62 protein-coding genes and 1 pseudogene (1 of these 63 running past the window's edge) are annotated in these 57,671 nt (G+C 30.4%); 25 read left to right on the top strand and 38 right to left on the bottom strand.

The window, feature by feature from the left end; genetic code table 11:
• Positions 1-312, bottom strand: partial view of an immunodominant staphylococcal antigen IsaB family protein gene (gene isaB / locus KA833_RS06365; protein ID WP_210128640.1) — the 5' portion only. 285 nt of this gene lie to the left of the window's left edge; the window shows 312 of its 597 coding nt (coding positions 1-312); the start codon lies at positions 310-312; the stop codon falls past the left edge of the window.
• Positions 313-867: 555 nt separating this feature from the next.
• On the opposite strand from isaB, the gene KA833_RS06360 reads away from it, so the two are divergent.
• Positions 868-1,800 (top strand): ketopantoate reductase family protein, encoded by a 933-nt coding sequence (locus tag KA833_RS06360; protein ID WP_210139540.1) that lies wholly within the window; start codon positions 868-870, stop codon positions 1,798-1,800.
• A gap of 429 nt (positions 1,801-2,229) precedes the next feature.
• Here KA833_RS06360 and KA833_RS06355 read toward each other — a convergent pair whose 3' ends face one another.
• From KA833_RS06355 to KA833_RS06310, 10 genes are read right to left on the bottom strand one after another with little or no spacing between them, the layout of a single operon-like run.
• Entirely contained in the window at positions 2,230-2,619 is a 390-nt protein-coding gene (locus tag KA833_RS06355) for a tautomerase family protein (RefSeq protein ID WP_210128638.1), read from the bottom strand.
• A gap of 31 nt (positions 2,620-2,650) precedes the next feature.
• A complete protein-coding gene (locus tag KA833_RS06350; protein ID WP_070657064.1) occupies positions 2,651-3,490 on the bottom strand; it encodes a ketose-bisphosphate aldolase in 840 nt (279 codons plus the stop codon).
• 21 nt (positions 3,491-3,511) lie between these two features.
• Entirely contained in the window at positions 3,512-4,510 is a 999-nt protein-coding gene (gene iolG / locus KA833_RS06345; RefSeq protein WP_176747374.1) for an inositol 2-dehydrogenase, read from the bottom strand.
• Between the two features lie 7 nt (positions 4,511-4,517).
• The gene (locus KA833_RS06340; protein WP_070657068.1) at positions 4,518-6,110 is read right to left on the bottom strand and encodes a solute:sodium symporter family transporter; all 1,593 of its coding nucleotides are present in this window, start codon (positions 6,108-6,110) and stop codon (positions 4,518-4,520) included.
• A 57-nt stretch (positions 6,111-6,167) separates the two neighbouring features.
• Positions 6,168-7,052, bottom strand: coding sequence for a myo-inosose-2 dehydratase (gene iolE / locus KA833_RS06335; RefSeq protein ID WP_210128637.1), 885 nt, complete (start codon positions 7,050-7,052; stop codon positions 6,168-6,170).
• 10 nt (positions 7,053-7,062) lie between these two features.
• Positions 7,063-8,082, bottom strand: coding sequence for a Gfo/Idh/MocA family oxidoreductase (locus tag KA833_RS06330; RefSeq protein WP_210128636.1), 1,020 nt, complete (start codon positions 8,080-8,082; stop codon positions 7,063-7,065).
• Between the two features lie 16 nt (positions 8,083-8,098).
• Positions 8,099-10,012 (bottom strand): 3D-(3,5/4)-trihydroxycyclohexane-1,2-dione acylhydrolase (decyclizing), encoded by a 1,914-nt coding sequence (iolD, locus tag KA833_RS06325; protein WP_210128635.1) that lies wholly within the window; start codon positions 10,010-10,012, stop codon positions 8,099-8,101.
• A gap of 13 nt (positions 10,013-10,025) precedes the next feature.
• On the bottom strand, positions 10,026-10,985 hold the full coding sequence (gene iolC / locus KA833_RS06320) for a 5-dehydro-2-deoxygluconokinase (RefSeq protein WP_210128634.1): 960 nt from the start codon (positions 10,983-10,985) through the stop codon (positions 10,026-10,028).
• 15 nt (positions 10,986-11,000) lie between these two features.
• A complete protein-coding gene (gene iolB, locus KA833_RS06315; RefSeq protein ID WP_210128633.1) occupies positions 11,001-11,819 on the bottom strand; it encodes a 5-deoxy-glucuronate isomerase in 819 nt (272 codons plus the stop codon).
• A gap of 15 nt (positions 11,820-11,834) precedes the next feature.
• Positions 11,835-13,289 (bottom strand): CoA-acylating methylmalonate-semialdehyde dehydrogenase, encoded by a 1,455-nt coding sequence (locus KA833_RS06310; protein ID WP_210128632.1) that lies wholly within the window; start codon positions 13,287-13,289, stop codon positions 11,835-11,837.
• Positions 13,290-13,479: 190 nt separating this feature from the next.
• Between KA833_RS06310 and KA833_RS06305 the strand changes: the two genes are divergently transcribed.
• The 7 genes from KA833_RS06305 to alsE all read left to right on the top strand — a co-directional run bounded on the left by KA833_RS06305 (position 13,480) and on the right by alsE (position 18,957).
• A complete protein-coding gene (locus KA833_RS06305) occupies positions 13,480-14,235 on the top strand; it encodes a DeoR/GlpR family DNA-binding transcription regulator (RefSeq protein ID WP_210128631.1) in 756 nt (251 codons plus the stop codon).
• Between the two features lie 270 nt (positions 14,236-14,505).
• Positions 14,506-15,978 (top strand): BglG family transcription antiterminator, encoded by a 1,473-nt coding sequence (locus tag KA833_RS06300; protein ID WP_210128630.1) that lies wholly within the window; start codon positions 14,506-14,508, stop codon positions 15,976-15,978.
• Positions 15,971-16,360: a PTS sugar transporter subunit IIA gene (locus KA833_RS06295; protein ID WP_210128629.1), complete on the top strand. Its 390-nt coding sequence runs from the start codon at positions 15,971-15,973 to the stop codon at positions 16,358-16,360. Before KA833_RS06300 ends, KA833_RS06295 begins: the two co-directional genes overlap by 8 nt.
• A 5-nt stretch (positions 16,361-16,365) precedes the next feature.
• Positions 16,366-16,683 carry a PTS fructose transporter subunit IIB gene (locus KA833_RS06290; RefSeq protein WP_070657095.1) on the top strand — a complete coding sequence of 106 codons (318 nt, stop codon included), beginning with the start codon at positions 16,366-16,368 and terminating at the stop codon, positions 16,681-16,683.
• A gap of 14 nt (positions 16,684-16,697) precedes the next feature.
• Positions 16,698-17,144 carry a PTS sugar transporter subunit IIA gene (locus tag KA833_RS06285; protein WP_070657098.1) on the top strand — a complete coding sequence of 149 codons (447 nt, stop codon included), beginning with the start codon at positions 16,698-16,700 and terminating at the stop codon, positions 17,142-17,144.
• Between the two features lie 13 nt (positions 17,145-17,157).
• The gene (locus KA833_RS06280) at positions 17,158-18,258 is read left to right on the top strand and encodes a PTS fructose transporter subunit IIC (RefSeq protein WP_210128628.1); all 1,101 of its coding nucleotides are present in this window, start codon (positions 17,158-17,160) and stop codon (positions 18,256-18,258) included.
• 12 nt (positions 18,259-18,270) lie between these two features.
• The gene (alsE, locus tag KA833_RS06275) at positions 18,271-18,957 is read left to right on the top strand and encodes a D-allulose 6-phosphate 3-epimerase (RefSeq protein WP_070657103.1); all 687 of its coding nucleotides are present in this window, start codon (positions 18,271-18,273) and stop codon (positions 18,955-18,957) included.
• A gap of 437 nt (positions 18,958-19,394) precedes the next feature.
• Here the strand turns inward: alsE and KA833_RS06270 are convergent, their stop codons facing one another.
• Positions 19,395-21,347 (bottom strand): purple acid phosphatase family protein, encoded by a 1,953-nt coding sequence (locus KA833_RS06270; protein WP_210128627.1) that lies wholly within the window; start codon positions 21,345-21,347, stop codon positions 19,395-19,397.
• 255 nt (positions 21,348-21,602) lie between these two features.
• On the bottom strand, positions 21,603-21,818 hold the full coding sequence (locus tag KA833_RS06265; protein WP_070657109.1) for a zinc ribbon domain-containing protein: 216 nt from the start codon (positions 21,816-21,818) through the stop codon (positions 21,603-21,605).
• Positions 21,819-22,074: 256 nt separating this feature from the next.
• Between KA833_RS06265 and KA833_RS06260 the strand changes: the two genes are divergently transcribed.
• The 5 genes from KA833_RS06260 to KA833_RS06240 all read left to right on the top strand — a co-directional run bounded on the left by KA833_RS06260 (position 22,075) and on the right by KA833_RS06240 (position 27,574).
• Positions 22,075-22,440 (top strand): DUF4870 domain-containing protein, encoded by a 366-nt coding sequence (locus KA833_RS06260; RefSeq protein ID WP_070038702.1) that lies wholly within the window; start codon positions 22,075-22,077, stop codon positions 22,438-22,440.
• Between the two features lie 475 nt (positions 22,441-22,915).
• The gene (locus tag KA833_RS06255; protein WP_210128626.1) at positions 22,916-24,169 is read left to right on the top strand and encodes an ATP-grasp domain-containing protein; all 1,254 of its coding nucleotides are present in this window, start codon (positions 22,916-22,918) and stop codon (positions 24,167-24,169) included.
• Positions 24,162-25,283, top strand: coding sequence for an MFS transporter (locus KA833_RS06250; protein WP_210128625.1), 1,122 nt, complete (start codon positions 24,162-24,164; stop codon positions 25,281-25,283). Before KA833_RS06255 ends, KA833_RS06250 begins: the two co-directional genes overlap by 8 nt.
• Positions 25,264-26,559, top strand: a complete 1,296-nt coding sequence (locus KA833_RS06245; protein ID WP_210128624.1) for a tetratricopeptide repeat protein — start codon at positions 25,264-25,266, stop codon at positions 26,557-26,559. The genes KA833_RS06250 and KA833_RS06245 overlap by 20 nt, the downstream gene beginning before the upstream one ends.
• Positions 26,552-27,574 carry a class I SAM-dependent methyltransferase gene (locus KA833_RS06240; protein WP_210128623.1) on the top strand — a complete coding sequence of 341 codons (1,023 nt, stop codon included), beginning with the start codon at positions 26,552-26,554 and terminating at the stop codon, positions 27,572-27,574. Before KA833_RS06245 ends, KA833_RS06240 begins: the two co-directional genes overlap by 8 nt.
• A gap of 142 nt (positions 27,575-27,716) precedes the next feature.
• Here the strand turns inward: KA833_RS06240 and KA833_RS06235 are convergent, their stop codons facing one another.
• The 3 genes from KA833_RS06235 to KA833_RS06225 form a co-directional block, all read right to left on the bottom strand.
• Positions 27,717-29,033 carry a type II restriction enzyme gene (locus tag KA833_RS06235; RefSeq protein WP_210128622.1) on the bottom strand — a complete coding sequence of 439 codons (1,317 nt, stop codon included), beginning with the start codon at positions 29,031-29,033 and terminating at the stop codon, positions 27,717-27,719.
• On the bottom strand, positions 29,023-29,868 hold the full coding sequence (locus KA833_RS06230) for a DNA adenine methylase (protein WP_245336274.1): 846 nt from the start codon (positions 29,866-29,868) through the stop codon (positions 29,023-29,025). Before KA833_RS06230 ends, KA833_RS06235 begins: the two co-directional genes overlap by 11 nt.
• 142 nt (positions 29,869-30,010) lie before the next feature.
• A complete protein-coding gene (locus KA833_RS06225; protein ID WP_210128621.1) occupies positions 30,011-30,322 on the bottom strand; it encodes a hypothetical protein in 312 nt (103 codons plus the stop codon).
• Positions 30,323-30,352: 30 nt separating this feature from the next.
• On the opposite strand from KA833_RS06225, the gene KA833_RS06220 reads away from it, so the two are divergent.
• From KA833_RS06220 to KA833_RS13865, 3 genes are all read left to right on the top strand, one after another.
• Positions 30,353-30,838, top strand: coding sequence for a DMT family transporter (locus KA833_RS06220; protein WP_348634307.1), 486 nt, complete (start codon positions 30,353-30,355; stop codon positions 30,836-30,838).
• Positions 30,839-30,911: 73 nt separating this feature from the next.
• Positions 30,912-31,214: a hypothetical protein gene (locus tag KA833_RS13870; protein WP_245336273.1), complete on the top strand. Its 303-nt coding sequence runs from the start codon at positions 30,912-30,914 to the stop codon at positions 31,212-31,214.
• A 98-nt stretch (positions 31,215-31,312) separates the two neighbouring features.
• On the top strand, positions 31,313-31,495 hold the full coding sequence (locus KA833_RS13865; protein ID WP_245336272.1) for a hypothetical protein: 183 nt from the start codon (positions 31,313-31,315) through the stop codon (positions 31,493-31,495).
• Positions 31,496-31,714: 219 nt separating this feature from the next.
• On the opposite strand, the gene KA833_RS06210 is transcribed toward KA833_RS13865, so the two are convergent.
• The 5 genes from KA833_RS06210 to KA833_RS06190 form a co-directional block, all read right to left on the bottom strand.
• Positions 31,715-32,266 carry a DUF488 domain-containing protein gene (locus tag KA833_RS06210; RefSeq protein WP_210128620.1) on the bottom strand — a complete coding sequence of 184 codons (552 nt, stop codon included), beginning with the start codon at positions 32,264-32,266 and terminating at the stop codon, positions 31,715-31,717.
• Between the two features lie 472 nt (positions 32,267-32,738).
• Complete coding sequence (locus KA833_RS06205; RefSeq protein ID WP_210128619.1) at positions 32,739-33,614, bottom strand: hypothetical protein; 876 nt, start codon at positions 33,612-33,614, stop codon at positions 32,739-32,741.
• Positions 33,615-33,640: 26 nt separating this feature from the next.
• A complete protein-coding gene (locus KA833_RS06200; RefSeq protein WP_210128618.1) occupies positions 33,641-34,384 on the bottom strand; it encodes a hypothetical protein in 744 nt (247 codons plus the stop codon).
• Positions 34,385-34,424: 40 nt separating this feature from the next.
• Positions 34,425-35,396 carry a hypothetical protein gene (locus KA833_RS06195; RefSeq protein ID WP_210128617.1) on the bottom strand — a complete coding sequence of 324 codons (972 nt, stop codon included), beginning with the start codon at positions 35,394-35,396 and terminating at the stop codon, positions 34,425-34,427.
• A gap of 19 nt (positions 35,397-35,415) precedes the next feature.
• Positions 35,416-36,120, bottom strand: coding sequence for an FRG domain-containing protein (locus tag KA833_RS06190; protein WP_210128616.1), 705 nt, complete (start codon positions 36,118-36,120; stop codon positions 35,416-35,418).
• 684 nt (positions 36,121-36,804) lie between these two features.
• On the opposite strand from KA833_RS06190, the gene KA833_RS06185 reads away from it, so the two are divergent.
• Complete coding sequence (locus KA833_RS06185; RefSeq protein ID WP_245336271.1) at positions 36,805-37,290, top strand: hypothetical protein; 486 nt, start codon at positions 36,805-36,807, stop codon at positions 37,288-37,290.
• Between the two features lie 278 nt (positions 37,291-37,568).
• Here KA833_RS06185 and KA833_RS06180 read toward each other — a convergent pair whose 3' ends face one another.
• From KA833_RS06180 to KA833_RS06170, 3 genes are all read right to left on the bottom strand, one after another.
• On the bottom strand, positions 37,569-38,402 hold the full coding sequence (locus KA833_RS06180; RefSeq protein ID WP_210128615.1) for a CPBP family intramembrane glutamic endopeptidase: 834 nt from the start codon (positions 38,400-38,402) through the stop codon (positions 37,569-37,571).
• Positions 38,403-38,440: 38 nt separating this feature from the next.
• A complete protein-coding gene (locus tag KA833_RS06175) occupies positions 38,441-38,773 on the bottom strand; it encodes a helix-turn-helix domain-containing protein (protein ID WP_210128614.1) in 333 nt (110 codons plus the stop codon).
• A gap of 270 nt (positions 38,774-39,043) precedes the next feature.
• The gene (locus KA833_RS06170; protein ID WP_210128613.1) at positions 39,044-39,973 is read right to left on the bottom strand and encodes a helix-turn-helix transcriptional regulator; all 930 of its coding nucleotides are present in this window, start codon (positions 39,971-39,973) and stop codon (positions 39,044-39,046) included.
• Between the two features lie 80 nt (positions 39,974-40,053).
• Between KA833_RS06170 and KA833_RS06165 the strand changes: the two genes are divergently transcribed.
• Positions 40,054-40,482, top strand: coding sequence for a VOC family protein (locus KA833_RS06165; RefSeq protein ID WP_210128612.1), 429 nt, complete (start codon positions 40,054-40,056; stop codon positions 40,480-40,482).
• A 114-nt stretch (positions 40,483-40,596) separates the two neighbouring features.
• On the opposite strand, the gene KA833_RS06160 is transcribed toward KA833_RS06165, so the two are convergent.
• Positions 40,597-40,794: a VOC family protein gene (locus tag KA833_RS06160; RefSeq protein WP_210128611.1), complete on the bottom strand. Its 198-nt coding sequence runs from the start codon at positions 40,792-40,794 to the stop codon at positions 40,597-40,599.
• 113 nt (positions 40,795-40,907) lie between these two features.
• A complete protein-coding gene (locus tag KA833_RS14075) occupies positions 40,908-41,012 on the bottom strand; it encodes a hypothetical protein (RefSeq protein ID WP_481906377.1) in 105 nt (34 codons plus the stop codon).
• A gap of 86 nt (positions 41,013-41,098) precedes the next feature.
• Between KA833_RS14075 and KA833_RS06155 the strand changes: the two genes are divergently transcribed.
• A complete protein-coding gene (locus tag KA833_RS06155; RefSeq protein WP_210128610.1) occupies positions 41,099-41,494 on the top strand; it encodes an Lrp/AsnC family transcriptional regulator in 396 nt (131 codons plus the stop codon).
• A gap of 13 nt (positions 41,495-41,507) precedes the next feature.
• On the opposite strand, the gene KA833_RS06150 is transcribed toward KA833_RS06155, so the two are convergent.
• From KA833_RS06150 to KA833_RS06115, 8 genes and pseudogenes are all read right to left on the bottom strand, one after another.
• Positions 41,508-42,071, bottom strand: coding sequence for an NAD(P)H-dependent oxidoreductase (locus KA833_RS06150; RefSeq protein ID WP_210128609.1), 564 nt, complete (start codon positions 42,069-42,071; stop codon positions 41,508-41,510).
• On the bottom strand, positions 42,064-42,477 hold the full coding sequence (locus KA833_RS06145; protein WP_210128608.1) for a MerR family transcriptional regulator: 414 nt from the start codon (positions 42,475-42,477) through the stop codon (positions 42,064-42,066). Before KA833_RS06145 ends, KA833_RS06150 begins: the two co-directional genes overlap by 8 nt.
• Positions 42,478-42,644: 167 nt before the next feature.
• Positions 42,645-43,274 (bottom strand): type 1 glutamine amidotransferase family protein, encoded by a 630-nt coding sequence (locus KA833_RS06140; protein ID WP_210128607.1) that lies wholly within the window; start codon positions 43,272-43,274, stop codon positions 42,645-42,647.
• 75 nt (positions 43,275-43,349) lie between these two features.
• Complete coding sequence (locus KA833_RS06135; RefSeq protein WP_210128651.1) at positions 43,350-44,150, bottom strand: helix-turn-helix transcriptional regulator; 801 nt, start codon at positions 44,148-44,150, stop codon at positions 43,350-43,352.
• A gap of 118 nt (positions 44,151-44,268) precedes the next feature.
• Positions 44,269-45,441 carry a DUF418 domain-containing protein gene (locus tag KA833_RS06130; protein WP_210128606.1) on the bottom strand — a complete coding sequence of 391 codons (1,173 nt, stop codon included), beginning with the start codon at positions 45,439-45,441 and terminating at the stop codon, positions 44,269-44,271.
• 406 nt (positions 45,442-45,847) lie between these two features.
• A complete protein-coding gene (locus KA833_RS06125; RefSeq protein ID WP_084944759.1) occupies positions 45,848-46,468 on the bottom strand; it encodes a hypothetical protein in 621 nt (206 codons plus the stop codon).
• Positions 46,469-46,596: 128 nt separating this feature from the next.
• Positions 46,597-47,370: an HNH endonuclease gene (locus KA833_RS13860; protein ID WP_224756906.1), complete on the bottom strand. Its 774-nt coding sequence runs from the start codon at positions 47,368-47,370 to the stop codon at positions 46,597-46,599.
• A gap of 23 nt (positions 47,371-47,393) precedes the next feature.
• Positions 47,394-48,019: pseudogene (locus KA833_RS06115) on the bottom strand (type I restriction endonuclease); the annotation flags it as partial.
• Between the two features lie 212 nt (positions 48,020-48,231).
• On the opposite strand from KA833_RS06115, the gene KA833_RS06110 reads away from it, so the two are divergent.
• Genes KA833_RS06110 through chrA form a run of 4 tightly spaced genes read left to right on the top strand, consistent with a single transcriptional unit; the run spans position 48,232 to position 51,445 of the window.
• Positions 48,232-48,546: an ArsR/SmtB family transcription factor gene (locus tag KA833_RS06110; protein WP_031920611.1), complete on the top strand. Its 315-nt coding sequence runs from the start codon at positions 48,232-48,234 to the stop codon at positions 48,544-48,546.
• Positions 48,543-49,835: an arsenite efflux transporter membrane subunit ArsB gene (arsB, locus tag KA833_RS06105; protein ID WP_192946530.1), complete on the top strand. Its 1,293-nt coding sequence runs from the start codon at positions 48,543-48,545 to the stop codon at positions 49,833-49,835. Before KA833_RS06110 ends, arsB begins: the two co-directional genes overlap by 4 nt.
• A 17-nt stretch (positions 49,836-49,852) precedes the next feature.
• Positions 49,853-50,245: an arsenate reductase (thioredoxin) gene (arsC, locus tag KA833_RS06100; RefSeq protein WP_031920609.1), complete on the top strand. Its 393-nt coding sequence runs from the start codon at positions 49,853-49,855 to the stop codon at positions 50,243-50,245.
• 36 nt (positions 50,246-50,281) lie between these two features.
• Positions 50,282-51,445, top strand: coding sequence for a chromate efflux transporter (gene chrA / locus KA833_RS06095; protein WP_025905592.1), 1,164 nt, complete (start codon positions 50,282-50,284; stop codon positions 51,443-51,445).
• 356 nt (positions 51,446-51,801) lie between these two features.
• Here the strand turns inward: chrA and cstB are convergent, their stop codons facing one another.
• Entirely contained in the window at positions 51,802-53,136 is a 1,335-nt protein-coding gene (cstB, locus tag KA833_RS06090; RefSeq protein ID WP_107525807.1) for a persulfide dioxygenase-sulfurtransferase CstB, read from the bottom strand.
• 28 nt (positions 53,137-53,164) lie between these two features.
• Positions 53,165-54,232 carry a DsrE/DsrF/DrsH-like family protein gene (gene cstA / locus KA833_RS06085; RefSeq protein ID WP_210128605.1) on the bottom strand — a complete coding sequence of 356 codons (1,068 nt, stop codon included), beginning with the start codon at positions 54,230-54,232 and terminating at the stop codon, positions 53,165-53,167.
• Between the two features lie 137 nt (positions 54,233-54,369).
• On the opposite strand from cstA, the gene cstR reads away from it, so the two are divergent.
• Entirely contained in the window at positions 54,370-54,630 is a 261-nt protein-coding gene (gene cstR, locus KA833_RS06080) for a persulfide-sensing transcriptional repressor CstR (RefSeq protein ID WP_019468539.1), read from the top strand.
• Entirely contained in the window at positions 54,630-55,385 is a 756-nt protein-coding gene (locus tag KA833_RS06075) for a sulfite exporter TauE/SafE family protein (RefSeq protein ID WP_107525805.1), read from the top strand. The genes cstR and KA833_RS06075 overlap by 1 nt, the downstream gene beginning before the upstream one ends.
• Positions 55,386-55,940: 555 nt before the next feature.
• Here the strand turns inward: KA833_RS06075 and KA833_RS06070 are convergent.
• Together KA833_RS06070 and KA833_RS06065 are read right to left on the bottom strand one after the other, a co-directional pair.
• Complete coding sequence (locus KA833_RS06070) at positions 55,941-56,486, bottom strand: YdhK family protein (RefSeq protein WP_210139538.1); 546 nt, start codon at positions 56,484-56,486, stop codon at positions 55,941-55,943.
• A gap of 17 nt (positions 56,487-56,503) precedes the next feature.
• Positions 56,504-57,671 (bottom strand): heavy metal translocating P-type ATPase (locus KA833_RS06065; protein ID WP_210139536.1); only part of this gene is annotated, 1,168 nt, incomplete at its 5' end.

The following is a 57,671-nucleotide window of genomic DNA, read 5'->3' as shown; positions in this document are numbered from 1 at the left end:
TACTTTATATCCATTGATAGTTGCATTGTCATATTTCATAGCTCTAACGAAATTATAATCTAACGTAAATGTTGGGTCGTATGTCGTATAGCCTTCATACTTATACCATGGTGTTTGTGATTGTAATTTTGAAACGCTTTGACTATTCATACTTTCTCCACCACTTGAACCACCTTCACCACTACCCCATTTTTGAACTTGTTCCGCTGCTTGTACGTCATTCGTTATCGTCGAAAAATACGTTGCTGAGGATCCTACTACAAGTGTTGATACAACGGCCGTCGTTGATAATAATTTACCTACTTTACGCATAATCAATCACTCCTTTAGTATTGAATACCGCTTGGCTTTAGTTATTTAAACTTCATTCAAGTGGAACAATCCCTAAATTAGTAACGATTTCTCAAATTCCCATCAAATGATTGTGATTGACAACCACGCTCATACTTCTATTTACGATGTTTGAACCAAATAATAATGAAAAGTCGCTATATCATGACAATCATTTAACAGTCGTTTGAAGTTATCACTCCTACGATTTGGCATACGTTAAATGCATAGTGTAATTATTCACTTTCATCATACATCATATTTTTTTAAATGCAAGTATATATAGTATTTTGATTGAAGATGCTTAACAATGAATAGCCACTGTTTGGGGGTTTTTATCTTATCTTAATTTTCACGTAATCATTCATATATTTAAATTTTAAAAGTTATTAACGATTCAATTACCTCTTTACAACCCTCACATAAGCATTCAAATAGTTATAAATTGTACAATATTGTTGCATATATATGTAAATGATATAGTTAAATTGTATTTTAATATTTTTCAAACTGAAAATAACGAAGGAGCGTGTTTCGATGTATAAGATAGGCATAGCAGGAGCTGGCGCAATGGGTGGACGAATTGGTGTGTCCATAAAAGAAGCTGGCTATGATGTTACACTTATTGATAATTGGGAAGCACACGTCAAACGTATTAATACAGATGGTATGGACATTAAAACAGAAACGGATAACTATTCAGTCAACATCCCAGCAGTTTTAACCAAAGATGTTTCAACTGAGTTTGACCTTATCATTATCTTGACTAAGGCTATGCACTCGGAAGCAATGTTACAGCAATTACAAGAAGCTGGTTGCATCCATCAAAATACAGCTATAATGAGTATGATGAATGGCTTAGGTCATGAAGAACGATTATCACAAATCGTCCCTTTATCTCAAATTTATCTAGCAGTAACGATGTGGACTGCAGGTCTACGTGGACCAGGACAACTATTACTAGAGGGTGAAGGATCTATATATTTACAAAGCGCAGATGGTGAGACCGATGACCATACGCATGCTATACTTCAAATTCTTAATGATGCAAATTTGAATGCTCAAATTAGTAATAATGTATTCGAAGCAATATGGTCTAAAGCTACATTAAATAGTGTTTTAAATCCTTTATGTACGATATTAAACAAAACGATTTATGAATTTGGTAATTATCCGGATTCAGCTGAAATGGTTATGCCTATCATTGAAGAAATTGTCGCAGTTGCCAAAGCAAAAGACATTCATTTAGATAGTCATGCACTATTAAAAAAAGTTGAAGCAGCTTATCCAAAAGAAGCTCAAGGCCTTCATTATCCATCAATGCATCAAGATTATACAAACGGACGTTTAACAGAAATAGATTACCTTAATGGGCAAATAGCTGCTTATGGAAAAACATTCAACATACCTACGCCTATTAATGCTATGCTCACCCATCTTGTACATCAATTAGAGTCAAAATTACAATAACTACAAAAGGTCAATGTAATTATTATGCTATCGACGGAGTGTCTCTCAACACTTCGTCTTTATTTTGTGTTTGATACTCTATTTTCGAATCTAATATCTTTCTTTTAATATTTAATAGCACTCACATAAATGGCATTTTAAAAGTAATCTCATTTTAATAAGTAATAGTAGATACTGATGTTTTAATATTTTATATTCCTATTGTTATAATTTTTACTCTAGTATTACCCCAACTCATTTTTAAAACTATTTTAACTCTAGTAAAGTAAATGTATAAAAAGTCGTTACTCTGAAAATTCCAGTAAAGTTTATAATCAATAAAAAACTAGGCTACTGATTCCCTTAAAAGATTAAAGAAATTAGCACCCTAGAAAATATTTATTTCATCTAACCTATTTTAACTTTGAAGAATATTCAATACTTAATCTTTTATAGTTCACCATTTAAAAATTGGGCTTCTCCATTAAAAAAGCTCCAATCTTCATCCGTATTCTCAACTACACTAAACATGATGTCTTCTTTACGTATACCTATGTCATCATGAAGTTTATTTACCACTTCTCTATAAAATCGTTGCTTTTGTTGTTGGGTTCTTGGCCTTGTAATAATTGTAAACAAGATTATATCCTTTGTCCTATTTATTCCTAAACCTGTATCCAAAATTTTCATTTCATAATCTTCATGTTGGTTAACAATTTGGTATCTGTCACCTTTAGGCGCATTAAAAGTTTCTAACATGACTTCATAAGAGATATCTAATATTTGCTTAATCTCTTCTTTTTCTCTTCCTTTTATCAAATCAATTTTTATTAATGGCATTATTTTACCCTCCTTATCTATATATGATTATCTATACACGATTATGAGACGTACATTTATAAATAATAGATTGAATTGTTTCTACCATAGCTTCTTTACTAGGGTTTAAAATTTGTTGTGGATTAAACAATGACTTATCTTGATTAAGTGTTTGTCTTAATTGATTGCTCCAGGCAATATTAATTTCTGTATTGAAATTAATTTTTGCATGGCCCAAATGTATTGCCTTTAATAAGTCTTCATCTGAAATACCTGAAGCACCATGCAATACTAACGGAATATCAATAGCTTCTTGTATGGCTTTCATTTCTGTAAAGCCTAAATCGGGTTCTCCTTGATACTTTCCGTGAACTGACCCTAGTGCAGGCGCTAATGTATCTAGATGTGTTTCTTGAGCTAATCTTAAACAATCATCTAAATTAGCATACTTTACGTTACCAATTATACCGTCTTCATTACCTCCTATAGCACCTACTTCTCCTTCTACGATGACATTATTTTTATGAGCGTAATCTACGACTGCTTTAGTTTGTTTAATATTTTCTTCAATGGGTAATTTTGATCCATCAAACATTACAGAATCGTATCCAGCATCTACTGCTTGTTTACAATTTTCAACAGTTAAACCGTGATCCAAGTGAACAATAACAGGTATCGTTACATCCATCGCTTTAATTTTATTTTTGATCGTTGAACAAATAAATTGATAGCCACCAAGAAATTCAATTACTTTATCCGTTGTTCCTATGATAATGGGAGAACGTGTTACTTCAGCTGCTTTCAAAATACATTCTATCCAAATTAACCCATTGGCATTTATTTGAGGTATGGCGTAATGTTCTTCCTTAGCTTTTTGTATAATTCTATTCATCGATTCACATCACACCCTTCTTCATATTTTTTTTGGCTGATTTGATATCAGTGATTCTTTACATTTCAAAGCAATTTGTTGTGCTTTATATCCATCTTCAATAGAACAGATGACATCTGTATCATTTTGAATAGCTGCTATAAACGCATCCATTTCTACTTTATAAGCGTCACTATATCTTTCTAAGAAGAAATAAGGTGGATTATCCCTTCTGATACCATCTGTACGATAATAATTTAATGTTGAAGACTGTTCATTACCTACATCTATTGCGCCATAATCTCCTAAAATTTCTATACGCTGGTCATACCCATAAACACTTCTTCTACTATTTTCAATGATTGCCATAGAGCCATTTTTAAATTTCAACGTGATTAATGCAGTGTCGATGTCATCATAATCTGCTATTTCTGGGTTGATCAATGCTTCTCCTGTCGCATAAACTTCTACAATTTCAGATTGTATTAAATACCTTGCCATATCAAAGTCATGAATACTCATATCCATAAATAGACCACCAGACCGCTTTATATATTCAATTGGAGGTGGTTCAGGATCTCTTGAAGTAATTCGCAATGTTTGAACATTCCCTAACTCTTTTTTGTTTAAAATACCTTGAAGTTGCTTAAAATTTTTATCAAATCTTCTATTAAAGCCCATCTGAAGTTTTACATCAGATTTTTGTATCGATTCAACAGCTTCTTCCGCTTCTTCCAAAGAGAGGCTAATTGGCTTTTCACAAAATATATGTTTACCATTTGCTGCCGCTGCTTTGATAATATCAACGTGTGTGTCAGTTGGTGAACAAATAATAATTGCATCTACTTCAGGATCCCTAATAATATCCATATGATCTTTAGTTTTATTTTCAACACCAGCTTTTTCAATCCATTCTGACATTTTGTCACAATACAAATCTGAAACCCATTTAATTTTCACATTTTTATTATTTTGTAAATTATTGATGTGCAATTGACCAATTCGGCCAGCACCAATCACTCCAAATGTAAGTGTCATAATTACCCTCCTATTGAGCTAAACCAAGTGGTGAGAATAAGATATAAGTTGCGATTACAACAACAATAATAATACCGCCTACAATATATCTATATTTCCACGGTGTTATATCTACTTTTGCGTAATTTACACTAAAATCAAATTCGTCTGATGGTTTTAATTTGTTGAATAATAGTACTATAAATAAATCTATAAAAAATAATACGCTTAATACGTATAAATAATGTATATCTGATAGCAAAACTTTTGAAAGCGCATACAAAATTATGTGTGAAATAAACATTATTTTAGCACCTTGATGCGACGTACGTTTAACAAAAAACCCTACAAGTATAAGTACTAATAACGGCATGTTATAAATACCGTTGAATTCCTGTACCACAGCATATAAACCTTGTGGAAATAGTGAAATCATTGGAGCGATAATTACTACAATAATACCTACAAGGACTGTCACTAATCTGCCCATTCTGGAAATTTGTTTATTTGTTGCTTCTTTATTAATTATTGATTTATAAAAGTCAAGTGAGAACAAGGTTGCCGTACTATTAAGTGACCCCACAAATGAACTTAGAATTGCTCCAAAAATAACTGCTCCAAACAAACCATACGCCCAACCTGGTAGAACCTCATTAATTAACATAGGGTACGCATTATCAGGTTTTGTAATTTTATCTCCTAACATATTGAAAGCAAGTACACCTGGAAAAACTAAGAATAATGCTCCAAATATTTTAAATATACCAACATACATTGCTCCTTTTTGTGCTTCTTTTAAGTTTTTACCTGCCAGTGCTTTTTGTACAATCATTTGATTGGTACACCAAAAGAATAAGTTGTTAAAAAACATTCCAAAGAATAGTGTTGGCCAAGGTACAATATCTGAGTCGACTGCACCAATTGAATTTAATTTTTCAGGTGTGTTTTGTATAATTTTATCGAAACCTTTTAATAAACTACCATCACCAAACATGACCAATCCTAAAAAAGGTATAGCAAGTCCGCCTATTATGAGTCCAATGCCATATATAGAGTCACTGTGAGCACTTAAAGAAAGGCCGCCGATAAATAAATATATAATTCCGAAAATACCTATAAATGTAGAAATTAATACAACAGCAGTCATATCGCTAACATTTAAAATTTCACCAATATTAAAAATTTTATTAAATACTAGAGCGCCTGAGTATAGTACAACTGGTAAAAATGACACAACATATGTAAATATGAATAGTAACGATACCAGTCTCTTAGTAAACGTATCAAATCTCATTTCAATAAAATCTGATATTGTGTCTACACCATATTTAAAATACCTTGGTAAAAACAAAAGTGCTAATATAACAATAGCTACTGCAGCAGTTACTTCCCACGCCATTACTTCCATACCTGCCATAAAACTTTGACCGTTTTGTCCTACTATTTGTTCAGTAGATAAGTTCGTCATGATAATTGTAGAAGCAATGGTAAAACCTGTTAGACTTCTACCACCCATGAAGTAGCCATCAGAATTTTTAGTATTGATTTTTCTACTTCTTAAAAACGCATATAAACCTATTAGTAGCACTACTGTAATAAATGAAATTATTGCAAACATACTCATGATAACTCTCTCCCCTTTGGAGCTTAGATTACTCCCACCCTTATATATTGTTTGATTTTATTGAAATTGAGACATATATTCTTTTGCTTTTTTAGCGTAGATAAATGGATTTGCTATAGCTGGATCCTGTTCAGCTTCAACAACAATCCAACCACTATAACTTGACTGATATATAAGATTTAGAATAGGTTCAAAATCAATCACACCGTCACCAGGTACAGTGAACATACCTTTTCTAACGCCGTCTAAAAAACATTGATTACCTGTATCTACTGCCTCTTTAACTTCTTGTCTCACGTCTTTAAAGTGGATATGTTTAATCCTATCTTCATATTTATTAAAAATCTCTATAGGATTTTCTCCGGAAACTACAAGATGACCGGTATCAAATAAGAGAGAGACGTTATCTTTATTTGTTTGTTCCATTAATTTGTCTATTTCTTCTGTAGTTTGTATACCTGTTCCCATATGATGGTGATATACAATTTCCATACCTTTTTCTTGAGCAAGTTTTCCTAACTTTTCCAAACCATCTATTAACAAACTCCATTCTTTATCGTTGAAAATAGGCTTGTCTTTAAACAATGCTTTATCTAACCTTCCTTGAATACTATTGCCTTGCTCAGATACTACAATTACTTTAGCTCCCATTTCACAAAGAAAGTCTCTATGTTTTATAAATGCTGTTTCTGTCACTTCATATGGTTTAGAAGTTAAATATAAACTAATCCATGCGCTTGCTACCGATAAACCACGTGGTTCAAGATAAGACTTTAGAACTTTAGGATCTCTTGGATATTTATTACCTATTTCTGTACCTTCGTATCCAGCTAACGCCATTTCACTAATACATTGTTCGAATGAATTGCTACTGCCTAATTCGGGCATATCATCATTCGTCCATGCGATTGGAGCACATGCGTAACGAATATTTCTAGTCATTCTTTTCACCTCATAACGTAATAACCTTCTTAGATTCGAAGGATGATTGCATAGCAATGGCTACCTCTGTACTTTTCAAACCGTCCACACCTGTAACAGAAGCTTTTTCTTTATTTCTTATTGATTGTACAAATGTATTTAATTCATTAATAAAAGCAAATCTAAATCTTTCAGGAAAATGACCTGATGTAGGCCTTACAACACCATTTTTATCATATAAAGTTACTAAATTTTTTTCTGGTGCGTTACCAATTCTTATCATGCCCTCTGTTCCTATTATTTCTGTTTCGACATGATAACCATGCTTGGCGTTTCTTCCTGCTAAAAAATATGCGATAGTGCCATCTTCTAATTCTGATAAACATGCACCAGTTTCTAGTTCTTCACATACAGATAATTCAGGTGCTGCAATATTATTTCCTAGGGAATAAACCGTTTTAAATTCTGAACCGGTGAACCACCTTACTAAATCAATATCATGTATTGACATGTCTAAGAAGATTCCGCCACTTGCACTATTTTTAGCAAATTGTATAAAACTATCTAACCCTACACTAGGATCAATACCATAACAACGCATTGCTGTAATCTTTCCTAAGCTTCCATTTTCCACTGCTTCTTTCGCATATAAATAAGATTCATCAAATCTACGCATAAATCCTAATTGGAATACTATATCTGGATTGTCATCTATTTTATCTACGACTTGTCTAATATTCTCTAACTCTAATCCGATTGGCTTTTCAGAGAAAACATGCAAACCTTTTTCAAGAGCTTGAGTAATTTGCACTGCATGAAACCCACTTGGAGAAACAATAACAACGGCGTCAAGTTGGTCATTATTTATCATTTCACTATAGGATTTATAACAATGTTGAACGCCTAATTTTTCTTTCGCGTATACTAGCTCTTCATCTACTACACTTGCGACTGCATATAATTCGGCATCATTAACATGATTTACAATATTTGATGCATGAACTTGACCTAATCTGCCGAGACCCACTTGTCCTATTTTAATTTTTGTCATAGCTTTTCCACCCGCTTTAGTAATGTTTTGCGTTTTTCATTATTTTTTCTTTATTTGAAAATGCTTCTTGTATGGATGCTTTGTCACTATGCTCTGAAACACCTACATTCCAAAATGATTCATATCCATCTGTCATTGTTTTGGGCAATGTTTTAATTTCTATTAACGTAGATTTAGTTTCTTCTTTAGCTTGCTCAATCACTTCTGTCAGTGCTTTCACATCATTGATTTTGTAAGATTTCGCACCATAACCCTCAGCTACTTTTTGATAATCTATGTTTAATGGTTTACCACTAAAATCTGTGAATTCTGTGCAGAAACTATCGCTACCATTATCCATTTGTAAATTGTTAATACATCCAAAGCCACTGTTATCAAATAAAATAATATTAATTTTATAGTTATACTGGAGTGCAGTGATTAATTCAGAGTGCAGCATAAGGAAACTACCATCCCCTACTAGCGCATAGACTTCTTTATCAGGTTCTGCAATCTTAGCACCAACCGCTGCACCAATTTCATAACCCATAGTTGAGTAACCATATTCCATGTGATACGTATTGAAATCATCTGTTTCCCACAATCTTTCTAAATCGCCTGGCAAAGAACCTGCTGCTGCAACAATGATTGCATTTTTAGCTATTGTCCGATTTACTGCAATTAATGCATTTGTTTGTGGTAACTCAGTCTGTAATGCTTCTACGTATTGCTTAATCTTTGCATGATCAAAATGATTGGCAATTTCAGGTGTATAATCCTCTACATTAATATTAATTTCTGCCAATCTAGCACGTTCACTGTTCCACTGTTGTTTAATACTATTAACGGCCTCAGTGATATCAAATTGATGTTCTCCTAGTGCGCTCATGAGTTTTGCCACAGAAACTTTGGCGTCACCCACTACTTGTGTTGCATCTAACTTGTATGCATCTACTCTATTGATATTAATATTGATCAATTGGGCAGTTTCAAAGTTAATAGCTGTCTTCGAACTCGTTGTAAAATCAGAATATCTTGTCCCAATTCCTACAATGACATCAGCATCTTTAGCATAAACATTCGCTGCTAAATTGCCTGTAACACCTAAACCGCCTAAATTTAATGGGTGAGAAGCTTCTATCGTTGATTTACCAGCTTGTGTTTCGGCCATAGGTATTTTATGCGCTTCAATGAGTTGTTTGATTTCAATGTGTGCTTCTGAATACTTAGCGCCACCTCCAACAATAACTAAAGGCTTTTTAGCTGCTTTTAACACTTCGCAAGCACGTTCAATCGCCCGCTCAGATGGTTCTAATCTATCGACATAATGTACACGTTTTTCAAAGAAAGTCTCTGGGAAATCGAATACTTCTCCTTGTACATCCTGACTCAACGCTAGTGTAACTGGTCCAGCCGTTTGCGGATTTGTCATAACTTCTAATGCTCTAATAAGTGCCGACATTATTTGCTCTGGTCGTGTTATACGGTCAAAATATCTAGATATTGGTTTAAGTGCATCATTTGTTGTTATCCCAATACTTTGAGGATTTTCTATTTGTTGTAATACTGGATCTGGTTGGCGTGATGCAAATGTATCACCCGGAAGGAATAACACTGGGATATGGTTGGCAGCCGCTGTGCCTGCTGCAGTCACAAGATTAGCTGAACCAGGTCCAACAGAAGTCGTTACTGCAAAAATTTTCTTCCTTAGACTTTGTTTACTGAAACCAATTGCAGCGTGTGCCATACCTTGTTCGTTTTTACCTTGAATCACTTTCAATTCATCTTGATATTTTGACAATCCTTCACCTATACCAAGTACGTTCCCATGGCCAAAGATATTCATTACACCTTCAACAAATCGTGTTTCTTCGCCATCAACGTAAATGTATTGCTGTGTTAAAAACTTTACGATTGCTTCACCTGTTGTTAATCTCACTGTATTGACCATTTTTACCACCACCTTAAGCTTGTTCTTTGATTAACTGTTCTATTTTTTCTACAGTTGGCATGGCTTCTGACGAACTATGACTACTAACAACAATTGCTGCAGATGCCGCGCCATATTGAAGTGCTTCCGCTACAGATTTACCTGTAACAAGTGCATAGATAAAGGCAGCTGCGTATGAATCACCTGCACCGAATGTTTTTACAACATTCGCTTTAAATGCTTTTCCTTCATATACTTCACCTGCTTTATCAAAAGCAAATGAACCTTGTACGCCATGTTTGACCACTACTAAATTAGGATTTCTTGTGAATAGCAAATTGCTAATCTCTTGATCTGACAGCGTCTGGTAACGCTCGATCATGTCAAATTCGTCTCTTGTTCCAATTACTACATCTGATTGTTCAGCAATTAATTCATAATAAATCGATGTTTCCTCTTTATTTCTCCAACTATATGGGCGGTAATCTAATTCAAAAATCACTTTAACATTATGTTTTTTAGCAAGCGCTAAAGCCTTTAAGACTGCCTCTCTTGAAGGTGATTGCGCTAAAGCCGTTCCAGAAATGAGCAAATATTCCGAATTTTCAATGTATGATTCATCTACATGTTCTGGAGCAAGGTATAAATCAGCAACTGCTTCTCTATACATCAAAATACTAGATTCTGTAGGACTTTTGATCTCAGTAAAAGTTAAACCAATTTTACGTCCTTCTTCATCAATATGAATTTGAGAAGTGTCTACACCTACTTCATTAAAATAGTTCGTAATAAATCTTCCATGTTGATCATCAGATACATTAGCAATCATACCAACATCTAATCCTAGCTTTGCAGCACCAATCATTATATTGGCTGGTGAACCACCCACATATTTGCTAAAGCTAGCCGTTTCTTCCATAGGTCTATTAATTTCTTTAGCATTTAAATCAACTGCAGCACGACCGATTGCCACGATATGTTTCTTGTTAGCCATATATGTGCACTCCTTTTATTTACGATCAATTATCCATTCATGATTTGGTTGATTATAAAATTTCCAAACTTTTTTAGGTCCTGCCATGATATTTAAATAATAACCATCATATCCATCTGGAACAGCTACTGGGTGATATCCTTTTGGAACCACTACGACATCGCTATTTTCAACTGCCATCGTTTCATCAAGTGACAAATCATCTGTATATACTCTTTGGAACACAAATCCTGTACGTGGATTCATTTCATGATAGTAAGTCTCTTCTAGTAATGACTCATTTGGTAAATTATCCCTGTCATGTTTATGAGGAGGATAACTAGACCAATTTCCTTGATCCGTATATACTTCTACAACTAATAATTTTTCACTCGCTTTATGCGTATCTGGTAATATATTGTGTACATGACGCTTATTAGCATATTTACCTCTATCTTCAATTGAATTCTCACTTGCTGGTATAAACTGTGTCTCACGTGTTTCATCAGCAGGTGCGTAACATAATATTACTCTTGCGTCTGTCACAGCCTCGATGGTTATATTATGTTGCTTTGAAATATACACGCTATCTGTTGGGATTTTTTCAAATACTGAATCCCTTGTACCAATATTATTAAAAGTGTCATAACCATCTGACACTGAAACTTTTCCTGTTAGGGCCACTATACATAATTCAAAGTCTTTAGTTGCTTCTTCATAAATTCCACCCGTTCTAATATCGAGTACTTTTAACCCTATATAGTTTAAATTTATGTCGTTTGGTTTTAAATCGTGAATAACTTGCACATCATCGCTTAAAGGATGATGTACAGGTTTGTTTAGTAAATCAGCCATATCTATTTTCACTCCTTAAAATTGTGGATCTCCATGACGTGCTGTAACGACTTTTCTGTGAGTATAAAAATCAATACTGTCTTTACCATTAGCATGTAATGAACCATAGAATGAAGATTTCCAACCTGAGAATGGAAAAATTGCCATTGGTGCAGGTACACCTAAATTAATTCCTAACATGCCTGCATCAATATTTTCTCTAAAATATCTGATTGACGATGCACTATCTGTAAACAAGCAAGCACCATTTGCAAACTCAGATTGGTTAGCTAACGTGATACCTTCTTTTAAACTATTCACTTTGACAAGTGATAATACTGGCGCAAAAATTTCATCTTGCCATAATTTCATGTCCGTTGTGACATCTTCAAAAATAGTCGGTTTGACAAAATAGCCGTCTTCTTTATTGTCTGCTCTACCATCAAGTACTAATGTGGCACCTTCTTTCACACCTTCGTCTACGTATTGTAATGTTCTTGCTTTATTTTCTTCTCTAATAACTGGCCCTAAAAATACGTTATCTTCTATACCATGACCAATCACAATATTTTTAGATTCTTGTACTAATTTTTCTTTGAATTCGTCATATACATCAGCTTGCACTGCTATAACAGCTGCAGCCATACAGCGCTCACCTGCTGAACCAAATGCTGCACCTATGACATCTTTGACTGCTGTATCAATATCTGCATCATTTAATACGATTGTGTGGTTCTTCGCTCCAGTTAAACATTGAGCGCGTTTTAAATTCTCTGTTGCTTTTTTATACACATATGCGCCAACCGGTTTAGAACCCACAAATGAAACTGCTTTAATATGCTCATTTTCACAAATACCATTAACAACATCATGGGCACCATGTACCACATTGAACACACCTTTAGGGAAGCCGGCTGCTTCTACTAATTCTGCTAGTTTATTTACTAATAATGGGGTTTTTTCAGATGGCTTAATCACAAATGTATTGCCTAATGATATAGCCATTGGGAACATCCAGCACGGTACCATCATTGGAAAGTTAAAAGGAGTTATACCACCAACAACGCCTACAGGATATTTATAACTTGTCCCTTCAATATTCGTTGCGATACTTGATAAAGAATCACCCATCATTAGTGAAGGTGTCCCTGCTGCAAATTCAACATTTTCAATCCCTCTTTGCACTTCACCCAAAGCTTCAGTAGTGTTTTTACCATTTTCTTTAGTGATGATTGATGCAAGTTCATCTTTATTATCGATGAGTAACTGTTGTAACTTGAACAACAAACGCGCACGTTTAGGTACTGCCACTTCTTTCCATTCTTGAAATGCATCATGTGCTAATTGTGCCGCTTCGTTTAATTCTTCACGTGTTGATACAGGTACCTTTGCAATTACTTCTTTAGTTGCAGGATTTAACACATCAAGTGTTTCTGTACTCTTCGATACTTTCCATTCGCCATTAACATAGTTCTTTAAGATTTCTGCCATTATAAAATCCTCCAATCGTTTTTAAGTAACCGCTTACAATTTTTAATCATATTTTGATAATATTTTGGTTACTTGTTGAGATAACTTTATAATATTCTTAAAATTGTGTCAACTTTTGAGTAAGTTTTATAATTTTTGATTGTTTATTTTTAAAATATTGGGTATATTGTAATAAATGGGGGAATCATATATGAAAGCTAAGCGTATTTATGAAATTGAATCTTTCATAAAAAAAAATAAGACAGCATCAATAGAAGAACTTTGTGAAACTTTTAATGTCTCAACAAATACTATTCGACGTGACATTAACCAACTTGTAGATATGAAAATCGTCAAGAAAGTTTATGGTGGAATAGAAGTCATTGAAGATTCACATAAAGCTGTGGATTACTATAAAAGAAATATAGAAAATTATCAATCTAAAAAATATATTGGAGAAATAGCCTCTAATGAAATAAAGACTAATGATATTATATATATTGATACAGGTACAACTACAATACATCTATTAGATTATGTTGATAAAAATATGATCTTCACTATAATAACGAATAGTTTAGATATTATGAATAGAGCATCACAATTTGAAAATGTAACACTATTCATTATTGGAGAAAAATATAAATCAATCACAAGGTCGTTTATAGGTATGGATTCTAATATGTTGCTAGAAAAATTCAATATTAATAAGGCTTTTATGTCCGCAACTGGTGTTAATATTCAAAATGGATTATCTAATTCCGAAATGGAAGAAAATTTAATAAAACAATATATTACGAGCAAAGTTTCAGAAACATTTATCTTAGCCGATCACAGTAAAATGGGAAAATCCACTTTACTCACATACTGCAATTTGGGAAATATTAGTAAAATATTTACCGACAAAACGCCACCAAAAGATATCAACGATTTTTGCCAAGAGCACAATATAGACATTCATTTTTAGTAATGTTATTAAAAGATTATGATGAGTCATCTAATAAACTATTTTTAACTTGTTTATTAGATGATTTTTTTATTTTGAACTATTAATGAAGTTTCCCTCAAATTAACAAAACATTATATTTTATGTTAAATAACATTTATAAACGTTTATCCTATTATATTATATAATGATTAATAAGATTATAAAAAATTGTCCATTGCATTGGACAATTTTAAATTAAGCGCTTACAAATTATTGCTATACACTTTATGTATGGAGGAGGGAATATTTATGAATAAGGAGGAAAAAAAGAATAAGATTATAAATTTTTTATTAAACAACTCTGGATATACCAAAGCAACTGAACTAGCTGATTTATTATCGATCTCTTCTAAAAGCATTTATCGTTTAATCAATGAAATTAATGGTTCTACTGATAATAAAAAAATTTATTCAGAAAAAGGTAAAGGTTTTTATATAGATCCTGACTTTAATAGTTTGGATATCGAATCAAATACAATATCCAAAAGTGTGAAGTTAGCTATGTCTCCTATTGAAAGAAGAAATGAAATTTTTAAGGACCTATTAATAAGCTCCCCAAAACCAACGACTGTGAATCAAATCATTAATAAATTCTATATTAGTGAAAGTATGTTATCCGTAGATGAAAAAATAATTATAGAAATGGCCCAACCATTTAATCTAAAACTGATTCGTAAAGACCGTACCTTGGTAATTTCAGGAGAGGAATCTGATATTAGAAATGCATTAATGCAAAGTATGGATACTCTGTTCTTAGAGATTGAAAAATCAGATAGTATACCTAAAAGTATAGAAGAAAAAGATAAAATTTTTGTTTATAACCAAATAAATACGATTGAAAAAACGCTCAATGTTAGCATACCGTATCCATATAATATCAATATCTTTTCACACTTATATATTCTAATATTACGTTTTAGAAAACATGGAAAACATGAAGTTAAAAAACATAAAAATATAGAAGACACTGATTATACAATAGACCAAAGATATTACAGAATCAGTGATATCATTATCAAAAATTTTGAAACGTACTTATCTTCCCAGTTACCTAACATAGAAAAAGACTACTTATATAAATATCTAACATCATATCGCGTAGAACACGAGACACCTTCAAACCAGGATAGCGAATGTGACTTTTCGGATGACGTTATTACTTTTACAAGCAATTTAATAATACCTATGGAAAAGAGATTGAACAGTGATTTTTCTAATACTACATTTCGTATTGATTTAATGAAACATATAAAGCCAATGATTAATCGAATAGAGAACCATATTCTTATTAAAAACACTTTATTAGATCAAATAAAGTTTGAATATTCTGAAATATATTCTCAAACATCTGCTATTTCTAAAACGCTAATTCCAAATATTTCAGAAGATGAAATCGGATTTCTAACACTTTATTTTGCTCGAGAAATAGAACGTAATCCTAGAAAAATCAAAACACTTATCTCCTGTACTACCGGCATAGGCACTTCAGAGCTACTACGTGTCAAAATCGAGAAAAATATTCCTGAGATAGAAATAATAGATGTCATATCATCAGACACTATCAACAGCGAAATTATTAAAGATATTGATTTAGTAATTTCTACTGTTTCAATAAAAAATTTCGATGTTATTCCGGTTGTTGTTGTAAGTGCAATGTTTAATAAAAATGATCAACAAAAATTAAAATCCCTTATTCCGAAATTAGGTGTTCATTATGGATGAAATTTTATTTGAAATAACGACACAATCAAATAATACGTACGAAATTTTAGATGATATAGAAAACTTACTTATTGAAGATAATGTTATTGATAAACAGAATACAATGCTAAAGGACATTGCTTATAGAGAGGCCCAAGGCGACTTAGAAATCTATCCAAAAGTAGTATTACCTCATATTAAAGAATCTTACGTTTATCAAACACGTATTGTGTTAGTAAAAAATAATTCATCATCTATAAAGTGGCAGGACAAGTTCATTGATTTAATTATTTTAATATTAGTGCCTATGAAGGTTGAAGACAGTGACAAAGACTTAATAAGAAGCTTTATGAGGAATTTAGCGCATGAAGATTATATAAAAAAATTGATTACAAAGGAGTAATTTATATGAATATCGTAAGCGTTTGCGCATGCACAGTAGGAATTGCACACACATATATTGCAGCAGAAAAATTAGAACAAGCAGCTAAAAAGAAAGGTCATTCCATTCAAATTGAAACACAAGGAACAATTGGTTCGGAAAATGAATTGACTGAAGAAGCAATAAGTAATGCAGATATTGTATTACTTGCAATAGACGTGAAAATAGCAAATAAAGAGCGTTTTGATGGAAAAAAAATAGTTGAAATACCTACAGATTTAGCAATTAAATCACCAAATAAATTAATAGAAAAAATAGAAGAAATTGCTGTGAGTAAAAGTTAAGGGAGATGAAAAATTTGGAACTTACAAATATCTTAGATAAAAATATAATTTTTCCTAAATCTAATTATACTAGCAAAGAAGAGATTTTAAGAAGTTTAGCAGCATCGTTCAAAAAAGAGCAATACATCGATAATATAGATGTTTTTTTAAATGATGTTTATAACAGAGAAAATGAAGGTGTGACCGGAATTGGTAATTTACTAGCAATCCCACATGGCAAAAGTAAAAGTGTTCAGAAGCCAGGCGTCGCAATTGCTACATTAAATAATAAAGTCGAGTGGGAATCATTAGACAATGACGGTGCTCAAATTGTGTTTTTAATTGCAATAGGAACCGAAAACTCAACAGATCACCTCAAATTATTATCACAAATAGCTAGAAAATTAGGAAATGATGAAATAAATTCTAAATTACTTAACGCCAAAAGAAAAGAAGAAATCATACAGGTACTTACATCTTAAAGGGGGCAGGATTATGAAATCATTTTTCAATAATTTAAATTTCAAAACACATTTATTAACAGCCATTTCATATCTTATCCCTGTAGTCTGTGGTGCTGGGTTTATGATTGCTATAGGAATGGCATTCGGTGGAGATAGCTCGACTGATTTAACTAAAGCAGGTTATTCATTTTGGGATGTCCTCGCTGTAATAGGAGGCATTGGATTAAAATTATTACCTGTGATAATCGCTACTGGTATTTCCTATTCTATTGCAGACAAACCAGGTATCGCACCTGGGGTAATAATAGGTTTAACCTCAACAGCAGTCGGTGCTGATTTTATAGGTGGTATCATTGGTGGATTTCTAACAGGCTATCTTGTATTAATCATCATTAAGTTTGTAAAATTACCAAATTGGGCTAAAGGCCTTATGCCAATGCTTGTTATTCCATTTATCGCTTCACTCATTGGTGGATTGATTATGGTCTATATCATTGGCGTTCCAATAGGTGCTTTTACACACTGGTTAACAGAATATTTACAATCGTTAGGTGGCACTTCTAAATTATTCTATGGCTTATTGATAGGCGTACTAGCTAGTATAGATTTCGGAGGACCTATTAACAAAACAGTATTCGCTTTCGTTTTGACTTTACAAGCTCAAGGCATTCATGAACCTATAACTGCATTGATTGTCGTTAATACTGCTACGCCGTTAGGATTTGCTTTAGCTTATTGGGTCGCTAAGTTATTCAAAAAAAATATTTACAAACAAGTCGAAATTGAAACCCTGAAAACTGCATTCCCAATGGGCCTCATAGAGATTGTTGAAGGTGTGCTACCTCTTGCATTGAATGATATTATCCGTAGTGTTATTGCTACTGGAATTGGTGGTGCTGTTGGTGGTGCGATTTCTATGGTGTTAGGCGGAGATGCACAAGTACCATTCGGAGGTTTTCTTGTGCTTCCTACCATGTCACAACCTTTTACTTTTGTCCTAGCCGTCTTGGCTAACGTAATTGTTACTGCATTTGTACTCACTATTTTAAAAAAACCGATTGATGCATCCAATGATATACAAGAAGAAACAGAAGAAGACGATATAGATTTAAATGAACTAAAAATTTCTTGAGGAGTGACATTTATGGTTAAAGCACAATTTTCACCATCATTAATGACGATGGACTTAGATAAATTTAAAGAGCAAATCACTTTTTTAGATCAACATGTCGATTCGTATCATATAGATATTATGGACGGACACTATGTTCCAAACATCACGTTGTCACCATGGTTTATTGAACAAGTTAAAAAAATTTCTTCTGTACCAATTTCTACGCATTTAATGGTAACGCATCCAACACAATGGATAGAGCAATTAATAAAAATCAGAAGTGAATTTATATGTGTACACGCAGAAGTTATGAATGGCATTGCTTATCGTTTAATCAATCAAGTACACAACGCAGATTTAAAATTTGGAGTTGTTTTAAATCCAGAAACTAAAATTGATATCATAATGCCCTATATAGATTTAGTTGATAAAGTAACAATCATGACTGTTGATCCAGGTTTTGCAGGTGAAAAATTCATTGATAGTACATTGGAAAAAATACAAGAATTACGTGTTATTAGAGATGATAATAACTACAATTATCTTATTGAAATGGACGGATCATCAAATAAAAATACATTTGAAAAGATTCAAAAAGCTGGACCAGATATCTATATATTAGGACGGAGTGGACTTTTTGGATTAAATGAAAATATTGAAAAAGCATGGTATGAAATGTTACAAGATTTTAATAGCGCTAAACAACATATTTACTAGCTGTAAATTCAATGAAGACAACCCGAATAATAGGTAGTTCGCCGTTCGGTTATAAGCTTTTGTTACTGACTTGCCCTGATAAGAGTTCTGAGAAAATCCGCCATATGCACTACTTTCCCAACAACCCTTAAAAGGGTTGTTTATTTTTTTCTTCCTAGTTTCTTCGCCAGTAAAAGATTTATATATTCAACAAGTGTTACTTGTTCTGCAACTCTGACTATTCTTCATTCATGTGGTTGTTAAATATCGTATTTCTCTAAAATTGCGATGTAGGTAAAAATGAATACTTGCGATATATCACACAGTAAAGTTCAACATAAAAATTTCAATACACACTTAATATACACGGTAGCGTATAGTGACGGCACACAACCTTATGACTTACCTCTCTATATTTTGATAAAATTACCACTTTTCATATATTACTGAAAGCGAGTTTAATTATCATCTTTATTAATGCGGACACGATCAATCGGTTCACCAAGTTTTTCATTACCTTGTGGTACATGGTATGTTAATACTTCAATATAATCCTTCGTGATGTTCACTTTCGTATAAGCAGGTTGGTTATCCTGTATTGATTTAACTGCATAATCTTTTTTTCCATCTAATTCATAGAATTTGCTACCACTAGCAGAGTTTAATGTTACATAAATTGTACCGTTTGGGTTCGAGTATGTTTGTGGTGCCGCTCCATTTTCATCCCATTTTACTTGAGCATCTTTACCATTCATAACATGTGAACGACTATAAGAATGGTCATGTCCACCTAATACTAAATCAACATTGTACTTTTTCATCAACGGCGCAAATTTATCACGTCTGATTTTTGTTGCTAACTTATCAGAATGTTTGCCTGCTGAATATGGATTTCTGTGAGTGAGTGCGACAATCCACTTGGGATTTTGATCTTTAGTATCTGCAATCGCACGTTTCATCGTTTCTTCGTGCCCTTTATAATCCAAACTCTCAGAGTTTAAACTGACAAAAAGTGTATCATTATGTGTAAAATAAAAATCAGAACTCGCCAGGTTTTTACCACCATTTTGCAAATTAGGCAGATTAAAATGTTCAGAATAAGCTTTATTGGCACGATCATGATTACCTAAAGTAGGTACAACTGTGAAATTTTCCATCCCTTTGGCTTCTATAAAACCACTATATGCCTTTTCATCCCAAGGCAAATTGACTTGATCTCCCAAGCTCATTAAAAAATCTGGATTTTTATTTAACTGTGCCATTTGATTCACAGTATTTTGCCATCCTGCATTATCCGCCTCTAAATCTCCCGAAGCACCTAGTTGTGGATCAGCAACAGCGATAAAATTCGTTTCTCCATTATTATTCGTATCAAAACGACGTATCGGGGATTTTTCTCCATTTACACCGTTAAAAAAGCGATACATGTAAGTTGTATTTTCTTCTAAATGAGGCAGCGTTGCATGAGTATAATTCATTTTTGGTATATCTTTATTTAGCAAGCGTTTTGTATTGCTACCTTTATGTGTTTCTCCTTCTAGACGTCTTGCATTAGAAAAATCACCCTGCTCATTTGCTTTTGCAATTTCCACATAACCTTGCTCGTCCGATTCATGATACCAAGTTAAATTCTTTTCGGTGTTATCTTTGCCAATCGTCATGATCGCATAACGATGGTCATTGGATTGTGTTTGCTGTGTAGTTGCTTTTTTATTATTTGATTCCTGATTAGTGGTACGCTCAGTATTATTTTGTTGAGGTGATTGATTTTGCTGATTTGGATTATCTGTTGTAGCGGCTTCATCTGATGTTAACGCTTTGTTCGACTTATGATTATCTTCTGCAGTTCTTTTATCTAATTTTTCCTGTTTGATTTGTTGATCTGAAGTAGCATCCTCAATTTTATCCGCTTCATTTCCCCACTGTTGATTATTTCCTGGGTTATACTGATTGGACGTCGATTGACTTGGTAACTTTGGTTGTTCTTTCGCTGCTGTATATGGTTCTTTTTGTTCTTGGTTATCAGATGGTTGTATTTGTTTATTACTTTCATCTTGTTGCTTATATGTAATTTGTGTATTTTGGTCTACTTCCTCATCGGCATTTTTAGATGAAGTTAAATTATCTTCACTTAAATTTTGATCATGATTTGCTTTTGACTGTGCCTTTGTATCATTTGCTGCATCTTCCTGATCATTACCCTCAATGTTAGCTACTTTATTAGCAAGTGATTCTGTTTCTAACGCTTTATCTGAAGTTTGTGTGATTGTATCATCGTTTTGATTCGTTTCATTGATTGCTTCTGTTTTTTTCTGTTGATCCTCTACTTCCGATGCACTAGCATCTTGTGTCCCTACAAAAATGCCTGCCGCAGACATCGTAAATATGAAACTCGAGGTGCTTTTTTTCATAAAATAACGCCACTCCTATCTATTTTTTAAGTTACTAATTCATATTGATTACCACGAACGTAACAAAATAGTATTAAGTTCAAATTAAATAGAAGTAAATGTTAAATTAAAAAAGTGAACCAGAAATCTAATTAAAAAGATTTCGTAGTCCACCTCATAATGTTGACTAGTTTTAAAATACGATAAAATTCCATCTGTATTTATACAGTTATCGTAAAACAGTATTATATAAACCGTCGTAATTATTTATAATTTCTATCCTCCAAAGAACAAATCGACAATATCTGTTGTTCTATTTTTATCCACTTTATAAAATTCTGTATAGCCACAATTTTTACAAGTTATTGTTGTAAAATTATTATGTTGCAAATCAAATATTTTAGAAAAACCTGAACCTGTCGCTGAAAGTGTTCCTTCTTCAACTTCTGTATGTCCACACTTAACACAACCATTATGTGTTTCTGCTGCCATTATTTTCCACCCCTTTGTCATAAGCTTTATTATGTACATATCACTGATATGGTCACTTTAAACTTTATGGGATGTTATAGGGATTGTGGCCTTTGGAGGTTATGTGATTACGAATATGCATATTAAAATTCAAATACTCTCTGTATGTTAATAATATTTATATGCAAGATAAATTTAAGTATACAAGTTTTGCTAAATCAATTAATATAGTTATATAGTATTTTGATACTATATATAAAAACAAAGGGGTTAAAAAATGAATTTACTAAATCAATCGAAAAATCCACATGCTTTTCCAAATGTAAGTCAAAATGATAAAACAATGGCTATGTTAATTTGGATATTAAACATATTCACAGGTTTTATCGGTCCATTAATTATATGGCTTATGAAAAAGGACGAATCTGAATACTTGAACAAGCAAGGTAAAAATTACTTGAATTTTGCAATAAGTTATACTTGTTATATTATTATATCTTGGATATTGACTATCGTACTAATAGGTTATATTCCGCTATTTGTTTTATCAATTGCAGGATTTGTTTATGCAATTATAGGTATTGTTACAGTAAATAAAGGTGAAGATTTTGTTGTCCCTCTTACAATTGAAATCATTAAGTAATAAAAATTCTCTAATGAGGATCATTTGTTAAAAATTGATAATAATTTCTTTTAAATTTTGAATGAGTTAAAAGTGTAGATGATAGTAAAATATTGTCTACACTTTTTATATAGATTTTTCTAAATAAGATTTCATAGTATTTACAACTTCATTTTCTTCTTAAGTGCAAGAATCCCAATTATTACATTATGCGCTTCAATAACTCTCATCATTCTACCTTGTTTTTTTATTCTTTGATTATCTTTTAAGATAGATAAATCATGTTGCACATTGTAACTTTTAAAAAAATAAACCTGACAGGTTAAGTAAATATTCTTAAGTCTTTTATATGTTTAAAACTAACACTTTTTAAGAAATATCTATAAAGATCTTCGACAAAAACAAAACGCACAATCCATTTTTATATCATTTTAAACCATAAAATTATATGGTATTATTTTTATATAATAAATGTTTTGTGAATGAGGAGGCTCATATGAAAGAATATCTATTGTTATTAGGTGCAGATCAGTTTCTTAGAGAAAGATCTTATGCAGGTGGCAAAGCAATCGGAGATTTCCAAGTTTGGACAGCTATTAAGAATGCAAAATTTCAATATAATGCTTATTGGGATTTTTGTATTAATGCTAATCCTTTAAACTATGAAGAAATAAAAAATGAAATAGCTTACTATAAAACGCAAGGTTACAAACCTAAATCTATTGTTCCTTTAAATGATTGGACACTAAAAGTCGCTAACAAACTAAATCAAGACTACGGTTTGCCTTACCTTGAAGAACAAGTCATAAACGCTTGTAGAAATAAAAGTATAATGAAGTCAATATTTGAAAAGTTTAGTATCCCTACACCAAAGTCTATGTATTTTAATAGTGGATTACAATTAAAACAGCTAATGAATGAATTTAATTTTCCAGTAATTATAAAGCCGGTTGATTTTGGAGGTAGTGGCGGTGTTTATTTAGCCAATAATAAACAAGAATGTATGGATGCCTATACTAAATCGAAACAAACGATGGAGATCTATGCAGATGATTTCCAAGTTTCTAAAAGTGGATTTCTGATTGAAGCATTTATTGATAGTGATGACGAAGTTTCAGTTGAAGTACTGTGTGGTCATAATTTCTATAAAGTCATTACTGTTACAGAAAAATATTTATCATCTAGACCGTGGTTTACTGAAATGGGTCATTTAGTTCCCAGTTTCAGATATAAAGATAAAAATATTAAAGACCTTGCAATACAAGTTTGTAAAACTTTAGGAATTTCACGTGGAGTTGCTCATGTTGAAATAAAAATTAAAGACAACAACCTCTATGTCATAGAAGCTGCAGCTAGACCTGGTGGCGATGCTATTATGGATTTAGTCGAATCTTCTTATGACATTAACCCCTACAGCCTTCATATATCTATGTATATTAACAATGACGTAAAACCTAAATATACATTTACTCCCAAAAAAACTTCTGCCATAGCATTTATGAAAGCTCCAAAAGGTAAGATCATGCATATTCATTACCCAGATGTATCAAAAGATCCTGAAATCAAAAAAATAAATATACTTAAAAAAGTTGGAGATATCGTAACTGATCCCGAAAATTGGAGCAATCGTGAAGGACTCATTCAATTGAACTGGCCTGAGTTACCAACTTCAAAAACATACAAACATATTCACAAAGCCAATGAATTAACAAATGAAATTTTTGACTGTAGTGATGTTCATAATGATTAAATATTTAACCATTACTGCACTATATCGATTTATCTGTGGAGGTTTAATCCTCATTATAAATTGGGAACTCGCAAATCCTGAATCTACGAGTGATTTAGCGCTGGCTACAATCCTTTCATTTGTTCCAGCAATATTCACTCCATTTCTAATAAGGCTATTCTTTAAAAATTATTCAGGTGCTGGCCTGACAAAATTATCTTTTTTAGTACTTTTTTATATAGTCATTATCATAACAGTATGTTACCGAAACGCTTTGCTATTAATTATTCTAAATTTTGCTTTATGGATTGTATTTTTCCTTTTAGAAACAAGTTTAGAATTTTGGTTTTCACAATTAGTTGAAAAGAAAAGTGAAATATTTATTAATAAATATAGTTCCCTTTCAATGACTATCAATCAAGTTGCTTTAATGGTAGGCCCTTTGTTTGTTTCAGTGATTGTTAATTTTATTACACTTCGTTGGATATTTATATTGTATGCCTTAACCTATCTACTTCTTTATATTGTCATTAGAAAGCAAAATAAGGATAATCAACTACCTTCTAAAGATGATGAAATTCATACTAAAGAATCTGTAAAATTTACACATTACTTTATAAGTATGCTTATGTGGCCAATATTAGGAACTATCAATTTTATGTTACCTACTTTTACAGCTTTTAAGAGTGGAGAAGTTCATGAAGTCGCACTATTGGACTGTGCTTTAGGGCTAGGAATGGCTTTAATTGGAATAATACTCAGCAAATTACGATCTAATAATTGGTTGAATGTATTTTTTATACTAAGTATTGCTATCACTGTTATGTGGTATTTGACTGAAGGGACACTTGTAATGAAATTACTATTAATGCTATTGTTCGGTTTCACTTTTGGCAGCGCAAGAATTATTTTCAGAAAAATCATTGTTACAGCATACGCTAGTCACACTGTAAAACATATTTATTCCCTGGGAAATGCTTTGGGGCTACCAGTTCTTGCATTCTGTATTTATCTTGGTATATTCAATTTAAACTTTGTTTGGTTACCATCATTTATTTTGTTAATTATATTAATGCTTTTATTGAAAATTGAACATCACGAAAGGAACACTACAATTGAAAAATCATTTAATTAAAAGGAAAGATATTTATAACAATGTATATTACTCGCAACAAGAAATTGATATCGAAAAATTATATGATCATCTTTATGGAATGATTGAACCCCTTCAATATGTAAATATTAATACTCAAGATATATTTCTATTACAATTACAAACAATTGAATATTTAAGTAGCATGGAAAAAAGAAAGCATAATAAAGCATTAGAGAATTTAAAAATTCTAAACATCAATTCAATAGATAATACTGATACCGTACTTTTAAATAATGCTTTAGAAAAACAAGCAACTTGTAAATACACTGATGCTCACCAAAAATATAGAGAATTACTTAATAATAACCCAAAAAATCGACTTGCTTTCTTTGCCCTTCATATGATGGAATTTAATCTTGGATGGCAAAAAAGCATGCTTGAATCATCACAAATTGTAGTTAATTCTTTTAAAAATACAAATCATTCTTTTTATGGATATAGCAAAGGGATTGAATCATTTGCTTTAATTGAAAATGGAATGTTTAACGAAGCAAAAAACGCAGCCGAAATTGCACTTAATATAAATCGTAAAGATGTATATTCAATACATGCTATGTGTCATTATTTTTATGAAACAGGTAAATATCAAGAAGGCATATTGTGGATGAAAAAAATGAAGCCATATTGGGAATGTAATAAAGGTATGAGAATTCATGTATGGTGGCATTTAGCAGTATTTCATTTATTCAACTTGGATTTCAAAGAAGTTAAACAGATTATGACGAATGAAATCATCCGCAAAAACATTGAGAATGGGTTTGAAGATTTAGATGTGACTGCCCTACTTTGGAGATTACATTTATTGGATGAAAATAATATTATTCCTTATAAGTCATTAAACAATTGGGACGATTACTTAAATAATAGTCACTTTATTTTCAATGATTTACATGCTTTAATAGCCTATATATTAAAAGACGAAAAAGAAAAAATTGAATCACTTATTCAACAGGTAAGAGAAAGACAATATAATACAATTAATTACGAACAATATAATTTATTATGTGGCTTTTACGATTTTGCTAGACAAAATTATTCTGAAGCTTCTAAAAAATTGTTTCCGTTATTAAATAATACAAATTTTGGAGGTAGCAACGCTCAAAGAGATATTATTCCATTAACGCTCTATTTTTCATTATTAAAATCTAACAATTTAAATGAAGCTCGGAAATTATTAAACACCTGCAGAGCATTTAAACATCCTTCTAAATTAAAAGAAAAGCTATTATTTGAGTTAGAAGGTGATGATGATTAACACTCTACAATTTATAGAAAATAATGATTTGCGCACTTTCAAAATAACTAGTGATAAAGAGAATAATCTAACTGTTGAAAGTGGACGTTTAGCCATAATAGAATGTTCTAATAAAAATAAAGTAACAAAACCATTTCTTATTGGTGTTGGAGAAAAGTTTGAAATACACAAAAATAAAAAGTACTTTATAAATTTATTAGTGTCTAACACACGTATTTCACTTTCAAATCACTATAATCTAACCGTAGAAGATGATGAAGATACTCAAAAACTATTTGCTGATATCGATGACTACTATTTTGGTTACGAAGAAAGATATAAAAAAATTTATAGCATTGGTGCTGATTTATGGGAAACAGGAAAACCAAATGAATCATTATTAATGGTTTTTCGAAGATATCCAAATTTATTTAAAGGGAAAGTTATAGATTTAGGGTGTGGAGAAGGAAGAGATACCATTTTTTTACACAAACAAAATATTGATGTACAGGGTATCGACATTTCTCACAGTGCAATTGAAAAAGCAAAAGTAAAAATTGGAAACTTTAATGACGAACAATCTATATTCAGCACTGGAAATGTACTTTATTTAAATAAATATGAAGATGAAACTTTCGACTTAGCTATGAATATGGGCTGCTTACACATGATTCATAAAAATTCAGACAGATTATGTCATCTAAAAAATGTTGCAAGAGTTTTAAAAAAGGGTGGTTACTTCTTAGTTGATCATTGCAAATCAGAGTGGGGCAATGGATTCCATACAATAGAAGATTACGATCAAGTTAAAGAACAATTAAAGAACTTTCATAAAGAAAATTATATAGACAGAATCGTACGCGTAAATGGAGAAAAAATAAAAATACCATTAAAAGTTATTCCTTATTTAGAAAAGTCAAAGATAGATCTAATAAAAGAGATCACATACTTTGGATTCGAAGTAGTCGAAACTTTTGACACTGACACAGAATCCTTTGGCAACTCTACATTAGCCCTGTTTAGAAAAATATTGTAGTAGTGCTTAGCATTAGGAAAAGACTGTAAAAATATTTGAAATAAATCGTTTTACAGTCTTTTTACTTCCAATATTGAGACATTTTAATATTTGTATAGCTCATTTTAATTTTATTTTCTAATCTCTAAAAATAATTGAATATTTAGCTCAAATGTGTGAGCTTAATTATCCATTGTAACCATGAATAGACTGAGTTAGCTCTTCTATCAATTACATTTTCTGAACATACATTCAACTCTCTCATCTTTTTTATAATAATCTCTTTATCTGGGATTTCCCCATATTTTATAACAAATTTAAATAAATCATTAAATATCTTATGTTGAAATATCAATTCTATAATTTTTAATTGCCTTTGTTTGTAAGGTAATTTATATATATCAAAAGCTAATTTCGTTAGCTTTACTTTCTTACCCCCGTCTCCAAACTTCTCTTTATCAAATAGTCCTAAATATTTACCAGCATTAAAATAATAATTTGATTGCCTAGGAGTAAAGTCCATCAATTCAAAAGCAATTTGAATTTCAGTTTGTGGATTTTGATATAAATTTTCTAGTAGAGAAATAATTCGATCCATAGAATCAGCTTGAATAAAGGGTGTATCATTTTTATCTTTTTCGTCATAATATTTAGGATTAGTATGTTTATATACCTCAATAATATCTTCTAAAGAAATATTAACATCTTCAATCGAATACATACTTTCTTTCACTTTTTTTATAGAAGACATATTATTTTTATCATCAAATTTATATTCAAATAATCTAAAAACTTTATTAGCATAAATTGAAAAAACTAATCTTATAGGTTTATTTACTTTTTTACTCCATAACCTATATGGATAATATAGCTGTCGCACATTAAAATCTTCATTGACTATATTCTTAGCTTCTAATATAACAACTGATTCATCATTTTCAAATCCTCCGTCTATTTCGCACTGAGCACTCTCAACATGTATAGGTATAAATGATGAATTATCAGTTCTTTCTAATTTAAAGTCAAATTTACCAGTACCCATTCTACCATTAAATGTGCTGTGGTTTTCATTAGTTTCTAAAAAATGGTCTAAAATTTTTGTTAGTATAAGAACATTAATAGCATTTGCTTCTGATGTAATTTCTTCAATTTGAATACTCTCTAGTTCTGGTAACTCTACATGAAATACATCTTCATTTTGTTTAACAAACTCAGGCAATTTCTCATATATATTAAAATTACCTAAAATATAACTTGTTCTACTAATAGGTAAGATATTGATTTTATTTTTTTTGAATTTATTTGGAACTTGTTTACTGGCATCCCATTTACTCATTAACCTAGGTTCTTTATATTTTTTTATTTCTTTAGCCTCAAGCTTAAAAAAACCATATGCAGAAACATTTTCCGCAATATTAAATTTATCGAACAATATATCCCAAGCTTCATTAACTGTATAATTATAGTTCTCATACTTCATAATTATAAACTAACACCTCATTTATATCTCCTCTTTTACTTGCGTTACTATTGATAGCTCTTTTAGCCTGAACCGTTTTAATATTGTAATCAGCATATAATTCTCTTATAAAAGGGGTATCAGAATTTGAAAGTAAAAACTTAATACCTTTAGCATTCAATTTATCGCATTCCTTTTTCAAATCTAGTTGATCATCTAGACCAAAACCTTGTTCTGTGTATCCAGTAAATGAAGATGATGTGCTTATTGGAACATATGGTGGATCAAAGTACACAAAACTTCCTTTACGCAAACCTTTTAATGCCAACTTATAATCTCCATTTAAAATCTTAACATTTGAACTATTAAAATAATTAGTCATTGCTCTAATCATTGTTTCATTTACAATGTTTGGTGACTTGTACTTACCATAAGGGGTATTGAAAAAACCAGATGAATTTACTCTATATAAGCCATTATAACAAGTTTTATTCAAATAAATTATACGAGCTGCCCGGCTTATTTCACCTATATTCTTATATTTAACGTCTCTATCTAATGCACGTAATTTATAAAAGTATTCTTCATTATTATTTTCATTATGATACATCAATTTTTGAATCAATTCTTCCGGATAATTTTTAATTACTCTATAGGTATTAATCAATTCTTCATTTAAATCATTGATTATAGCTCTTTTAGGCTGAACATTAAATAACACAGCTCCTCCACCCACGAATGGTTCTACATATGTCGATATATTTCGAGGAATTAATGGGGAAATTTCTTTTATTAATTGTCTTTTTCCTCCAACCCATTTTAAAATAGGTTGGAGAATAGGGTTATATTTTTGCAAATTTTTTCTTTCCTTTTCTAAAATAAATTCAGTTAATCTATATACTTCAGAGTATCAATAAATCTAATTTTAGTCCATACTCTTCTACTATTGTTTAATCGCAGTAATATTCTGTTATATTGATATTTCTATAATTTGTGAATTATTTTTTCTTTGATAAACTTTCAATATTCGGGTTTTGGTTAGTTATGTCTTTTATCTTTTTATCAACGATTTCTTTAAACTTTTTTTGAATTAATTTTCTTGCCGGTGATATATCTTCACCTTTTTTGTAATTTTCTATCAGTTCTTCAAGTTCATTAATATTTTGAAGAATTGACCTATTTTTTATACATTTATTTAAATAAACTATATAAAAAATTTTTTGTTCATAAAATTTATATTTCGATTTCAAATTATTATATTCAGCAACTATAGCATAATAATCTTTCACTAAATTTATAGCTTTCATCATAAAATTTTTATCATCATTAAATAAATAGGTGTGGCATTAATCTCACTAGGTAATGAAGACGAACTTAATATCTTTATAGTGGGTATAATATTAGTTTTATTAGCCTCCTTTGGTGAAAGCGTATATTTTGCATTCCAAAAAAAGTATTTAGATAAATATGGTTTTATTCCATTGACGATTTATACAATTATTGCAGGCGCATTATTTATGTTTATATTTTTACCGGGAAGTTTTAATGAATTACAGACGGCAAATATGACATCGATATTATCTGTCATTTATTTAGGTGCATTTCCAACTGTTCTACCTTACATTGCCTTAGCTTATACAATACAAAAAATAGGTGTGTCAGATGCGACGATTTCATTATACTTAACACCTGTTGTTTCTTTAGTATTGGCATATTTTATGTTAGCTGAAATACCTACTTTATTTGCTATTATTGGTGGTATTATTACATTAATTGGCGTAACCATTACATCATCAAATGCTGAAGAAAGTGTAGATTTGAAATAGCAATGATTATATTAATATAAAATTAAGTTTTTATATTCCATTTTTACCTATAATAATTAAGGAGATTATACATATGGAAAAAGATATAATCAATATAATTGAAAGACACAGAAAAGATATACAACTTGATAACAATCAGTTAATTATCAAATTAAAATGCACTCCAATCAATAAAAAAGGTAAAGAGTTATTTGAGGTTTTAAATTATGTAATACAAGAAAATTATATTTTAACTTTTGGAAGCAATGAATATGAATGCTACAAATGGCAAGCATATTATAATGGAGAAAATATGATAGAAAAATATCTAAATAAGTATCTTGATAACGAAATTGTATTGTATGCTGTACCATTATCAAAAAAAATGTTGATATAAAAACTAATTCAGTTGATATAAAAAAAGCTAATCAAGTTAATATTTTCGCTGAAAGTATAAATTCAATCAACGCAAAGAAATTTATTTATAATGAAGAATTGACAGATACAAGTAATACTGATTTATTAGTTGCTATCAATAACATAGAAAATTCACTTAATAATTATGAGGCACCTAATTATAATGATATGTCTGTAGTTAAACAATTCGCTAAATCATCATCTAATATCGCAAGCTTTGCAGCAGATGTTATTACCATTCTAGGAGTATTTATAAAATAGATCTTTTTGCAAATAAAAACTCAAGTAAAAAAGACTCGAATCTAATCGGGTCTTTTTTGTTAATTAATTATATAAATGTATAATTGGATGCTGTTAAATTATTTCAAATGACCTATTATATTTTTAAATATCTATCAAATAGCATCACTTGTGACACACTACTGGGTCTTCTTTGATCATGTGATTTTTATTCATTACTTTTTTATTTATCATTGGAATTTATTTTGTCATAAAGGGATATACAACATGTCCATCATCTTCAATGATAGGCATTGCTCCCCATTCTCCTAATTTATGCGATTTTAATTCAATGTCATTATTATTTAAAATAACATGTGTTACATTTTCATTATGTGCCTGTAGCCAATTACTAATAATCAAACGATGACATCTTGAAGGATGACGTTCAGCACATAACAATGCAACCACATTATTATCTTTCTCTTCCATCAATATATTGATACCTTCTTTAAAATCGTCGGTCAAAGTATAATCTGCATAATTGTGAAATGATTGATTTTTCCAACCAGCATTCAAATTTTCTCCAACTACGCCAGAACGTTTTCTTCTTCCGCCTAGTAATGAAATATGTTTATATTTTATATTGTGCTCTTTTAGCCAATCCATAAAGTCATGTTGGTTATATTGTGGATGTTTTTTACTATTTGGAAATGAACGAACATCTATAATTTTTGTTATCTTGGCTTTTTCTAGCATTTCAAGAAATGTTTCTAGATTATAATTATAATGACCTATTGTAAATATTGTCACTTCTAACCAATCCCTCCGTCATTTTTAAAGTATAAGTGACGTTATTACAATACCTAATTATCATTATTATTTCGCTTATTAAAGATAAGATAAATTATTACTATTGCTATAGGAATGAAAGCAGAAAAAATAGCCGAATAACTACCATTTTTAATTAAAAACGGTAAGCAGACTGCCATAATTATTAAGCATATAGTTAATACTATAATGGCATACACTTTACTTTTATTCATCTTGTAACTCTCCTTCAACTTATTATTTTCATAAATATAACAGAGCTTCTTGTGTAATAGGAATTCTGTACGCTCCTCTCATTTTCTTAGCTGAAATAAAACATTCTGTATAGATTGGATAAAGTATTTCTAAATTTAACTTTGTATTCGCAATTCTGACGTCCACATAGTATCTAACCCATTCTTTAGTGTCATATAATATTACTCCAGTTATCAAGGCTGTCTATATATTATTTCCATCAAATCACTTCACTTTTTAAAACTAATTCATTTCCATACTCTTCATAAAAGTCTTTTATAGACGCTTCTCCACCTAATAACCTATACACTATTTTTTCACTCTCTGTTAATGTGCTCATATATAAAACTCTTAAACTATTCTCACTATTTTTTGTATCTTCCGTTATTTTCAAAATAAATCTATGTAAATTAAATAATACATAAAACTCATTTTTAATATTATTTTTAGAAAGAATTTTTTCTATTTTTTTATTAATATCATTATTTATCTCCTTTTCCATTTCCTTAGTATCAATAGGATCAAAGTCTATTAATGACCTAAGCACATACATATTTACATCTTTTGTATTTATAGAATTTTCCAATTCTTTTATAGCATTAATGTAATATTGATATACCTTTCCATTAGTTCTACTATAGTATGAAGGTGGGTCATGAAAGAACCAATGTGTCACCTCACTCTTTATCACTCTTTCAATATGATTAAATTTGTTCAGATTAATATTATTGGTTAACTTACCAGGGTCTGTATAATCGCTAATATAATCTACTTCTTTGTACATTATATTTAAATCTGCCTTAATTTTATTCATAGTTTCGATTGTGCGAAAGAACTTGAATTGTGTATTATTTTCCTTCAACTCTTGTTGCTGATCAATTAATGCTTGCGTATTATTAGCCATTTCTTTTTTTTGGATTTTTAAATCTGTATTCTGCATTAATGCAGTCAAAATTAATAAAAAAAATGCTAAAACCGAAACTAAACTTTCATCAAACATTGTTCCATTCTTAATTTGTAATCCATATAAAAAATTTACAATTAAACTTATCGCACCAACTATTAAAGATATTTTTATTACCAAACTATATTTCATTCAATAAACTCCTATCATTAATTTAATCATACTAATTTTTGTTTAGACTTACTCAAAATTTCAGTTATTTTTTCAATTTCTTTAACCTTTTTAGAAATAATTTTATTTTCAAAATCCTGAATATTTTCATCTTCATCTTTTCCACTTTTGGACGTTATAAAATTGGGATGATTGAATTCTCTCATTACAGATATTTCTACAATATTAATAAACTTATCTATTTCTTCCAATTCATCTAATAATTCACTTAATACATTTAATTTATTATTTATTTTTTCTAAAGAATTTAATTGCAAATTAATATGCTGATTACTAAGGATTTTAGTTAATTCTTCTTTAAACTTGTTTATATGATTAATAATATAGCTTTCTTTAATTAATTTGAAACTTTCTAAAATGAAATATTTATCAAAAGAATTTGTATGAAAAATTTCTTTGAAATGCATTTGGTTACTACTTTCAATGTCCTTTAGGTTTATTTGATAAGTTTGTTGTTCCTCATCTAATCCTATTTTTATAGCAAATCCTTGTTTTATATCAATTAGTTTATTTTCTAGAAATTCAATTTTGCCAATATATTTCTCACTAATTAAATCTAACATTATTAATGTTTTTTCATTTTTCACTTTTTCAGTATTTGCTTCCTTCTTAGTATCAATATATAGTTTTACAAAAGTAAATATGAAAGCTAACCCAGTTATTATAGATCCTAATAGCTCAGCTCCATGTTCATATAAATAATTATGCTCTATTGCTCCAATTACATTCACAAGAACAGCCTCTCTTCATTTATTAATAATAAACTAAATATTAATATGGTAACTTCGATAAATTTACTAATGCGTTAGTAAACCCCTGTTTATTTAGTGAATTTTCTACTTCTTCTAAATTTTTTTCACTGTTGGGATTAATAATTACTTCTTTTAATATTTCGTTTGTAATTTTACAAGAAGCGAAAGGTTTATTGTTCATGTACAACTCTGGATTTAGCAGATTATCCTCATTGATATTGAAAATAATGTATCTAATTTCTTCTTCTTGTCTTAAATACGGGTTTTTGAACAATAATGAAAAGAAATGCAGTGCTTGTACTACACTCCCTATGATTTCTTCCATATCATCAGGGTCATATTTAAAATTATCATGAGCGACCAACCAAGCATGAGCTAAAGCTTTAATATATTTAGACTGTACTTCATAGTCATATTCCACTTTTACAGGAAAAACATATGCATTACCAACTGTATACTCATCAAGTGTTTTCTTGCCCTTTGAGTAATAACTTGCAAGTTGTTCCATTACTCCCTGACTATCAAATCCTAGAGCAATATCTCCATAATTTGATAACGCTTGTGAATAATCATTTTCACTAAAAGACCAAACATATACATCATTTGGCAAAATAGTATTTAGTTCTTCTAATTTGAGGATTATATCATTGGGTGCCCCTAATAATTTTAATTCCTCTTTCATTAACTCATATACATATTTAATTTCTTTATCATCATTCATATAATGTATTGATCCGATTAAAAAAGTAGATGATGACAGAATTTTTTCAAATGCTTCATATGTAGTATAATGATATAAATTTTTAATTTTTTGGGGGTTTGCATAGAATTCATTTGCAATAAGCTCTGGTTGAACACGTTGATAAAAATTAGAATTCACATCACAGTAATCATTTAATAATTGCATTCCTTCCTTACTCATCGACTGAACTGTTCTTTTTACATCTTCTGACACCTTTGGATCTTCAAGCATTTTTTCTAATTCTTTCATATTATCCTCTCCATTCCATTTATTCATTAATCGAATCCAACTCATCTGTTATATTATTTGATCCATATGGTTGTGCTTCCATAAGCCAATTCACATGGCTTGCTAATCCATCTAAATCAGGAAATAACGATAATTCATTTATTCCATAATATGATAACTCTTCTCTTAATCTCGTTCTATACCGCTTATCAATTATAATTTTAGTTAATTCTTCTTTTTTCGATATGTTTTCTTCAATAGACGCAGTTGGTTGTTCATGAATTGTGAAAATACCACTTTGTCTTACTACTCTTGTTGCTAACCCATTTGGTTTAACTTTCTTTATTCCCTCACTCTCAAACGGACGCACTTCCTTTACATTAATATCTGATTTTTTCAAATAAGCATAAATAACAGCATCACAATCTTCAAAGTCTTTCACAGCAAAATATGCTGCTACTAAAGGGTTGAAACTCCAATCTAACAATCTTGTAGCTAAACCATGATGCTGAGCAATAGTTAACATATCCCAATCGTTATAAGACTCCTTAAGAAATATCATAGCTTGACGTTTCCATGCATAAAAAGTTTCCTCATCATTGTATTTGTCATACGGTGAACGCCCTGCTTTTGGCACCAAATCCCATTTTTCATTACTATGCCCTCTAAATAACCATAAACTATTACCTCTATAGCCATCGAGAACTTCGTGTAATTCTTTAAATGATTTAATTTTTCTTTTCATAAACACCTCTCCAAAAAGAACGTATGTTCCCATTATTTATATAACTATATTAGCTTATATCTATATAGAAGTAAACGTTAATAACCAATTGGTGAAAATTGTTATCTCACTCAAACTTACCGTTCATCAACATATATAAAGGAGCACTTTTATGTTTATAGACAATAATTCAAACAGTGAAATACTTAAGGCTTTTGCAATCTTATTTAATGAAGCTATAAAAAATCTTGAATCTCACACAGACGTCATAATAAAATTTAACGCTAAAATTAGAAAAAGGATTTCAATATCATAAAGATGAAATTATTATAAAAGATGATTTTAGTACATTAATATCCCAGTTTGGTAAACTAGGAAGCTTTTCTATTATTTCAGAACGTTTACTTTCAGGATTGTACTTGTGGTTAATAGATAACTATGAAGAAGTTTCTGTTAATGAACAATTTAATACTACAAAAAATGAAATTATATCTAAATTTATAAATGTACAAAATGAAACATTTACTAATTATCTAAAATTTATATAGAGGATTCACTATAATCACGAAACTAACAAAGGAGGAAATAATAAGGAGTAAAATAAATGGAATTTGCATATTATAAAACGAAAACATTAGCTGATTTTGAAAATGAACTGAAAGCACTTGCTTTACATAAAAAATAAAAAGAATAGAGGAAATTAAAATGAAAAAATTATTAATATTGCTATCAATCATAGCGATAGTTGTAGTTTTATTAGCAGCAGGTGTATTTGGATATTCGAAATATAGAGAGGTTCAATTAAAACAAGAAAACTTACAAACACAATTAGAAGAAAAATCTTCTAATGAACAAAATAATGAAAACAATGAAAATGTTCAACAAGAACAAAGTTACAATAACAATGAAAATCAATCATCTGAAAATAATCAAAAAGAAGATAATAATAATGAACAAAAAGTAACTAGAGAAAATGTATTTGATTATGCCATAGCTGCAATAAATGAAAATGGTGATGCTGACTTAATGAAATTCCAAGAGCCATCTTACAGTGATGGAGTATGGACAATTGATGCTAATAATAAATCTGGTGTAGGATCTAACATGATAAAAGTTTATGATGATCGTTGGGTACAGATATATAATGGTGCTGGTGATGTGATTCAGGAAACACAAATTGAATTACAGTAAAAAATAAAAGAACATCAACTATAGTATCTAATAATGAATATCGATTATATATAAGTCTATGTCAGAATAATAATGAATCAAAGAATTAATGTTTCAAATAGGACATTTCCTACTTTTTGGAGTAGGAAATGTTCTATCATTAATTTTTTATATCATTATTCAATTTAGATAATCGTTGCCCACTTATTCATACAGTTCCGTATAATAAACTTACTACATTATAATTTAACCAATATAATTGAAATGAATTAATTTTAGACGACTATATTATATCGATATTATAAACTTTTTAATTTATCCTTTCTCAAAAATAAGAGAACAACAATAACCAAAGAGTAACCCACTATAGAAATTATTGATGCATCCATGCCATAATCCCCACCTGTTATAAACACATTACTACTATTTATTATATATTGTAAGATACCATAGTCTTCTTTACTATTCGTAATAACAAATATACCTCCAATATTCCAAAACATATGTAATGATATACTTGCCCAAATTGAAGAATACTTATAACAAGCAATTCCATACATAATTCCCGCAATGGTCCCAGCAATAATTAATAAATAAAAATCTAAACCCACTAATTTTCCATTGAACAAATGTACCAAACTAAATAGTACAGATGTTGATATAATTGCTATAAAGATATTTGTCTTATCTTCAATGTATTTTAACAGCACACCTCTAAATATAATTTCTTCTACAATTGGCGCAACTATACTTGAAATGAATAATACAGAAATGACCATTTCGATGTAATCTTTTTTAGAGGCAAATTGAGTAACAATTATGTCACCAGATATAAAAACAAAATAAACAGTTATAACTATAATTGGTAATAGTAAACCTAAAATTATACATAATGGGTAAATTTTAAAAGTAGTAATCCTATAATATGATAGCTTGTTTTTCAAAATTTTATTTACTAATAATTTAACAAAACCCATGGTTACTATAAGGTAAGTTAAACCATGTAGCACATATTCAAAAGTATATAAGCTAAATATATGCCATAGGATACCTAAATTTTGCGCAAGTACAGAAATAATAAATAGTATTATACTTAACCCAAGAATTTTTAAAATAACAAATAAATTTTTCATATTATGACTCCTCAACAATAATTAAGAGGACTTATATATTAACCAAAAATTTGTGAAAGTGTTCCGCCAATAATCAATATGATTACAATGATTAGCCACCATCTTTTAGAAGCAAATTCCCAAAAATTCATAAGCTCAGATGTATAATCTTTATCATCGGTATCTTCTAATTCACCTTTGCCATTAACCAAGTTATCAAGACTAACACCAAATAGCTCAGCTAAATTATTAAGCATCTGAATATTAGGCTCTAACGCTCCTTGTTCCCATTTTGAAACAGATTGTCTAGTAGTATTCAATTTCTCAGCTAAAGCTTCCTGCGTTAAACCAGAACTTTTTCTGTATTTTCTAATTTGCTCTGCAAGTCTCATATATAAGTCACCTCCCATTAAAGTTATCAATTCTATATGTAATCTTCTGCATATAAAATTGATCATTGCGTCTTTAAATTAGATTATCAAGTATATCATTCATTAACATAGTTCACTTTCATAATGTAAAAATCGTATCACTTGTGATACGCTTCTGCTTATCGGTTGGTTATGCGGTATTCTAATTATACAACGGATTAATTATATATGTTTAAGCTTATCATTTATGTGATACTCACCTTTATCATTGCCATTATAATTAATTTACTATTAGTACATATTTATTATTTTAGTTAATTCAGCTTTAACAGCTTTTTTCAAACTAATAGGAGATTCTACTTTGACATTGGCCCCACATGTGACTATCAATTTAGCTATAAAACCTATATCTTTCGCGTTCATTTTTGATTTGAATAAGTGAGTCTCTTCGTCAATCTTTTCAGTCATATAGTCACTCCACAGGTATCCTTTCAAGATATTTAATCCAATAACATTACTTCTAATTTGTATATCAATCGTATTTTCATTTTCAACCATGAACTGTTGAAAATTCTGCATAGTTATTTCATTACATTCTTGAGTTTCTCCCATTTCATATACTTCTTTTATTTTAGAAATATTTAACAACTTCACTAATTTTAATCCTATATTAACAACAACGAAGTACCATTGCTGATTTTTATACAAGATACCAATACCTTTATATTGTCCTTTAAAGTAATTTTGTGAATAACATATTTTAAAAGACTTATTACCAATTATTAATTTAATGATTTCATTAAATAATTTATAATTTTTGAGTTGATACGTGTCTTCATTAAAATATTGAAATACCCCATTATACTGGTTTATCAGTTCTTTTTTATTCGAATTATTATATAACTTTTTTAATATTTCTTGGTATTCTGTTTGAAAAGGTAGCTTACTCACATTTGAGATACTTGAAAGCGTAAATACTAAAGCTTTCAATTCTTCGTCTGTGATTGCTATTTTCGTTTGGTTTCGATTACCTATAGTCGTATAGCCACCATTTTTCCCTGTACTACTATATAAAGGCACTCCCAATGCTTCAATTTCCTTTATATCCCTTAGAGCAGTACTACGAGAAATATTAAATTCTGACATTAAATCTTTCAACTTGAAATTCCTATTTTCATTACAATATTCAATCATATGATATAACCTAATAGATTTTTTCATTATTATTCCCCTTTTGGTATCAATAGGTGAAACTATTAAAATGTATACTCTATTTATAACAAATCTAAGGAGGAAAAACTATGAAATTTCAAGTAAGTCCCTATTTTTTAATTACGCAAAATGCAGATGGTTTAAAAAGGTTGTATGAAGAACTATTTGACGCTAAAACGCTATATATCCAACGTATTAAGGATAGACCGATAGATAAGCAACTTAATATCGAAGAAAAAGATTTAAATAAAATTGACCAATGTGTCCTTCAATTTGGAGATATAAAAATTATGATTGCGGATGATACAGAAGGTTTACCTATAACCCAAGGTAATAATATATCGCTTTGTATCACTTTTGACCGCATAGAAGAAACTAAACGTGTTTATGACCAGTTAATAGACAAAGGCAGTGAAGTATTAAAAGCATTTAGTCCAGAGTTCTATACTGAAGGTTATGGTTATGTAAAAGATCCTTATGGTATCTCTTTACATTTATTTACGAAAAGAAAAGGTTAAACCAAGTTTCTAGTGTACTACTACAGATATTTGTCTTCAGTTATATAAAAAGTCCTCTTACATAATTTATACGTAAGAGGATTATATATAACTCATTTTTAATTTATAATACAATCAAAATTTTACTGGTTCTAATAATTCAATGATTTCACCGTTTGGACCTTCAATAATTACATTTATGACTTCAACTGCTGGCTGACCTAATGATAATGATTCATATGCGTTAAGTATTTTAACATTATTATTCTTTAAATGAGCTACTACTTCTTTTATCGAATCTACTGTTAACGCAAAGTGTAATACATGGCCCATGTATATTCTCATTCTGTTTCTTAAGTTTTTTGCCCTCACGTGGAACTCTCGCATGCTTATCAAATACTTCAATATATGTTTGTCCATCTAACGAACGTAGCATACATGCTTCTTTAATATGGTATTCTTCTAAACTCCAATGATGGGCTTTTTTTAAATTGTAGTAAATTTGTATAAAACGAAATCGCTTCTTCATAATTTTCTGCCATAATAGCAATATGTGTTAATCCAAATATTTTTATTCTTATCCCTCCTAATTAAAAGTATATTCACATAAAACTTTATTTAATAAGGAGTTTTTCATTTGGATAATACTGATAAATTATTAATCACACTTTTAAAAGAAAATGGCCGATTATCTTATAAACAACTTTCACAAAAGGTTCATTTATCACAACCTGCTGTAAAAGAGCGTATCGAAAAATTATTAGACACTAATACTATTTCAAAATTTACTATTGAAACAGGGCAACTCAAAAATCAAATATCAGCTTTTATACATATTAAAACAAGTCAGTGTATCGAACTAGAGAAGGTATTAAACAGTCTGAAGAATATTAAAAACGTATATCGCATGGCAGGTTATTATAATTATTGTGCAGAAATTCAATGTGAGAGCCACAACCATTTGTTAGATATACAAAAGTTATTAAGGTCTTTTGGACCTTCGCAATTACATATCGTTACCGAACATCTTTAATTTAAAATTCGAACTATAATTCTAAATTTTTTATTACTTTCCTAGTGAGTTGATTAATCTTTTTATTAATATTTTCGTTCGTATTTTTACTTCTATTTATATTATCGAGATGGTAGGTTGAAATTTTATATATTCCAGAAAGGTTTAGTGGATATTTAAGTACATGGTATCCCATTCTCTTTTTTAATTTATGAAAAATTTCTGGGCCTCCCTGCGTGTACAAAATGATTGTTTTTTTATCATTCCATAGACCCTTTTTAAAATATTGCTTTCTCTTAAAACTAAAAGCGTTTTCTGGCCAAAATGCTTGATCAATAAAACTTTTCATTATTGGTGGAACATTGAACCAATATAGTGGGTAAATAAAAATTAATGTCTTTGATTCATTTAAAGTATTGATTATATGCATTTGCTGTTTTGTTGGTTCTGAATAGTAACCATTATCCAATATTAATGGCAAATCCATTTGTTGCAAATTAAATGTATGTAAATCATTTTTATCTAACTTCTTTAAAATTGTCTGATATAACTCAAAGCATACTCCTGACTGGTTACCTCCGTATATAATACTAATCATTATGTTCTCTCCTTTGATTGAGCTCTTTTAAAATTGATTCTTTATTGAGTTCATATTGGTTATTTTTGGATAATTCATGAATTTTTTTAAGCTTATTAAGTATCAATATTTGGTTATTCAACTCATCTTCTTTTTCTTGTATCACTTTATTTATATACTCTACAGAATTAATATTACAAGTCTGCGTTGTTGGCTTATGAAACAATTCAATGATGTACTTCATATCTTCTAACCCTATATCTAACGCTTTTAAGTCCATAATCATTTTCAAATCTATCATAGCCGTGTCATCGAAATACCTATATTGGTTCGTGTCTCTCGGTATTGTGAGCATACCAATTTTTTCATAATATCTGATTTGTGATTTAGGGATATTTAGTTTTTTGGAAACTTCATCAATTCTCATGTAACGCAACCTCCTTATATTAAATCTATCATTAAACATTACTTTAAGGTCAATTGTTCTTTACTATCATCTATGTATTATTGGTCATTTATTATTGTAAAATAGTTTTAAAGATATAAAAAATGAAGGACACATCTACACGGTATTGTGCCCTTCACTTAATTACATTAACTTATCGAATCCATAAGTTTATAAAAATATTCTGCTTGATGTGTCTTATTCAACTTATACCATGCTTCCAATGTATCTAGTTCAAATACGTCTATCTTTTTCAATACTTCCCTAGCAAATTCTAATGGCGCAATACCTGATGCAGTAATTAAATTTTCATCAGACACAGCCGACTTCATTTCAAATAATTTTTCTCCTTTATAATTTGGAGACGTCATTTTAGTATATTCTATGTTATTACTCGTGTGTCTCCTAGTATCTAAATAGCCATTACTAGCTAAAGCATCCACTGCACCACAAATTGCAACAATAATTGTTCCTTCATCTAATGCAGTACCAACTCTTTCTAATATCGGTTTATGTACTTGGTCATTCCAATTCATTCCTCCAGGTAAAATTAGAATACCATTGTGCTCTATCTTACATTCACCGAAAGTCATATCTGGTGTTATATGTAGTCCACCCATCGTTTTTACTGATTCCTTAGTAGCACCTACAGTAATTATGTTTAATGGATCTAATCCATTTTTAAAATATCTTCCTGAGTTCAATTCAGCTATTAAATAACCATATTCCCAATCGGACATTGTATTAAATACATAAAGATATACTTTTGATATTTTCATAAAATCATACTCCATTCGCTATTAATATAGCAAAATGTAACATAGCTTCCCTGACACCTAACGTCAAGAAAGCTATTATTTTTGATAAAATTCTATTAAATTGTACAAGTTATTAATTATTTCTTCTTTCAGGCTTAAAGGCTCTAAAACTTGAATTCCTTTACCATATGGCAATAATATTTGTGGTATGTAATTATGCATAATATCTTCTTCAAGTTGAAATTCTGCTCGGTTGAATGTTCTTTCTTTTAAGTAATGTCCTAGAAACCAATGTTGGCAAATTCCATCTAATGTACTTTTATCTCCACTAATTACTATATTAGCCATTGAACCTTCATTTTCCATAATTGGTAGTAAATTTCCCGGAAAATAACTGTCTATTGATTCGTCATCTCCACTTTTTCTATATGAAATAATCACAGAATTTCTATCAGCTACACAACATTCTAATGCTTCCAACCGGCTATCTGTAGGATATTTGTTGTTTCTCTTAATCACTTCAAGACTAGACGTATGTTTCTCTACTTCAACTGCTTTTTCCAAATTTGAATAGTTTTTAAGCTTTGTAATAGCACTATTAAAAAAATCTCCACCATAATAACCCGCTTCTTCTGCAAAATCTGCAGCATGACATAGTGCTGTTTGTTCCTCAGAATTAAAAAACAGTGGCGCTTCAACAAATTCATTTAACAAAGTATATCCACCATTATGACCAATATCTGAAATAATTGGTACACCACTCTTTGAAAGTGTATCCATATAGCGATACACAGTTCTGATATTCATCTCTAGCTTGTCCGAAATTTGCTTTGCAGTAATCTTTTTGTCAGAACTAAGCATCCAAAGTGTTGCTAATAAATTATCTAATTTAGCTATAGGGATCATCTCTTTTATGTGAATAATGTGATATTAAAAAACTAGGGAATGTATTAAATTGGTGTATGACACTGATTAAAACAGTTTTCTTCTTAATTTAACACTTGTACTGTACAAATTAATGTTTTCCTGTTTTAAATTTCAAATATGTAAATACTCTTAATATATACTCAAGTGGTCCGTACCTGAAGTATTTTTGATACCAAAACGCAATAATCACTTGAATAAAATACAATGTTATAAATGTAATGAAACTTAATGATAATATGTCTTTACCAAAATAGCCTAAACCAAAACTATAGAAAATGCTCACACCAATTACACTTTGTAATATATAAAACGTTAATGACATTTTTCCTAAACTTTCAAGTCCTCTAAAAATCAGATGATTATCAAACTTTTGATATAAATATTTAAATAATGCAACATATCCCATTGCAAGTAGAAATCCAAATATATAAGTTAAATTTTCTGCTAGACCTTTATCTTCTATCCATAAATATGATGATTTTAAGATAAGTGAAATTGGTATTAAATAAATAAATAATTTAGACGACCAAAAGTCTTTAGCATCTTTTTCAAACCATTTACTTTTTGAAAGATAAATGCCTATTCCAAAGAAGGTCGCTTCCATTATAAACACAGCTAAAATTATAAAAGCAATCGATTCTCCAAGCATACCTTTTAATTGTTTGAAAAGCGGATCCTTTAGTTCTCCAGCTGCATTATTTATTTCGTTGTAACTTCCGTTTTGGTAAATATCTTTCACTTTTTCAACATAATTTTCTTGTTTGTGTTTATTTTCTGGTATTTCACTTTTATCAAAGAAAGTCAATGACAACAAAGCACCAAATAATAAAACCGCTATAATTGTAACGTATTTAAAGAAACCTTTATTTAACGATATAAACGGTAATACAAGTAACATAGAAATCGCGTAACCACTTAATATATCGCCCTCCCAAATGAAAGCAGCATGTAAAATACCGATAGTTAATATAAATACTGCTCGTCTAAAAAGTTTAATTCTTGGTCGCTTAATATTTTTACTTTTCATAGATTGATATAACTTATCTAATGAAAAGCCAAATAGTAGTGCAAAAATAGGCATAAAGCTAGCTTCAATAAATATTTTTATAAAATGAAAGATACCTAAATTAAATGTACTTAAATGATAATATTCTATGTATGATTTAGCCGACAGTCCGTATTGAAAAATAAGTAAGTTTGCTAAAAAAATCCCTAATAAACTGAATCCTCTTAAAGAATCTGCTACCCTTATTCTCTCCATTCTCTCACCTCGAAGCAAATGATAACATATTAAATAATTGTATAATACTTAAGTTTCAAAGATGAACACTTTATATTTTTTAGTTTTATTTGTGATATGCTTCTGCTTATCAGGTGGTGATGAGGTTTTTGAAAAATAACTACAGAAATTTATAGAAGAACAACAAGACTCAAACACTATATCATATAATAAGTTCTTAGAAGCTTACAAAGTAGACACGTCTTCTGATTAAACTAATACAGTTGATGAATTAACAGAAAATCCAGTATGTATTGAGTACATAAGAGTTCAAACAGAAGCTAGAGAAAAAGATCAAGGTAGAACTTATTAAGCATATTAAATTAATTAACTTGATCTTTTCAATAAAAAACAGAGCACCTCCATAACGTGGAGGATGCTCTGTTTTTTATAACGCATTTACTAATCTTTCAAATTCATCTTTATTAATATTAATACCTTCAAGATTAACATTTGCTAAATTAGGGTGTTGACCGCTTGTTAGGACATATACTTCAATATGTGGACATGTTTCATTAACGATAGGCATGATTTCTTCATCAAACCGCTTCGGTCCATTGTTTTCACTGTAAATCACAACATGAAATTTAATATCATCAGCTATATTCATAGGAATTCTGTCTTCTCTCTTTCTAGACAATACACACTGTTTTCCTACGATATTTGAAATCCATTCTTCTTTCTTTCGGCAATAATCTATAAAATCTTTTCTTTGATATCCTAAGTCCATCTTCACTTCTAGTATATTTTTAATTTCATTATCTTCACAAATTAATAAATCCGGATATCTTGTACTTAAAGATTTATCAATCATAGATAAAGGCTGATCAATAAATATTTGGACACCTTCCAATCTACTAATCAAATAAGCACCCAGCAAGTCTTCTCCAATACCTGAAATACTATGATTACGTCCTCGATATAAATTTTCATGAGGGTAAGTAGGCTTTCCTGCTTCTTTATATGCCTTTACAAGATGTTCGATAACTTCCACTTCAGTGAATTTCATACTCAATCACCCTATCTATAGATATTCTATATTTCAACACACAAAGTATAGCACACGTTTGAAAGTACAAATGCAAAAACCCTCCTAATAAATTAAGAGGGTTGAATGGTAGTTTATAAAATATTAAATTATTTGCTATTATGATTAACTATTTTAGTTAATTCTTTGATTGTTAAAGGTTGTTTAGCATTTCTATGAATCATTTTGTGGCAATTAGAACATAGTGGGACTAAATCTTTAAGTGGATCTACTGTAACCTCTTTTTTTATAGAAAACATCGGTTTTAAATGGTGAATTTCAATAAAACCCTCGCCTAAATCGCCATACTTAGCTTTAAAGTCAAATCCACATACTTTACATGTAGTTCCATGTAATTTAATAGCTTCATTTCTTAATGCCTGATTTCTCTCATATTTAATACCATACTGTACATATGGTTTACCTTCGACATATTCAGTGTTTTCTAATTCATTATCTAAATTTAAAATATTCGTTTTCAAGACTTTTTGTATATAACTTTTTAAAGGTTCCTTTAAAGTCATAGCACCTTGAACATTACCTTTTAACCCGTTATCTTGTAAAAATTCTAAATCTAATTGGTCATCATCAAGTTTGTTTAATAACTCTAATTTCATGTAATTACCATAGTTAATATAATTATCACCCTTGATAACAAATTGACTATCATCAATTGTTGACTTAGGTTTGTTAACTTCTTTAATCAAACATTGATATTTAATACTCTTAATAGGTGCGGAGATGTATATATAAAGAACATCACCTTTCTTGGCCTTCTTTAAATTCGGACTTTGCTTCCAATCAATAACATCTAACTTATCAAACGCTGCAACTACATTATAGAATTTAACATTACAAGGTATAACCCATTGAGTATTTGTCATATTCATTCCCCTTTTGTAATAACTAGTTGGCATGGCCTTAAAAATCTATTAGTAATGTCACTCAAATTATTAATACGATTGTTATCTTTATCACTCCAATAAAACATATGGCTTTTTAATATATTACCATCATTATTAGAGATATAATGCGTTTCTACGCATTACTTAAAACGAATAATTGTATGTATCGAAATAGACCTGTATAGTTTTGTTTTCGATAACTCATAACTTGATTAAATGCTTCATTTATGTCTACACCACGACGCTTAAGTTCAATTTGAGCTAAAGGCAATCCATTCACTAATATTGCGACATCATATCTTGCTTTATATTTATCATTTATCGATAATTGATTTGTAATTTGGAATTTGTTTTTACACTAATTTTTTGTGTCTAAAAAGGATAAATATTCTTCGGTTTCATCATTACGCTTTAAAGGCAATTTATCGCGTAGAATACGTGCACTTTCAAAAATACTTTTCCCATTAATCATCGTTAATAAGCATTGAAACTCTTTATCTGTTAATGGTTGATTTTTGAATTTATCAGCATGACGTTCATTGAGAATAGCACGGAAATTATCCAATAATTGCTGTTCATTTCTAATCGTTACAGTTTCATAGCCATTTAATTCTAACTGTTCCATCATTTCATTTTATAGAGTAAATTCACTTTGGTATACCATAACATCCCCTACCTTTGTTTCTACTACAATTAATTATACTATATTATTGTATTCATATTGTTTGAGTTTTATAAATATTTTTTCTCATTCCTCAATCCCATAGATCCACAAGAACAAATTACATAGACAATTATATATATAGATGATAATCTATATAACGTAAGGGAGGTATGGCTATGTCTTATCAAGAACTAGCATCAATATTAAAAGTTTTATCTGATCCAAGCAGATTAGAAATAATAGATTTACTTTCATGTGGTGAACTATGTGCTTGTGATTTACTGGAACATTTTCAATTTTCACAGCCAACGCTAAGTCATCATATGAAGTCATTAGTCGATAAGCAATTAGTTTTTTCACGAAAAGAAGGTAATAAACATATGTATCGACTTAATCATGAAATTTTAGATGATGTTAATCACAATTTAAATCTTATTAATACATCTAATGAACGATGTGTATGTAAAAGTATGAAACAAGGTGAGTGTTGATGACAATATTAGCAATTGTGATTTTTCTTTTAACTTTACTCTTTGTGATATGGCAACCGAAAGGTTTAGATATTGGTATTACAGCTTTAATTGGAGCTGTTGTTGCTATCATTACGGGAGTCGTAAGTTTTTCCGATGTATTAGAAGTAACAGGTATTGTTTGGAATGCTACCTTAACATTTGTAGCTGTTATTCTTATTTCATTAATATTAGATGAGATTGGATTTTTTGAATGGTCTGCGATACATATGGTCAAGGCTTCAAACGGTAATGGCTTAAAAATGTTTGTTTTTATCATGATATTAGGGGCAATTGTAGCAGCATTTTTCGCAAATGATGGTGCAGCTTTAATCTTAACTCCTATTGTATTAGCAATGGTAAGAAATCTAGGTTTTAATAAAAAAGTGATTTTTCCTTTTATTATTGCTAGTGGTTTTATTGCTGATACTACATCACTACCTTTAATCGTAAGTAACTTAGTTAATATCGTTTCTGCAGATTACTTCGATATTGGATTTATTGAATATTTTAGTCGAATGTTTATTCCTAATATATTCTCTCTGATTGCTAGTATTCTCGTTTTATGGTTATATTTCAGAAAATCTATACCTAAAACGTTCAATACAGAAAATCTTTCAGACCCTAAAAATGTAATCAAAGATCCTAAATTATTTAAGCTTTCATGGATTGTATTAGCAATACTACTTGTGGGATATCTTGTTAGTGAGTTTATACAAATACCTGTATCAATCATTGCTGGTATCATTGCTCTTATCTTTGTAATATTAGCTCGTAAATCTAAAGCAGTTCATACAAAACAAGTCATTAAAGGCGCACCATGGAATATTGTTGTATTCTCTATTGGTATGTACCTTGTTGTGTTTGGACTAAAAAATGTAGGTATTACAACGATTCTTGGGGATATCCTAACAAATATTTCAAGTTATGGGTTGTTCAGCAGTATTATGGGTATGGGCTTTATAGCTGCTTTCTTATCTTCAATCATGAACAACATGCCAACTGTTTTAATAGATGCAATAGCGATTGGTCAATCCAGTGCTACAGGTATATTAAAAGAAGGTATGATTTATGCGAATGTCATAGGTTCTGATTTAGGACCTAAAATAACACCGATTGGTTCTTTAGCAACATTATTGTGGCTACATGTCTTAACACAAAAAGGTGTGAAGATTTCGTGGGGAACATACTTTAAAACTGGAATTATCATTACTATTCCAGTCCTATTTGTAACACTCTTAGGTTTATACCTTACACTAATCATATTTTAAGAAAAGAGGCTTTAATTATGGATAAGAAAACAATTTATTTTATATGTACAGGAAACTCTTGTCGTAGCCAAATGGCTGAAGGTTGGGGAAAGGAAGTATTGGGCAAAGATTGGAATGTCTATTCTGCTGGTATTGAAACACATGGTGTTAATCCTAAAGCAATAGAAGCTATGAAAGAAGTAGATATTGATATATCAAACCATACGTCAGACTTGATTGATAATGATATTTTAAAACAATCAGATTTGGTCGTGACGTTATGTAGCGATGCAGACGATAATTGTCCTATTTTACCACCAAACGTTAAAAAAGAGCATTGGGGTTTTGATGATCCAGCAGGTAAAGAGTGGTCAGAATTTCAACGCGTTAGAGATGAAATTGGCAAAAAAATTAAAGAATTTGATAGTTAAGTAAAAAATTAATCAACGAAATACAAGGAGCTTTTTATGTATAAATATATAAATATATTTTTAGTTGCATTAAAACTTGGATTACTATCATTTGGAGGACCAACTGCCCACTTAGGTTATTTTTATGATGAGTATGTTAAGAAAAGAAAATGGCTTGATGAAAAAGAATACTCAGATTTAGTAGCCCTATGCCAGTTTTTACCTGGACCTGCAAGCAGCCAAGTTGGTATTGGTATAGGAACTATTAGAGGAGGAATTCTGGGCGGAATTATTTCTTTTATTGGTTTTACACTTCCTTCTGTGATTATACTTATGGTTTTTTCAGCATTATTTATTAACAATGATTCTAGTTTAACTTGGATGCAAGGATTAAAACTAGTAGCTGTTGCCATTGTTGCCCAAGCCGTGATAGGTATGGGTAAAAAATTAACAAATACTAAAAGTACCATTACATTGGCATTATTTGTTCTTATACTATCTCTAACAATCAATAATCTTTACATTCAAGTAATCGCATTATCTATTACTGGTATATATGGTCTTATCTTTTTAAAAGAAACCTCTACAGATATAAATAATTTAAGAGTGAAGACATTTAAATTACCTAAAATGTTAGGATTTATTTCAATTTCATTATTTTTTTTACTATTAATTGTATTACCTATAGTTAGTTCTATGACGAATAATTTATGGCTTAGAATGTTCGATAGTTTTTATAGATCTGGTTCTTTAGTGTTTGGCGGTGGTCATGTCGTATTACCTTTATTAGAAAATGAATTTGTACCACAAGGTTTAATATCACCTGATAGCTTCATAACGGGTTATGCTGCTGCTCAAGCTGTACCTGGACCATTATTTACTTTCGCTTCATATATTGGAATGTCTATAGAAGGTATTGGAGGAGGGTTTTTAGCTACTGTTGCTATATTCCTACCAGCATTTCTATTATTATTTGGGGTGTTACCATTTTGGGATAATATTAAATCTAACACTTATGCTAAAGGTTTTTTAAAAGGTGTAAGCGCTGGTGTAGTCGGTATTCTAATCGCTGCATTTTATAATCCAATTTGGACTTCAACTATTAAATCAGAATTAGATTTTGTTCTAGCTAGCTCATTATTCGTATTCCTGGTTTATTATAAATTACCTTCCTGGTCTATTGTGCTAATAGGCATTATAATAGGTATAATGTTTTACTAATCTTTCTCATTCATAATCAAAGAATAAATTTTATAAGTATAGTTATTAAAGTAACCATTATAAATTAAAATAATTGATTTCGTGTAATTATAGTATCTTATCTCAATGTAAAAGATAGTAAAAACCATTAATTATATAGTGAGCCCAAAAAGTAAAACTTATTGGGCTCACTACATTTCCACTAGAAAGGGGTTTATATTAATTTTATAAATCTATTGCTATTATGACTAATTAGGAATCATATCTATATTTCTTTTAAACTTCTATTTATTCTAAATAATCTTGATGGTATTATAATATCTGATTGTCTTACAATAACAATTTGATAAGATTACTCACTTTTCCACATCTTTAAATTATTTTAATGATTCTGGGAAATCTTGATAGCCTTCTCTAATATTCACGACATTTTCATAGCCTTTGTTTTCTAATATACCCACTGCTATTGAACTTCTAACACCTGACTGACAATGTACATATATTTTATCTTCTTTATTAAATGGAATATTTTCATTTAATAATTTACCATGCGGAATATTGACTGCTTGATCTAAGTGCCCATTATTCCACTCTTCATCATTACGTACGTCAAGTATATATTCTTCTTTACCTGTCATATCAACGCTATGGATGGATTGGGTTAAAATTTCTGATTTTGGTAAACGATAACCTGCTACATTATCAAAGCCAATTAATTGTAAAGTATGTGTTGCTTGCTCAACGATAGATTTATCACCAATTAAATCTATACTATTTTCATAGTCTAAATACCAACCGATTTGGTTAATGAAGTTTTGGTTGTAAGGAATATTGATTGTACCTTCAGTATGACCACCATGAAAGGCTTCTTTACTACGAAGATCAAAGGCTATTCTTGCATTATCTAAACTAGGAAAAACGTCGTATGGTTGATACATGTTCATACCAAACTGATTAATTTTTTTCATCTGTGCAAAGTGATGGGGTGGCGCTGGTTGATTTGATGTTAACGTTTCAATGAACTTGCTTTCATCAGTTTCATTAAATGCCCAGTTATTTATTTTTTCGTAACCTAGCGTAGACATCGGTATAGCACCTAATGCTTTACCACATGGGCTGCCAGCACCGTGTCCAGGCCATATTTGAATATAATCTGGTAAATCTTTAACACCTTCTATAGATTGATGCATCTGTTTTGCACCAATCTCTGTAGTACCTTCCATTTGTACTGATTTTTCTAGTAAATCAGGTCTACCGATATCACCAACAAAAATAAAGTCACCACTAAATAAACCCATTGGAACACTTGAGCCGCCACCTTCATCAGTGAGTAAAAAACTAATACTCTCTGGGGTATGACCAGGTGTATGCAAGACTTCTAATTTAATATTACCTACTTGAATAATATCTTGATTTTTAACAAAATGTGTTTGTTCCGGCATATTTTTATAACTTAATTGATCATCACCTTCGCCAGATACATATATATTGGCGTTTAAACGTTCTGCCACGTCCCGAATTCCAGAAGCAAAATCAGCGTGAATATGTGTTTCTGCAGCTTGTGTAATTTTAAAACCTTCGCTATCTGCAACTTCGATATATTTTGTTAAATCACGAACAGGATCAATTACTATTGCCTCTCCTGTACGTTGACAGCCAACTAAATAAGATGCTTGAGATAAATGATTATCGTAAAATTGTTTAAAAAACATGATAAAACTCCTTTTTTAATAGATTTAATTAGATGAATAAATTATGATTCGCATTTTCTGTATCACCAATATAAGTACCTACTCCACCGTACTCAACTTCGTCTCTGAGCTCTTCTTTCTGAATTCCCATAACATCCATGCTCATCGTGCAAGCGATTAATTTGATATCTTGTTCGATAGCTTGATTGATAAGCGATGGTAATGAATCAACATTTTTCTTCTTCATTACATAGCGCATCATGATATTACCTAAACCAAACATATTCATTTTAGAAAGTGGCATGCGTAAAGGTGTTTTCGGCAACATCCAATCAAACATTTTTGCAATGCCTTTCTTTTTAACGTTAACTGTTTGCGCTTTTTTCAACGCGTTAAGTCCCCAAAAAGTAAAGAAGATAGTTACATCTCTTCCTGCAGCTCTAGCGCCATTTGCAATAATCATTGCTGCCACTGCTTTATCTAACTCTCCACTAAATAGTACAATTGTCGTACCTTTAGCAGTATGATTCACTTGTAAGTCTTTTGGTTTTTCTTTTTGAATGATAGCATTAATTCCATGATTACTTTCATCAAGTTTAACTAAAGTATGACCAGTTTGTTTCACCCAGCTTTTAATGTCGCTAAGGAATCCAGGATCTGTGACTGTAACTTCGATTTGCTCGCCTACTTCAATATTTTTCACCTCTTTACTGATGTTTACAATTGGACCTGGACATTGAAGACCACTATAGTTAAATTGTTTACGCTCTGCTTTAATTGCTACATTAGTATTTTCTTCGAATGTATTATCATCGTCGTTTTTTGCTTCATACGCTTTATAGCCACCGTCTAAATTAACAATGTTGTAGCCTTGTTCAGCTAAATATTCGCTCGCTTTAGCACTTCTGGTACCACTTTTACAGTGTACAAAATAGGTTGTGTTTTTATCTTTATTGAACGATTCAATCTTATCTACAGGATGTGATGTCGCACCATTTATGTGTGCAAGCTCATATTCTTCTTGTGTTCTAACGTCAATCAGTTGACCTTGTGCACCTAACTTTTCTAATTCTTGTTTACTGAAATTGTTGATATGCTTTTCGTTATATTGTTTCATAATATCCTCCTAATAAATACCTATAGGGGTATATTAACTGATTGTTTACAGCATGTCAAATACCCAATGGGGTATTTGACATTTTTGGTTCTATCTATTATTATGACTTTATTCAATTAAAAGTGGAGGGAATAACTATGCATTATGATAAAAAAATGATTAATCGTATTAATAGAATACAAGGTCAACTCAATGGCGTTATTAAAATGATGGAAGAAGAAAAAGATTGTAAAGATGTCATTACTCAAATCAGTGCATCAAAAAGTTCAATCCAACGTTTGATGGGGATTATCATTAGTGAAAATTTAATAGAATGTGTAAAGGCAGCAGAGGATAATGGTGAAAATTCAGAAGAATTGATTAATGAAGCCGTTAACTTATTGGTAAAAAGTAAATAATGGATATTTCAACTGTTATTATGATGTTACTTATTGGAGTGTTCGGAGGCTTTATTTCGGGTCTAGTAGGTATCGGTGGTGCTATCATTATTTATCCAGCTATTTTATTATTACCGCCACTATTTGGTGTTCCTGCATACAGTGCATACATCGCTTCAGGACTTACTTCCAGTCAAGTCTTTTTCAGTACTTTAAGTGGGTCATTAAAAGCGCGAAAAAAAACAGAATTCTCCCCGCCATTAGTTATTTATATGAGTGGAGGTATGATTACAGGGAGCATGTTAGGCGCATTCCTAGCAAATTTATTTAATGCTGCATTTGTAAATACGATATATATTATCATTGCTTTATTCGCATTAATATTAATGTTCATTAAAGTCGAATCTCGTTCAGGCGAACCTGCTTTTAATAAACCTTTACTAGTTATTATAGGTCTTTTCGTTGGTATTATTTCGGGTATAGTAGGCGCAGGTGGTGCCTTTATTATTATTCCTATATTATTAGTTTTATTCAAATTACCAATGAATACGGTGGTTGCTAATAGTATAGTAATTGCTTTTATATCTTCAATTGGCGCCTTTATCATTAAACTTATACAAGGTTACATTCCTTTAGAAGACGCGTTATTTTTAATAATAGGAAGTATTATCTTTGCTCCCTTAGGTTTAAAATTAAGTAAAAAGATCCCTAACTTCATACAAAAATGGATTATAAGTATTTTAATCATTGTTGCAATTATTCAACTTATCTTTTAATCAATGAAATTTGTCAGGCAACTCCTGATATTTATAATTATACACACCAAAAATTAAGTATTAGTATCACAAAATAGCATTCAATAACTATGGATATCGTAAAGGGATTAGAAAAGAGAAACATAAGATCAATAATAAAGAATTCGATTATTCAAAAGACCTTTGTGACATTGTATCAAAAAAACAAAAAGCCTATCATTATCTATTTAAATCTTAGTGATAAAGTACAAGAATTAAATCGCTTTACAAGTGTCATGTTTATTATCTTTATATTATTTAACCTAAACTGAAAATCCACCCAATTAATCTTTAAATTGGGTGGATTTTCAGGATTATTTATTATATGGCTCTGCGTATTGGCTAATGATGCGGTTTTTAATTATATAATTTCAATTAATAAGGTAATGAACAATTTTTTGATAAATGTTATTCTTCTAAAATTATTTTTAATTTACACACTAAAAATATTCTCCTTAACAATAATAAGTTTTTTAAATTATTGATTAAGGAGAATATTTTTTATATCTATTTATTTCTCAATTTAGAATTAGATTTTTAGCGTGCTTCCAATTCATTTCCTGTCGTCCATTTATGATTTTTAATGATTTTACCATTATCTTTGGATTTGTAATCAACCACGTAAACAGTAGTCTTTTTCACGTTATCTATATTGGCTGTAGCACCTTTCATACCAGACATATGACTTGCTTCTAATTTAACAGTATCGCCCTTGCTAAATCCATCTTTAGGTGCATCTTTAATCTCTTCGTTTACGACCCATTTATGATTGTTTACTTTTTCATTTCCATTTGTGGGTTTATAACTTACAACATAGGCATATGTTTTATACGCACCTTTTACAGTAGCTTCTGCACCTTTCATACCTGGCATATGCCCTGCTGTAATCGTTACTTTATCTCCCACTTTAAATTCACCCTCATTAGTCGATTTCATATCTTCTGGAACTTTACTTTCATCATTATGCTTCATATGGCTCTCACTTTTTTGGTCATTAGTGTCTTTATCTTTTTCATCATTATTGGAGCAAGCTGATAATATTAGTAATGATCCTAATATCATAAAAAATAATTTTTTAATCATAATAAAACTCCTATCTTTTATTTTAATTTTAATGTAAAGGCATTAATTGCAACAATAACCGTACTTAGTGACATTAAAATAGCACCTATTGCAGGTGATAAAATCAAGCCGATAAATGCTAAAATACCAGCTGCTAAAGGTACAGCAACAATATTATAACCTGCACCCCACCATAAGTTTTGCACCATTTTTCTCATAGTATTATTTGAGAGGGTCAAGAAATGGATAATATCTGATGGATTACTTTTAACGAGTATAATATCAGCTGACTCAACTGCTACATCCGTTCCGGTACCAATTGCAATACCAATATCTGCTCTTATAAGACTTGGTGCGTCATTGATACCGTCTCCGACCATCATTACTTTTTTACCACTACGTTGATAATCTTTTATGATACTTTCTTTATCTTCTGGCTTGAGTTGTGCATGCACACCACTAATACCTAATTCTTTTGCGACAGCTTTTGCTACTTCTTTATTATCACCTGTAAGCATGACTGGTGTAATATTTCTTGATAGTAAATCAGCTACCATTTGTTTTGAGCTTTCTTTAATTTGATCTCCTTGAGCAATCATGCCAATGACTTGTTGTTCATCAATTAAATAGCTGATTGAATTGCCTTGTTGTGCTAATTTTATAAATAAGTCATTGTCATAATTAAGCTCATGTTTATCAAGATAAGAAACATTTGTTATTTTATATGTTTTATTATCAATTATACCTTCTAATCCGACACCTGGAATGTTATTGACATTTTGTGGATTAGCAGATGAAACATTTTTACTTTTCGCAAAATCAACAATACTTATAGCTAATGGATGGTTAGACTGACTTTCTAATGAGGCGAAAAGGCTTATTATAGTATCGTTGCTTAATCCTTCTTTAAAACTTTCATAATGATTCACAGAAAAGTTACCCTCAGTTAAAGTACCGGTTTTGTCCATCATTACATAATCGATATGTTGAGCCATTTCTACAGACTCTCTATTTTTAATAATTAAACCATTGTGGGCAGCTATAGAAGTAGAACGTGCAGTAACTAAAGGTATTGCCAGGCCTAAAGCATGTGGACAAGCAATGACTAATACAGTTACGAGACGTTCGAGTGCAAAATCAACATCTTTTTGAATGAGCATCCAGACGATAAACGAAATCACGCCGACACTTACAGCAAAGTAGAAT

The organism is Staphylococcus sp. GDY8P67P (assembly GCF_017892545.1).
GTDB classification, from domain to species: domain Bacteria; phylum Bacillota; class Bacilli; order Staphylococcales; family Staphylococcaceae; genus Staphylococcus; species Staphylococcus ureilyticus.
Note: the sequence above shows the minus strand (reverse complement) of the source record. Positions and strands in the feature narration are given on the sequence as shown.

Bases quoted from the DNA above. Each gene is read 5' to 3' on its own strand.
- KA833_RS06360 (WP_210139540.1), top strand. From the start codon at position 868: ATGTATAAGATAGGCATAGCAGGAGCTGGCGCAATGGGTGGACGAATT.
- KA833_RS06355 (WP_210128638.1), bottom strand. From the start codon at position 2,619: ATGCCATTAATAAAAATTGATTTGATAAAAGGAAGAGAAAAAGAAGAG.
- KA833_RS06350 (WP_070657064.1), bottom strand. From the start codon at position 3,490: ATGAATAGAATTATACAAAAAGCTAAGGAAGAACATTACGCCATACCT.
- KA833_RS06340 (WP_070657068.1), bottom strand. From the start codon at position 6,110: ATGAGTATGTTTGCAATAATTTCATTTATTACAGTAGTGCTACTAATA.
- iolE (WP_210128637.1), bottom strand. From the start codon at position 7,052: ATGACTAGAAATATTCGTTACGCATGTGCTCCAATCGCATGGACGAAT.
- KA833_RS06330 (WP_210128636.1), bottom strand. From the start codon at position 8,082: ATGACAAAAATTAAAATAGGACAAGTGGGTCTCGGCAGATTAGGTCAA.
- iolD (WP_210128635.1), bottom strand. From the start codon at position 10,012: ATGGTCAATACAGTGAGATTAACAACAGGTGAAGCAATCGTAAAGTTT.
- iolC (WP_210128634.1), bottom strand. From the start codon at position 10,985: ATGGCTAACAAGAAACATATCGTGGCAATCGGTCGTGCTGCAGTTGAT.
- iolB (WP_210128633.1), bottom strand. From the start codon at position 11,819: ATGGCTGATTTACTAAACAAACCTGTACATCATCCTTTAAGCGATGAT.
- KA833_RS06310 (WP_210128632.1), bottom strand. From the start codon at position 13,289: ATGGCAGAAATCTTAAAGAACTATGTTAATGGCGAATGGAAAGTATCG.
- KA833_RS06305 (WP_210128631.1), top strand. From the start codon at position 13,480: ATGAAAGCTAAGCGTATTTATGAAATTGAATCTTTCATAAAAAAAAAT.
- KA833_RS06300 (WP_210128630.1), top strand. From the start codon at position 14,506: ATGAATAAGGAGGAAAAAAAGAATAAGATTATAAATTTTTTATTAAAC.
- KA833_RS06295 (WP_210128629.1), top strand. From the start codon at position 15,971: ATGGATGAAATTTTATTTGAAATAACGACACAATCAAATAATACGTAC.
- KA833_RS06290 (WP_070657095.1), top strand. From the start codon at position 16,366: ATGAATATCGTAAGCGTTTGCGCATGCACAGTAGGAATTGCACACACA.
- KA833_RS06280 (WP_210128628.1), top strand. From the start codon at position 17,158: ATGAAATCATTTTTCAATAATTTAAATTTCAAAACACATTTATTAACA.
- alsE (WP_070657103.1), top strand. From the start codon at position 18,271: ATGGTTAAAGCACAATTTTCACCATCATTAATGACGATGGACTTAGAT.
- KA833_RS06270 (WP_210128627.1), bottom strand. From the start codon at position 21,347: ATGAAAAAAAGCACCTCGAGTTTCATATTTACGATGTCTGCGGCAGGC.
- KA833_RS06265 (WP_070657109.1), bottom strand. From the start codon at position 21,818: ATGGCAGCAGAAACACATAATGGTTGTGTTAAGTGTGGACATACAGAA.
- KA833_RS06260 (WP_070038702.1), top strand. From the start codon at position 22,075: ATGAATTTACTAAATCAATCGAAAAATCCACATGCTTTTCCAAATGTA.
- KA833_RS06255 (WP_210128626.1), top strand. From the start codon at position 22,916: ATGAAAGAATATCTATTGTTATTAGGTGCAGATCAGTTTCTTAGAGAA.
- KA833_RS06250 (WP_210128625.1), top strand. From the start codon at position 24,162: ATGATTAAATATTTAACCATTACTGCACTATATCGATTTATCTGTGGA.
- KA833_RS06240 (WP_210128623.1), top strand. From the start codon at position 26,552: ATGATTAACACTCTACAATTTATAGAAAATAATGATTTGCGCACTTTC.
- KA833_RS06235 (WP_210128622.1), bottom strand. From the start codon at position 29,033: ATGAAGTATGAGAACTATAATTATACAGTTAATGAAGCTTGGGATATA.
- KA833_RS06225 (WP_210128621.1), bottom strand. From the start codon at position 30,322: ATGATGAAAGCTATAAATTTAGTGAAAGATTATTATGCTATAGTTGCT.
- KA833_RS13870 (WP_245336273.1), top strand. From the start codon at position 30,912: ATGGAAAAAGATATAATCAATATAATTGAAAGACACAGAAAAGATATA.
- KA833_RS06205 (WP_210128619.1), bottom strand. From the start codon at position 33,614: ATGAAATATAGTTTGGTAATAAAAATATCTTTAATAGTTGGTGCGATA.
- KA833_RS06195 (WP_210128617.1), bottom strand. From the start codon at position 35,396: ATGAAAGAATTAGAAAAAATGCTTGAAGATCCAAAGGTGTCAGAAGAT.
- KA833_RS06190 (WP_210128616.1), bottom strand. From the start codon at position 36,120: ATGAAAAGAAAAATTAAATCATTTAAAGAATTACACGAAGTTCTCGAT.
- KA833_RS06185 (WP_245336271.1), top strand. From the start codon at position 36,805: ATGAAAAAATTATTAATATTGCTATCAATCATAGCGATAGTTGTAGTT.
- KA833_RS06180 (WP_210128615.1), bottom strand. From the start codon at position 38,402: ATGAAAAATTTATTTGTTATTTTAAAAATTCTTGGGTTAAGTATAATA.
- KA833_RS06175 (WP_210128614.1), bottom strand. From the start codon at position 38,773: ATGAGACTTGCAGAGCAAATTAGAAAATACAGAAAAAGTTCTGGTTTA.
- KA833_RS06170 (WP_210128613.1), bottom strand. From the start codon at position 39,973: ATGAAAAAATCTATTAGGTTATATCATATGATTGAATATTGTAATGAA.
- KA833_RS06165 (WP_210128612.1), top strand. From the start codon at position 40,054: ATGAAATTTCAAGTAAGTCCCTATTTTTTAATTACGCAAAATGCAGAT.
- KA833_RS06160 (WP_210128611.1), bottom strand. From the start codon at position 40,794: ATGGGCCATGTATTACACTTTGCGTTAACAGTAGATTCGATAAAAGAA.
- KA833_RS06150 (WP_210128609.1), bottom strand. From the start codon at position 42,071: ATGATTAGTATTATATACGGAGGTAACCAGTCAGGAGTATGCTTTGAG.
- KA833_RS06145 (WP_210128608.1), bottom strand. From the start codon at position 42,477: ATGAGAATTGATGAAGTTTCCAAAAAACTAAATATCCCTAAATCACAA.
- KA833_RS06140 (WP_210128607.1), bottom strand. From the start codon at position 43,274: ATGAAAATATCAAAAGTATATCTTTATGTATTTAATACAATGTCCGAT.
- KA833_RS06130 (WP_210128606.1), bottom strand. From the start codon at position 45,441: ATGGAGAGAATAAGGGTAGCAGATTCTTTAAGAGGATTCAGTTTATTA.
- KA833_RS06125 (WP_084944759.1), bottom strand. From the start codon at position 46,468: ATGAAATTCACTGAAGTGGAAGTTATCGAACATCTTGTAAAGGCATAT.
- KA833_RS13860 (WP_224756906.1), bottom strand. From the start codon at position 47,370: ATGACAAATACTCAATGGGTTATACCTTGTAATGTTAAATTCTATAAT.
- KA833_RS06110 (WP_031920611.1), top strand. From the start codon at position 48,232: ATGTCTTATCAAGAACTAGCATCAATATTAAAAGTTTTATCTGATCCA.
- arsC (WP_031920609.1), top strand. From the start codon at position 49,853: ATGGATAAGAAAACAATTTATTTTATATGTACAGGAAACTCTTGTCGT.
- chrA (WP_025905592.1), top strand. From the start codon at position 50,282: ATGTATAAATATATAAATATATTTTTAGTTGCATTAAAACTTGGATTA.
- cstB (WP_107525807.1), bottom strand. From the start codon at position 53,136: ATGTTTTTTAAACAATTTTACGATAATCATTTATCTCAAGCATCTTAT.
- cstA (WP_210128605.1), bottom strand. From the start codon at position 54,232: ATGAAACAATATAACGAAAAGCATATCAACAATTTCAGTAAACAAGAA.
- cstR (WP_019468539.1), top strand. From the start codon at position 54,370: ATGCATTATGATAAAAAAATGATTAATCGTATTAATAGAATACAAGGT.
- KA833_RS06075 (WP_107525805.1), top strand. From the start codon at position 54,630: ATGGATATTTCAACTGTTATTATGATGTTACTTATTGGAGTGTTCGGA.
- KA833_RS06070 (WP_210139538.1), bottom strand. From the start codon at position 56,486: ATGATTAAAAAATTATTTTTTATGATATTAGGATCATTACTAATATTA.